Here is a 57,671-nt window from a genome sequence, read left to right on the forward strand (position 1 = left end):
CGTTGGTGGGTGAGGAGTTGCCAGAGGTCGTCGGGTGAGGTGACGTCGCCGGGGTAGCGGCAGGCCATGGCGACGATCACGACAGGGTCGTCGTCGATGCGTCGGCGAGACGGGGTGGCGGCGGTTGTGGTGGCCGGTGTGCTCACGGGGACCAGTTGGGTGGTGAGGAGGGCGGCCACGGCGTTGGGGGTGGGGTGGTCGAAGGTGAGGGTGGCCGGGAGGGGCAGGCCGGTGGTGGTGGCTAGTTGGTTGCGGAGTTCGACGGCGGCCAGGGAGTCGAAGCCGAGTTCGCGGAAGGCGGTGTGGGGGTTGATCTGCTGGCTGTCGGTGTGGCCGAGGACGGTGGCGGTGGTGCGTCGGACCAGGTCGAGGGTGATGTCGAGCCGCTGCGCCGGGCCGGCGTCGGCAAGCTGACGGGGAAGATCGCCGGTGACGACACCGGTGGGCTTGCCGGGAAGGACGCCGCGGGGCTTCCCGGTGAGGATGGCCGGTGCGCTGGGTTGTTGGCGCAGGAGCTTGTGGTTCAGGTGAACGGGCGCCAGCAGAGCGTCGGGATGGGCCAGGGCGGTGTCGAGGAGACCGAGGGCGGTGTCGGGAGGCAGCGGGTGCAGTCCGGTGCGTTGCCAGCGGTTCGGCGCGAGGGCGGCGGCCATGCCGGTGTGGTCCCACGGCCCCCAGGCCAGGCTGGTGGCGGGCAGCCCCTGAGTGTGGCGATGGTGGGCCAGGGCGTCCAGGAAGGCGTTGGCAGCAGCGTAATTTGCCTGGCCGGGAGTACCGATGAGACCGGCGATGGAAGAGAACAGGACGAAGGCGGTCAGGGGCAGGTGACGGGTGTGCTGGTGCAGCTGCCAGGCCGCGTCGACCTTGGGGCGCAAGGTATCGGCGAGCCGCTCAGGGGTCAGGGCGGCCAGCGTGGCGTCGTGCAGGACACCGGCGGCGTGGATGACGGCCGTCAGCGGGTGACTGTCCGGGACGGCAGCCAGCAGGCCGGCGAGGGCGTCGGAGTCGGCGGTGTCGCAGGCCGTGATGGTCACGCGGGCCCCGGCCGCGGTGAGCTGCTGGTGGAGTTCATCGGCGCCGGGCGTATCCGGGCCTTGCCTGCTGACGAGCAGCAGGTGGCTGGCGGGGAAGCGATCGGCCAGGTGCCGGGCGACGAGACCGCCGAGCGCTCCGGTCCCGCCGGTGATCAGCACGGTGCGGTGGTCGAAGTCCGGCGGTGGCACGCTGGCCGGGGTGCCGGGAGTGAGCCGGGGGACGAGCAGGCGACCGGCGCGGACGGCGGTCTGCGGCCACCGGCTGTGGACGGCGCCCTGAAGCGCTTGCAGGGAGGCCGGGTGCTGATCGATGTCGATGACGGCGAACCGGCCGGGATGCTCGGTTTGCGCGGAGCGGACAAGCCCCCAGACGGCTGACCCGGTCAGGTCGATGTCATCACCCGGTTCGGCGGCGACCGCGCCATGGGTGATCACGACCAGCCGGGTGGCGGCGGGGAGATCGTGGGCGAGGAACCGCTGGAGCAGGGCGAGCGCGTCGGCGGTGCGCCGGTGAGCATGCCCGGGAACATCGGCGAGGTCGGAGCCGGGAGTGAGGACGGCAACGACATGGTCAGGGGCGGGGCGACCGGCGGCTACCGCGCGCCCCAGCGCCGCCAGATCCGGATAGCGGTCACCCGCGAGCCCGGCAGTCTCGCCACCCAGGACCGCGCATCTCCCGGACGCCTCGGCTTCCTGCTCGACCGGAGCCCAGCGCACCTCGTGCAGGGAGCCGCCCGACCGTTCGGCGGGCAGCATGGCCAGCGCGCCGATGCGGGCCACGACCTCGCCCGTGACGGCGTCGGCCGCCACCACGGCGACCCCGCCGGCCCCGCCGAGCGTGATCCGGACCCGCAGTGACGTCGCAGGCGACGCGGTCACCCACACGTCGGACCAGGAGAACGGCAGGCGGAGCAGGCCGTCGCCGGTGATCAGGAGGGGGTGCAGGACTGCGTCGAGAAGCGCGGGGTGCAGGCCGAAGCCGCGGCTGTCCAAGCCCTCGGGGAGGACCACGTCGGCGACGAGATCGTCCCCGTCCCGCCACAGCCCGCGCAGCCCCCTGAAGCAGGGGCCGTAGGCGAACCCCGCCGCCGCCAGCCACTCGTACGCGCCGTCCAGGTCGATCGGTTCCGCCTCTTCGGACGGATCGAGCAACGGGCGGATCTCATCCCCGCTGACGGCGAGGGTGCCGGAGGCGTGCAGGACCCACTCGGCGTCACCGCGGGCGTGCACGTGGACCGTCCGTCGTCCCGCCTCGTCCAGGACGCCCACGGTGACCTGGACCTCGACGGCCGCGTCGGCGGACAGGCGCAGCGGGCTGTGCAGGGTCAGTTCCTCGACGCGTGCGCAGCCTGCGCGTTCTCCCGCGTACCGGACCAGCTCGACGTGGACGGTGCCGGGGATCACCACGTCGTCGGCGACGACGTGGTCGGCCAGCCACGGGTGGGTGTCGAGGGCCAGGCGCCCGGTGAGGACGAGACCGCGGCCGTCCACCAGCTCGACGCAGGTCGTGAGCAGGGGGTGCGCGCCCTCGACGGGCCGGGCCTGGGCGCTCTTCTCGAACCAGTAGCGGCTTCGCTGGAACGGATAGGTGGGCAGAACCGCGGGCGTGGCGCCCCGCGGGTGGAGATCACGCCACCGGACGGGGTTGTCCGCGCTCGTGGTGTGCACGTCCGCGAGGGCGGTGAGCAGCGCCGTCGTCTCCGGCCGCCCGGCGCGCATGGTCGCGGTCGCGGTCGCGTCCCCGTCCGCTTGACGCGCGAGCACGCTCAGGACGGCGTCCGGGCCGACCTCCAGGTACGTGGTGACACCGTACGACCGAAGGGTGCGCAGCGTCTCCGCGAAGCGGACGGGTTGCCGGGCATGCCGCACCCAGTAGCCGGGGGAGCCGAGGTCGTCGGCCGTGCGTCCGGTCACGTTGGAGATCACGGGAATGTGCGGCCGGTCGAACCTCAGCCCTTCCGCGACGGCGCGCAGGTCGTCCAGCGCCGGATCCATCAGGGAGGAGTGGAAGGCGTGGCTGACCGTCAGCCTGCGCGTCCTGCGGCCGAGTCCGGTGAAGTGCTCGGCGACGCGGGCGACGGCACGTTCGGAGCCGGAGATCACCACGGAGTCCGATGCGTTCACGGCCGCGAGGGCGACCTCGTCGCCGAGGTGCGGCCTCATCTCCGCCTCGGTGGCCTGCACGGCGACCATCGCGCCGCCCTCGGGCAGCGCGCCCATCAGCCGGCCGCGCGCCGCGACCAGGGCCGCCGCGTCGGCCGACGACAGCACGCCCGAGACGTGGGCGGCGACCAGCTCGCCCAGTGAATGGCCTGCCAGATAGTCGGCCTTCACGCCGAGAGAGGTGAGGTAGGCGTACAGGGCGGTTTCCAGGGCGAACAGCGCGGGCTGCGCGTAACGGGTCCGGCTCAGCGACTCCGCGTCCTCGCCCCACATGACCTCGCGCAGCGGACGGTCCAGATGCACGTCGAGGTCGTCCACGATCGCGTCGAAGGCCGCCGCGAAACCGGGGAGGGCCTCGTACAGCTCCTTGCCCATGCCCGGGTACTGGGCGCCCTGGCCGGTGAACAGCAGGGCGAGCTTGCCACGGCGGGCGGCGCCGTGCCGGACGGACGGATCGGACCCGCCGCCCGCGAGCGCGTCGAGCCCGGCCAGCAGGTCGGCGCGGGTCGCGCCGACGACGGCGGCGCGGTGGCCGAAGGTGGCTCGCCGCGCCAGCGTGTGGTGCGTCTGCGCGGTGGTGATCTCGGGGTGGTCGGTCAGATGGCCGGCCAGGCGCCGGGCCTGCTCGCGCAGCGCCGTCTCCGACTTCGCCGACAAGGGCCACACGGTCGGCAGCTCCTCCTGGAGGGCCGGGCCGGGCTCGGCCGGAGGCGGCTCTTCGAGGATGAGATGGGCGTTGGTGCCGGAGATGCCGAACGACGACACGCCCGCCCTGCGCGGCCGCTCCCCGGCGGGCCACGCCACCTCCTCGGTGAGCAGTCGTACGGTGCCGCCCCGCCAGTCGACGTGCGGTGTCGGCTCGGTGACGTGCAGCGTACGCGGCAGCACCTCGTGCCGCATGGCCAGCGCCATCTTGATGACGCCGCCCACCCCGGCGGCGGCCTGGGCGTGCCCGATGCCGGACTTCAGCGACCCCAGCCACAGCGGGCGGTCCTCCGGCCGGTCGCGCCCGTAGGTCGCCAGCAGCGTCTCCGCCTCGATCGGGTCGCCCAGCGCCGTGCCCGTGCCGTGCGCCTCGACCGCGTCCACGTCGGTCGCCCCGATTCCGGCGTCCGCCAGCGCCGCCTGGATGACGCGTTCCTGCGCGAGCCCGTTGGGCGCCATCAGCCCGTTGCTGGCCCCGTCCTGGTTGATGGCCGTGCCACGGATGACGGCCAGCACCTGATGCCCTGCCGCCAGCGCGTCGGACAGCCGCTGGAGCACCAGCAGCCCCGCGCCCTCCGACCATCCGGTGCCGTCGGCCCCGGCGGAGAACGCCTTGCACCGGCCGTCGGCCGCCAGCCCGCGCTGCTGACTGAACTCCACGAACAGGCCGGGCGTGGACATGACGGTGACGCCGCCGGCCAGGGCCATCTCGCAGTCGCCCTGGCGCAGCGCCCGCGTCGCGAGGTGCAGCGCCACCAGCGAGGACGAGCACGCGGTGTCGACCGTGATCGTCGGGCCTTCGAGCCCGAACGTGTAGGCCAGCCGGCCGGAGTTGACGCTGGCCGTGGTGCCGGTCAGCACGTATCCCGCCAGCTCGTCCGGCGCCTCGTGCAGGCGGGGGCCGTACTCCTGGGACATCGCGCCGACGAACACGCCCGTCCGGCTGCCGCGCAGGCCGGCGGGGTCGATCCCGGCCCGTTCGAAGGCCTCCCACGCGGTTTCCAGCAGCAGCCGCTGCTGGGGGTCCATCGCGGTCGCCTCGCGGGGGCCGATCCCGAAGAACTCCGGGTCGAACAGCTCGGCGCCCTCGACGAACCCGCCGGAGCGGACGTAGGTCTTGCCCGCGACGCCGGGTTCCGGGTCGTAGAGCGCGTCCACGTCCCATCCGCGGGTGGCCGGGAAGTCGCCCACGGCGTCGCGCCCGGCCGCGACCAGGTCCCACAGCTGCTCGGGGGTGCTGACACCGCCGGGGAAGCGGCAGGCCATCCCGACGATCGCGACGGGATCCTCGCCGGGGACGGCGCCGGGAACCGGTGCCGTCTCGCCGGCGTCGGCGATGATCGCGGATTCCAGGTAACCGGCCAGCGCGGCGGGGGTCGGATGGTTGTAGATGATCGTGGTGGGCAGCCGCATGCCGGTCGCCCGGGCCAGCCTGTTGCGGAGTTCGACCGCGGCGGGGGAGTCGAAGCCGAGGTCGCGGAAGGTGAGCCGCGGATCCACGGCGTCGGGGCTCGCGTGTCCCAGCACGCCGGCGGCGTGGGTACGGACGAGGTCGGAGACGGCGCGGCGGCGTTCCGCCTCGCCGAGAGACAGCAGCCGCCGTCGCCACGACGGAGCCTCCTGGTCGGCCGCCGGATCGGGCTCCTCCTGGACCGCCGGCTCGGTCGCCGGCCCGCCGGTCGGGGCCGCCGCCCTGAGCCAGTGGCGCCGGCGCTGGAACGCGTAGGTCGGAAGGGTCTCCAGGGTGCGGGCGGTGGCGGGGAACACCCCGCTCCACGCGATCGGCACGCCGCTCACGTGCAGTTCCGCGACCGCCTTGAGAACCTGCTCCATCCCGGGTACGGCCCTGCGGAGGGTGCCCACGACGACGCCGGAGGCGGCGAGGTCGTCCAGCGTCTCCTGGATCGGCAGCGTGAGCACCGGGTGGGCGCTGCTCTCGACGAACGTCCGATGACCCGCGGCGACCAGGGCGCGGACCGTCTTCTCGAAGCGCACGGGCTCGCGCAGGTTCGCGTACCAGTAGCGGGCGTCGAGGGTCGCGGTGTCGACGCGGCCGCCGGTGACGGTCGAGTAGAAGGCGATGCCGCAGGAACGCGGCGTGATCGGGGAGAGCTCTCGCAGCAGGCGCTCCTCGATGGCCTCGACCAGGGGCGAGTGCGAGGCGTAGTCGACGGTGATGCGCCGGGCGCGGATGTCGCGGGCTCCGCACCAGTCGACCAGGGCGGCCACCGCCTCCAGAGTGCCGGAGACCACGGTGGTCGCGGGGCTGTTGACCCCGGCGACGACCAGCCTGCCCTGCCACGTCCTGAGGTGCTCCTCGAGCTCGTCGGCCGGCAACGCGATCGACGCCATGGCGCCCGTTCCGGAGAGCGTGGTCAGGGCGCGGCTGCGCAGCGCGATGACGCGGGCCGCGTCGTCCAGCGACAGGCCGCCCGCGACGTGCGCGGCGGCGATCTCCCCCTGGGAGTGGCCGACGACCGCGTCCGGCGTGACGCCCAGGGACTGCCACAGGCGGGCCAGGGAGACCGAGACCGCGAACAGGACCGGCTGGATCACGTCGTCGCGGTCCATGCCGGGCGCCCCCGGCGTGCCGCGCAGGACGTCGATCGGAGACCAGTCGACGTACCGGCCCAGGGCGTCGCAGCATTCCTCCAGCGCCGTGCGGAAGACCGGGCTGGAACCGAGGAGGTCGAGCGCCATCCCCGGCCACTGCGATCCCTGCCCGGAGAAGACCAGCACGGTCGCGCCGGGGTCGTCGGCGGTTCCCTGGATCAGCCCCGGGGCGCTCTCGTCCTCGACGAGGGCGCGAAGGGACGCCAGCAGCGTTTCGCGGCCGGGGCCGAGGGCGACCGCCCGATGCCCGAACGCGGTCCGCGTGGTGGCGAGCGACCAGCCGATGCCCGCCGGGTCCGCCTCGGGACGCTCGTCCAGGTGGTCGCCGAGCCGGCGGGCCTGGTCGCGCAGGGCGGCGGGCGTGCGGCCCGAGAGCGGCCACAGCACCGGCTCCACGCTCGCTGTCGCCGGAGCTTCGGGGACCCGGGGCGGCTCGCCGAGCACCACGTGACAGTTGGTGCCGCCCATGCCGAAGGAGCTCACGCCCGCGACCAGCGGACGGTCGGGGCGCGGCCACGCTCCCGGCTCCCGCTGGACCCTGATGCGCAGCCCGGTGAAGTCGATCAGGGGGTTCGGGGTGGTGAAGTTCAGGCTCGCGGGCAGCAGGCGGAATCTGACACTGAGTACGGCCTTGAGCAGCCCGGCGATGCCGGCCGCGCCCTCCAGGTGCCCGATGTTGGTCTTGACGGAGCCGACCGCCACGGGATCGTCCGCCGGTCTGCCGTCACCCAGGGCCAGGCCCACTCCGGCCGCCTCGACGGGGTCGCCGACCGGGGTGCCGGTCCCGTGCAGCTCCACGTACTGGACCTGACCGGGCCGTACGCCGCCGCCGGCGCAGGCCAGGCGGATCACCTCGGCCTGCGCGTCCGGGCTGGGCACGGTCAGGCTGTCCGTCACGCCGTCGTTGTTGACCGCGCTCCCGAGGATCACGCCGTGCACGGTGTCGCCGTCGGAGACGGCCCGTGACAGGAGTTTCAGCACGACGAGGCCGCCGCCCTCGCCGCGGACGTAGCCGTTGGCCCGGGCGTCGAAGGTGAAGCAGCGCCCGTCCGGCGAGAGCGCGCCGAGCCGCTCGACGGCGGTGTCGGCCTCCGGATCGAGGTTCAGCTGCACCCCGCCGGCCAGCGCGGCCGTCGCCTCGCCCCGGCGCAGGCACTCGGCCGCGAGATGCACGGCGACGAGCGACGAGGCCTGGGCGGCGTCCACGGTCATGCTCGGCCCGCGCAGTCCCAGCGCGTACGAGACGCGGTTGGCGATGATGCCCCGCTCCAGCCCGGTCAGCGTGTGCTGGGTGACCGCCCCGGCGCCGCGCAGCAGGTTGGCGTAGTCGTTCGCGATCGCGCCGACGAAGACGCCGGTGCGGCTGCCGCGCAGGCTTCCGGGTACGAGGCCGCCGTGTTCGAGCGCCTCCCAGGCCAGTTCGAGCGCGAGGCGCTGCTGGGGATCCATGGCCGCGGCCTCGCGCGGCGAGATGCCGAAGAACCCCGCGTCGAAGCCGTCGACCGAGTCGAGATAGCCGCCCGGCCGGCGGGAGGCGTCGCTCGCGGGCCGGTGGGCGGGCGCCTCCGCGATCGCGCTCGCGCCGTCGCGGAGCAGCCGCCAGAACGAGCCGAGATCCGGCGCCTGCGGGAAGCGGCAGGACATCCCGATGATCGCGACGGGCTCCTGACCGTCGGTCACGTGAGAGGCACGATCAAGATCGATTGTCATGGCGCCGGGAGTCTCCCTCGTCGTGAACCGTCTCTAGACGTGAGAGCCAGGCCAAGACCTGGTCTGGCGCTTGCCGCCGTCGGCCTCACGATAGGGCGGGGCAGGTCGGCGGCATACCGGTGTTCCGCGCCGCCGACCCCTTATGTGCGGAGGTGGGATAGGGGTCCGGGCGTTCAGCGGAAGCGCAGCGGCGAGAACGGCTTGACCAGCTCCGGCGTGTCGCCGGTGACCAGCATCGCGGTCACCGCGTCGGCGGTGATGGGCGCGAGCTGCACGCCGATGCGGAAGTGACCCGTGGCCAGGAGCAGGCCAGGCACCGCGGTGTGGCCGATCATCGGCTGGTCGTCCGGCGAGCCGGGCCGCAGCCCGGTGCCGAACTCGGCGAAGCCGAGCCGCCCGCAGCCGGGCAGCACCCGCTGAGCCTTGCCCAGCAGCTCGGTCAACCCCGCCACGGTGGTCGTCGTGTCGTAGCCGGCCTCCTCGTAGGTGGCGCCGACGACCAGTTCGCCGTCGCCGCGCGGCACCAGGTACACCGCCGAGCCGTCCACCGTGGCCCGGGTCGCCCTGCCGAGCAGCGGGGGGTCCGCGTGCAGGCGCAGGATCTGGCCCTTCACCGGCCGCACCTCCGGTACGGTCCCGGCGGGCAGGCCGCCGAGCCGATGCGTCCAGCAGCCGGCCGCCAGCACGACCCGGTCCCCGCGCACGGTCTCCCCGTCGCGCAGGCGCACCCCTTCGGCCCGTCCGCCGAGGAGCACCTCGGTCACCTCGGCCTGCCGGACCTCGCCGCCGCGCCGCCGGATCGCCGCCAGCAACGCGGCGTTCAGCTGTCTCGGGTTCACCGCCCCGTCGTCCGGCGCGAGGAGGCCACCGGCCACCGACGGGGCCAGCGACGGCTCCAGGTCACGGCATCCTTCGCCGCTCAGCGGCTCGCACCGGATGCCGCGCGACCGCGCGAAGCGTCCCAGCGCGTCGAGCGCGGCGACGTCGCCGGCGGTGAAGGCGACGTCGAGGACGCCGTCGCCGCGGAACCCGGCGCTCATGCCGGAGTCCTCCTCCAGCTCGGCGACGAACGAGCGGTACCGTTCCCGGGAGGCCAGGCACAGGCGCAGCAACGGCTCGTCGTTCACCAGCAGTTCGTTCAGCGGGGGCAGCATGCCCGCCGAGGCGTGCGAGGCCCCGCTCGCGGGCGCGGGATCCACGATCGTCACGGTCAGCCCGGCGACCAGCGACTGCCACGCGGTGGCCAGGCCGATGACCCCGGCCCCCGCGATCACCACATCCGTCATCCGCCCACCTCGTGCGTGTCAGGGTCGGCCAGCAGCAATTGGTGCAGGTGAGTCGCCAGCCGGCTCGGGGTCGGATGGTCGAAGGCCAGCGTGGCGGGCAGCCGCAGCCCGGTCGCCGCCGCCAGCCGCCGCTTCAGCTCCAGCGTGGACAGCGAGTCGAAGCCGGCGGCGACGAACTCGCGGTCCGGCGCCACGGACTCGGCCGAGGCGTGCCCGAGCACGATCGCCGCCTGCGCGCGCACGAACTCCGCCACGGCGGCCTCACCCTCGCCCGCGAGGGCCTGGCGCAGCTGCTCACGCAGCTCTCCGGCGGCCCCGACCGGCTGTGCCGCCGACGGCTGCGCGAGGTCGGCCAGCAGCGGGTGGAGTTCGGAACCGTGGGTACGGAGCGCCTCCTCGTCGAGGCGCACCGGAACCAGGACCGCCTCGTCCCTGCCGCGCGCCGCGTCGAGCAGCGCCAGCCCTTGTTCCTCGGTGACGGGGGCGAGCCCGGCGCGTCTCATCCTGGCCAGGTCGGCGGCCGAGACCGCGTCCATCATGCCGTCGCCCTCCCACGGGCCCCACGCCAGCGAGACCGCCGGCAGCCCGATGGCCCGGCGCCGGTGCGCGAGCCCGTCCAGGAAGGCGTTCGCCGCGGCGTAGTTGGCCTGCCCCGAGCCGCCCAGCACCCCCGCGGCGGAGGAGAACAGCACGAAGGCGCAGGACTCGCGGTCGCGGGTGAGTTCGTGCAGGTTCAGCGCCGCGTCGATCTTGGCACGGAGGACGCGTTCCAGCCGGTGCGGGGTGAGCAGGGCGATCGTCCCGTCCCGTACCACGCCCGCGGCGTGGATGACCGCGGTCAGCGGCCGGTCGTCCGGGATGTCCGCGATCACCCGCGCCAGCGCCGGCCGGTCGGCCGCGTCGCAGGCCGTCACCCGGACGTCCGCGCCCAGCGCGGCCAGCTCCCTGATCAGGTCGGCGGTGCCGGGTGCGGCGGCTCCGCTGCGGCTGAGGAGCACCAGATGCCGGACGGCGTGCCGGCGCACCAGGTGCCGGGCCACCGCCCGGCCGAGCGCGCCCGTGCCTCCGGTCACGAGGATCGTGCCGCGCGGATCCCAGCGGCCCGCCCCGCCCCGGCGCGCCGGTACGGGCGGGCAGCGGACCAGCCGCGGCCGGAGCGGCACCGAGTCCCGCACCGCCACCTGCGGCTCGCCCGACGTCACCGCCGACACCAGCGCCCGGCCCGAGGACTGGGGGTCGTCCAGGTCCACCACGAAGAACCGGCCGGGGTGTTCGGCCTGGGCGCTGCGGACCAGCCCCCACAGCGCCGCCCCGGACAGATCCGCCACCTCCTCGCCCGGCCGGGCGGCCACGGCGCCCTGCGTGACCAGCACCAGCCGGCAATCCGCCAGCCGCTCGTCGGCGAGCCATTCCTGCACCAGGATGAGCGCCCGCTGGAGTGCGCGCCGCGCGCCGGTGGTCTCGTCGGCCTCGTCGCCGCCCGGCTGGGTGCAGGAGACGGCGACGACGTCCGGGACCCGGCGGCCGCGCCGCAGCTCGGCGTCGAAGGCGTGCAGGGACTCGTGGCTCTCCGTGGCGCGCCCGGCGGCCTTCAACGCGCCGGTGAGTCCGAGGTGATCGGTGCCGAGCACGGCCCACTGACCGGCGGGCTGCGCCTCCTCCGAGGTGGTGACGGCGTGCCAGGCGAGCCTCAACAGGCGGGCGTGACGGGCCGCGCCGAGATCGTCGGGGAGCGGGCGCAGCGCCAGCGAGCCGATCGTCGCCACCAGCGTCCCGCGGTCGTCGAGCACCTGGATGGACAGCGCGTCGTCGCCGGACGGGGTGAGCCGGACGCGCGCGATCCGCGTGCCCGCCGCCGGGACGCGGACGTTGCGCCAGGCGAACGGCAGCGGGGTGCTGTCGCCCTTGTCCAGGTGCGGGAGCAGCGCGGCGTGCAGCGCGGAGTCGAGCAGCGCGGGATGCAGGTGAAAACCGGGCACTCCCGGCGCGTCCGCGTTGAGGCCCACCTCCGCCAGGATGTCGTCCCCGTCGCGCCAGGCGGCGCGCAGCGCGCGGAACACCGGCCCGTACCGCAGGCCGCGATCGTCGAGACGGCGGTACAGATCGGTGATGTCGACGGGTTCGGCGCCCGGCGGCGGCCAGTCGGCGGCCGGATCGGTCATCGCCACCCGCCCGCGGGCCGCGGCGGATTGATGATGGCGGCGGTGACCTCGCCCCGCGAGTCGCCTCCGAACTCGTCCCAGTAGCGGCAGGTCGTGCGGATCACCACGAGGGGGTCGCGGATGTCGTTGCCCTCCCACTCCCCGATGTCGACCAGGTCCAGCTCGCCCTGGAAACGCCGTCCGCGCATGGCCGTGCGGAACGCGCTGCGGAAGTCGGTGATGAGGATCTCGCCCAGTTGCCGGCTCCAGAAGTCTTCCATCGTCCACCGCGAGAACGGCTCCACCAATTTCTCTTTGATGGACTTGGCGACCAGGTAGTAGGCCATCTGGTTGTAGCAGATGTTGAACTCGACCGAATTGAAGTGCCCGGTGTCGTCGATATAACAGGACTCGGAGATCTCGAACGCGCACGTGGCGGTGAGACGGCCGCCCTCGTCCGGTCGCCCGTTCAGCACCACGGCGGCGGACTTCAGATATTCGCAGTTCTTCGCCCGGTAGGGCGTCAGGACTCTGTGGAGCAGTTCCGGGTCGTTCGGATGAGCGACCTCCGGCGCGTTTCCGGGCCCCTCCGCCAGTTTCGTCATGCCGGCTCCCTCGGGCTAGGCCGTACCAGAGGGGACGGTAACATCGCGGGAAAAGACCGCCCCACCCCTGAGCCACCCCTATACGAGGCCGAGGCGCTTCGCCAGAGTGTCCCTGTCGATCTTCCCGTTCGCCGTCGTGGGGACGTCCGCGATCACGTGCAGCCCCCGCGGCACCATGTAACCGGGAAGCACGGCGGCGCAGAAGGCCCGCACCTTCATCGCGTCGAGCGGCGGCGCCCCGCGCTCCATGACCACGCACCCGGCGAGCTCGGCCGCGTCGCCGTCCTTCACGGCCAGCGCGACGGCGGCGGTCACGCCGGGGAACTCGGCCAGGCGGCGTTCCAGCTCTCCCAGTTCGACCCGGTTGCCGCGGATCTGCACCTGCGAGTCGGCACGGCCCCGGAAGTAGAGCTCGCCGTCCGGGCCCCGGTGGGCCAGGTCGCCGGTGCGCAGCACCCGCCGTCCGGACGCGGGGGTGAACGGGTGCGGCACCAACGTGGCGGCGGTCGCCTCCGGATCCTCCCAGTAGGCGGTGAACAGGGCCGGGCTGTCGAGGTGGATCTCGCCGACCGCGCCGGGTTCGGTGACCGGCTCGCCATCCGCGCCGATGAGCAGCATCTCGGCGCCCGGGTGGGCGAAGCCGATGGACAGCCGGTCGAGGTCCTCCGGGATCGGCTCCGGCACGTCGGTGAAGGAGCACGCCATCGACTCGGTCGCGCCGTAGCAGTTGATGAGCCGGAGGCCCGGCCGCAGGCCCTGCAGCCGGCGCAGATCCGCGAGGGGGAAGTCCTCGCCGGAGAACAGGATGCGCTCCAGCCGGTCCAGGCCGGCGAACCGGTCCGGCTCGTGCCTGAGCACCGGCCCCCAGATCGACGGCACACCCTGGACGTGCGTCACCTCCGCGTCACGCAACAGGGCCAGGAAGAGCCGGGGCCAGCCGAGCCTGCTCCGCGGGATCGGCACGACGGTCGCGCCCTGCCCGAGGCTGAGCGCGATGCCGCCCAGGCAGAAGTCGAAGTGGAACGGCGAGGCGATCCCGACCCTGTCGTGCTCGGCGACCACCCCTTGGTGCAGCGTGCCGCGGTAGAACGCGATGTTCGCGCGGTGGTCCATCACCACGCCCTTGGGCCGGCCGGTCGTGCCGGAGGTGAAGATGATGTACGCCGTGTCGGTGGCGAGCACCTCCCGGCGGTGCCGGGTCCTGGGCGCGGGAGGGCGCCGCGGCGTCAGCGCGCCCGCGGCGAACCCGGCCACGCCCATCCCCGGCGGCGCCTCGACGTCGTGGCCGGGGAGGTCGTGGACGTACAGCGCCGGCCGGGCCGCGTCGATCACCGACCGCACCCGCGCCTCCGGCATCTCGGGGCTCACCGGGATGAACGGCAGGCCGAGCGTGGCGCAGGCCAGCAGCATCGCGATGGAGGACGCGGACGTGGTGGACATGACCACCACCCGGTCGCCGACGTCCAGCCCCAGGTCGGCGAGCTCCGCGGCGTAGGCGTCGGTGAGCCGCTCCAGCTCGCGGTAGGTGACGGTGCGCAGCCCGCCGTCGGCGTCGAGCTCCACGACCGCCGGATGATCGGGCCTGGTACGGGCCGGGGCCAGCAGGAACCAGCGGAGATTGTCGGCGAAACCGTCAGCACGGGCGGTGCGCGGGAATTCGTTGCCCATCCGGCACTTCCAGACCTGGGGCGAAGGGGGATATGAGCAGGCGTGAATTCATCGTATACACGCCGGAATTCGGCGGGACAAGCCTGGAGCTGCTGTGTTAAGGGGGCGCTAGGGGTTCTGGTCGCCCCGCCCCGCAAACAGACTGGCGTCGGAAAGCGGCACAGAAAGGAGTGCGCCGAGAAATGCAGACCGACGCCCGAGAGGACTCCGCAATCATTTTTCCGGGGATCAGCCCGGCGCCTTTCGCGGAAACGGCGCGGTTCCTGCTGATCGACCCCGTCGCCCGCCGCATGCTGGCCGAGGCGGACGAGGTCCTCGGCTGTTCCGTGCTGGAACGTCACCGGGAGGCCGGGGACGACTACTCGGCAGGGGCCAGGGTCGCGTTCCTGGTCAGTTGCCTGGCGCTGGCGCGGTGGGCGGGGCGGACGCTCGGCATCAGCCCGCGCCTGGTCGCCGGGCCGAGCTTCGGCGGCGTCCCCGCCGCCGTCCACTCCGGCGCGCTCGGCTTCGCCGACGCCGTCTCGCTGACCGCCTCGTGGGGGCGGGTGACGGAGGAGTACTTCACGCGCGAGCACCGGGACGTCGTCACCCTCTCCGTGGCGCGGCTGCCCGAGGATCGCCTGGAGCGCGTCCTGGAGGAGCTGAAGGGAAGCGAGGAGTGGTACGGGGTGGCGTGCTTCGTCGACGCCGACTTCCACCTCGTGTCCGTCCACGAGAGCAGGGTCGAGTGGCTGCAGGACCGGATGCGGGCCGAAGGCGGGATGCCGCTGTCCGTCATGCGCCCGCCGATGCACTCGAGCCGGTTCGGCGGCCTGCGCGAGACCATCGAACGTGAACTGTTCGGCGGTCTCCGCTTCGCCGACCCGGTGATCCCGGTGGTCTCCGACCACGACGGCACGGTGCTGACCAGCGGCGCCCAGCTCCGGGAGCTGGTGCTCGACGCCGTGGTGCGGCCGGTCCGCTGGCCGGCGGTGATCGCCAGGCTGCGCCGGGAGGGCATCCGCACCTTCTGCGTCTCGGGGCCCGACGCCATGTGGGGCCGGGTGGCGTCCGTGCGGAAGAACTTCGAGGTGGTGGCGGTCAAACCGAAGACCGCGCTGCAGCCGCGCCGCAGGCCGGCGCCGGTGTGAGGGCCCGGCAGGGCCGCCACTCAGCGGCCGCGGCCCAGGCCGTCCAGGGTCTCCCACAGCACTCCGGGCGTCGCGAAGCGCTCCAGCTTCAGCGAGTCGTCGGCGAACCGGACCTGATAGGCGTCCTCCAGCATCGCCAGCAGCTCCACGGTGCCGACCGAGTCGAGCCCGTAGTCGCGCAGGCTGAGATCAGGGGGGATCTCCGCGCCGGTCGGCAGGAAGGGCAGATGCTGCCGGAGAAGCCCTTCGAATCGCCCGTCCCACATGGCCGCTCCCTCGTGATCGCAGGACCGGGGCCGCCGCGCCCCGGTCGCCGACAACGTAGCTCCGCCCCTTCCGGCCGACAACCCTTATCCAGCCTCACCGCGGAGGAGAGACGACCATGCCCCAGACGACGGAACCGGCGTTGTACGGGCGCTTCCTGCGAGGCCTGGCCCTGGGCCCCGGACGGCCCGCGATGCGCGTCGGCAGCGAGGTGCTCACGTACGGAGAAGCCCACGAGCGCGCCCTGCGCCAGGCGGGCGCCCTGCTCGCCGCGGCGCCGTCGCCGCCCGGAGCGGTCTGCGTGCTCGCCGAACGCGGCCTGCCCGCCTACGTCGGCATCCTCGCGGCCTTGTGCACCGGCGCGGCGGTCGTGCCGCTGCGGCCCGACTTCCCCGCGCCGCGCACCCGGCGCATGATCGAGGACGCCGGGGTCTCCATCGTGGTGGCCGACGAGCGGGGCAGGGCGGCGCTCGCGGAGACCGGGCTGGACCTGCCGGTGCTCGACGCCGACCGGCCACCGGCCGCGGGGACGGCGCTCGACGCGCCCCGCCCGGTCAAGGCGGACGACGTGGCCTACATGCTGTTCACCTCCGGCTCGACCGGCCGGCCCAAGGGCGTGCCGATCACCCACGGCAACACCCACCACTACTTCCGGCTCATGGACGAGCGGTACGACTTCGCGCCGGACGACGTCTTCTCCCAGATCCTCGACCTGAACTTCGACTGCGCCATGTTCGAGCTGTTCTGCGCCTGGGGCGCGGGCGCGACCGCGCTGGCCGTGCCCCCGATGGCGTACCAGGACCTGCCGGGGTTCATCGCCGGGTCCGGGATCACGGTGTGGTTCTCCACGCCCAGCGCGATCACGCTGGTGCGCCGCATGTCCGGCTTGACGCCGGGCGTCATGCCCGGGCTGAGGTGGAGCTTCTTCGCCGGGGAGGCGCTGCGGTGCTCGGACGCGGCGGACTGGCAGGCGGCGGCGCCCGGCTCGTACGTGGAGAACCTGTACGGTCCCACCGAGCTCACCATCACGATCAGCCGGCATCGCTGGGACCCGGAGGTCTCGCCGCGCCTCGGCGCCAACGGGATCGTCCCCATCGGCCCGCTCCACGACGGCCACGACGGGCTGCTGCTCTCCGCCGACGACCAGGAGCACCCGACGGAGGGGGAGCTGTGCATCACCGGGCCCCAGATGAGCCGCGGCTACCTGGACCCCGGTGACGACGAGGGCCGCTTCCTGCGCCGGCACGGCAAGACCTGGTACCGCACCGGCGACCGGGTGCGCCTCCTGCCCAGTGGCGACCTGGCCTACCTGGGACGCCTGGACGCGCAGGTGCAGATCCAGGGCTGGCGGGTGGAGCTCGCCGAGATCGACCACGCCGTACGGGCCTGCGAGGGGGTGGAAGAGGCGGTGACCGTCACCAGGGAGACGGCCCGGGGACTGGAGCTCGTGGTCTTCTACACCGGCGACCCGTCGCTCACCGCCGCGGCGCTGGCTCGCGAACTGCGGGCCGTCCTGCCCGCGGGCATGCTGCCGAAGGCGTACCGGCGGGTGGACGCGATGCCGCTGAACGGGAACCGCAAGATCGACCGCGGCCGGCTGGCGCGGGTGGCCGCCGCCGGTTGACCCCCCGGGGCCCCGCGCTCACCAGGCGCGTTCGGTCTGCCTGGTGGGCAGGATCTGGCGGTAGGTGGGCTGGGAGCCGAAGAGCCGCCACTCCCGCGGGTAGCCGACGGACACCTCGTCGAACGGCACGCCGTCGTGGACGGTGGTCCGGGGGATGTGGAGATGCCCGTAGACGACGGAGGCGGCCTGGTAGCGCCGATGCCAGTCGGCGGTCAGGCGGGTGCCGCACCAGAGCGCGAACTCCGGATGGCGGAGCACCCGCGTCGGGTCGCGGACCAGGGGGAAGTGGTTGACCAGCACAGGGGGCGGGCCGCCGCGCACCGCGTCGAGCCGGGCCGCGGTGAGCCGGACCCGGGCCTGGCACCAGGCGTCGCGGCTCGTGTAGGGGTCCGGATGCAGGAGGAACTCGTCGGAGCACACCACGCCCGCCTCGTAGGCGCGGGCCAGGCCCGCTTCCTTGGTGAAGGCGCCCTCGGGGCGGAAGGTGTAGTCGTACAGCAGGAACAGCGGCGCCACGGTGACGGCCCCGCCGGGCCCGTCCCAGACCGGATAGGGATCTTCGGGAGTCGTCACCCCCAGGCCGCGGCAGAGCTCCACCAGGTGCTCGTAGCGGGCCTGGCCGCGCAGCTGCACGGGGTCGTCCGGCGGGGTCCACAGCTCGTGGTTGCCCGGGGCCCACACCACCTTGGCGAAGCGGGAGGCGAGCAGGCCCAGCGCCCATGCGACGTCCGCGACGTACTCGCCGACGTCCCCGGCCACCAGCAGCCAGTCGCCGCTCGAACGGGGCCGCAGCCCCTCCACGAGCTGCCGGTTCTCGGCATACCGCACATGGAGGTCGCTGATGGCCAGCAGGCTCGGCGGGGGGCTCACAGAGCGATCATAAGCTCGGGCCCGGCGGGCGTCCCGGTCCGGGACGAAGGATAGGGGTCGGACGCCCGGCCAGGACACGGATGGCGGTCACGACCAGCCCGCGCGAGACCGTCCACCGGCCGGTGAAGCCGGACACCGGCCCGTCCACCAGCAGCCGCGCGTGAAACGTGCGCTCGTCGGGCCGCACGGTGACGGTGGCGTCCTCGAACCCGAGCCAGCGCCGGGTGAGCGGGAACCACGCCTTGTAGACCGCCTCCTTGGCGCTGAACAGCAGCCGGTCCCAGGAGATCCGCGGATCGGCCCGCAGCAGGCCGGCGATCCAGGCCCGCTCGGCCGCGTCGGACACCGTGTCCAGCACCCCGTCGGGCAGCGGCCGGTTGGGCTCGGCGTCGATGCCGAGCGTGAGCACCTCGGTCTTCCGGGCGACGGCGCACGCGCGGTACCCGTCGCAGTGGGTCATGCTGCCCACGATCCCCGACGGCCAGATCGGCGCGCCCCGCAGGCCGGGAAGGATGGGGGACGGCGGCACGTCGAGCCGGCCCAGGGCGGCGCGGGCGCAGGCCCGCACGGTGGTGAACTCTCTGCGCCGTTTCTCCACCGACCTGGTCAGCAACGCCTCCTCCTCGGGGAAGAGCGGCACGTCGAGGTCGTCGGCGAAGGCCTCGACCCCGACCACGTCGGGCAGCACTTCCGCGATCACCGAGGGCGCTCCGGCAGGGGGGTTCATGCGGTGATCGTAACCTCGGGATGATCGGCCGGTCGGCGGACCGCCGACCGGCCGGACGATCAGGCCGGGTCCGGGCAGGCGCAGTGGAAGACGTGCTGTCCCGGGCCGGCCTCGGCGACGGGTTCGCCGGGCAGGTCGACGACGGCGGTCGTGTGCTGCGGGACGCGGACGGTGACCGTCACGCGGTCCCCGTCGCGCCGCCACGCCACCTCCGCCTCGCCGTACGGGGTCCGGTGGGTGGCGCGGGCGTGGGTGAGCCTGCCGCCGGGACGCGGGCGGACGGCGATCCGGCGGTAGCCGGGCTCGGCCGGGGCCAGGCCCGCGACGGTGCGGTGCATCCAGTCGGCGACCGCGCCGAGGGCGTAGTGGTTGAACGAGGTCATCTCGCCGGGGTTGACCGAGCCGTCGGGGAGCATGCTGTCCCAGCGCTCCCAGATCGTGGTGGCGCCCATCGTCACCGGATAGAGCCAGGACGGGCACGAGCGCTGGGTGAGCAGCTTGTACGCGGTGTCGTGGGCGCCGACCGAGCAGAGGGCGTCGCAGATCAGCGGGGTGCCGACGAAGCCGGTGCCGATGCGGTGGTCGTCGGCGGCGACGAGCTCGACCAGCCGCCGCCCGGCGCGTTCGCGCTGCGGCCCCTCCAGCAGGTCCAGGCAGAGGGCCAGGGCGTAGGCGGTCTGGGTGTCACAGGCCAGCCGTCCTGACGGGGTGACGAACTCGTCCCGGAACGCCCGCCGTACCCGCGCGGCCAGGTCGGCGTAGCGGGCGGCGTCGGCGTCGTGGCCGAGCAGCGCCGCCACGTCCGCCACGACGCGGGCCGTCCAGGCGTGGTAGGCGGTGGCGACGAGCGCGGGATCGGTGCGGGCCTTGCCGGGGTCGTCCGGGGGAGAGGCGGGGTCGAGCCAGTCGCCGAACTGGAAGCCCTCGTCCCACAGGTGGCCCGCGCCGGTGAGGGAGGCGATCTGGTCCACCCAGGTGGTCATGCTCCCGTACTGGGCGCGCAGGATGCCGAGGTCGCCGGTGCGCTCGTACAGCGTCCACGGAACGAGCACCGCGGCGTCGCCCCAGGCGGCGGTGGGCAGGGCGTCGAACAGCACCGGCACCCACGGCACGTAGGGCGGCACGGTGCCCACCTCGGCCTGTTCGGCGGCGAGGTCGGCGAGCCAGGACGACAGCGGTCCCGCGCAGTCGTAGAGGAAGGCGGCGGCGGGGGCGAAGACCTGGATGTCGCCGGTCCAGCCGAGGCGCTCGTTGCGCTGCGGGCAGTCGGTGGGCAGGTCCACGTAGTTGCCGCGCATGCTCCACACGACGTTGGCGTGCAGGCGGTTGAGCAGCGGGTCGGAGCAGTCGAACGAGCCGATCGGCAGCATGTCCGTGTGGCAGACGACCGCCGTGACGTCGGCCGGGTCGAGCGTCCCGGGCCAGCCGTCGACCTGGGCGTAGCGGAAGCCGTGCGTGGTGAAGCGTGGCTCGTAGGTCTCCGGCCCGGCGTCGCCGCGCAGGGTGTACTGGTCGAGCGCGGCGGCCTCGCGCAGCGGCCGCAGGGCGAGCGCGCCGTTCTCCAGCACCTCGGCGTGGCGCAGGGTGACGACGTGCCCGGCGGGGCCCTGCACGCGGATGCGCAGGCGGCCGACGAGGTTCTGGCCGAAGTCGAGGATGGTCTCCCCGTCCGGGCCGGTCAGCACCTCGGCCGGGCTCACCGTCTGCGTGCGGCGCACGGGCGGGCCGGTGGGCGCGACCAGCAGCGACGCGTCGTGGTCGAGGGTGTCGGCGGGCAGCCAGGCGGAGTCGTCGAAACCGGGCTCGGACCAGCCCGAGGGGAGCAGGCGGGCGTCGTACCGCTCGCCGTCGTACAAGCCGGCGGCGGTCACCGGCCCGGGGGCGCAGCGCCAGGCGCCGTCGGTGACCACCACGTCGGTGACGCCGTCGGCGTAGACGATCTCCAGCTGGGCGATCAGGGCGGTGCGTTCACCGTAGATGTCGGTCTTGCCGCCGAGGAAGCCGACGCGGCCGCGGTACCAGCCGTCGGCCAGGGTGGCGCCGATGGCGTTGCCGCCCTCACGCAGCAGAGCGGTGACGTCGTGGGTGCGGTAGCGCAGCCGGTGGTGGTAGCTGGTCCAGCCGGGGGCGAGCACGTCCTCGCCGACGACCCGGCCGTTGATCTCGGCCTCGAAGACGCCGTGGGCGGTGACGTACAGGCGGGCGCGCTCGACCGGGCCGCGCAGCTCGAAGGCGCGGCGCAGCAGCAGGGCGGGGCCGTCGGGGACGCCCAGCAGCTCCGGCGGCGGCGCGGCGGCCCCGGCCCGCCAGTCGGCGGGCTCCAGGAGCCCGGCCTCCACGAACGACCAGGGGCTCCAGTCGCTCGCCGAGCCGTCGGCGCCGTGCACGCGCACCCGCACGCCGCGCCGCTCCCGTGAGCCCAGCGCCGGTCCCGGCCAGGGCACCAGCACCGACTCGGCGGACTCGACGCGGCCCGTGCCGGCGCCGTCGTCGTACTCGATCTCGTACGCCCGCTGGACCCAGCCCGGGATGTCGGTCGTGACGGTCCAGGACAGGCGCGGCTCGGGTTCGCCGATGCCGACAGGGTCGCGGTGGTGCTCGAACGTGGGGGCGGTGAGGTGCGGAGAGGTCATGTCATCCCTTGATAGCGCCCGCGGTCATGCCGGCGACGATTTTGCGGTTGAAGAAGACGAACAGCAGCAGCGGCGGGATGGTGATCAGGACGATGTCCATGAACAGCAGGTTCCACTGGGTGGTGTACTGGCTCTGGAAGTTGTAGAGGGTCACCTGCACGGTGGCGTTCTCCTCGCCGGGCAGCAGGTAGAGCGGGTTGACGAAGTCGTTGAAGATGTTGACCGAGCTGACCAGGATGACCGTGATGGTCACCGGACGCAGCAGCGGGAAGATCACCTGGAAGAACAGCCGGAACCCGCCGCAGCCGTCGATCTGCGCGGCCTCGTCCAGTTCGCGGGGGATGGCCGCGATGAACGCCCTGAACAGCAGCATGGCGAACGACAGGTTGAAGGCGATCTCGGCGAGGATCATGCCGGGCAGGGTCTTGAACAGGCCGATCGACTGCAGCAGCCAGATGGTCGGCACCACCGCGGGCGGGATGATCAGCCCGGCCAGTACGAGGAAGTCGGCCAGCCTGGCGACCTTGCCCGGCCGGCGCTGCAGCACGAACGCGGCCATGGCGCCGAGGATCACGAGCGCCGTCACGGAGACCACGGTGATGATCGTGCTGTTGACGTACGCGCGCAGCAGGACGTAGTCGCGGGCCTCGACCACGGCGATGAGGTTCTCGACCACCGGCCAGCTGGTGGGCCAGGCGAAGTCGAGGTCGACGGCCTGCGTCTGGTCCTTGACCGCGGTCAGCAGCATGAGCGCGAACGGGACCAGGAAGATCACGGTGGCCAGGACCAGCGCGACGGCCTCGCCGCCGAGCCTTCTCAGTGCTGTCATGTGGTGACCTGCCTCTTGCCGAGGAAGTGGCTGAGCGGCACGGCGATGGCCGCGACGATGAGGAACAGCAGCACGTTCCCCGCGGTCGACAGGCCGAAGAAGCCGGCCTGATACTGCTTGTAGATGATCGAGGCGATGGTGTCGCTGGTGAAGCCGGGGCCGCCGCGGGTCATCGTCCAGATCAGGTCGAACGAGCGCAGCCCGCCGATGAACGACAGGATGATCACCGAGTAGGTGGCCGGCCACGACAGCGGCAGCGTGATGTGCCGGAAGCGGTGCCAGGCCCCGCCCCCGTCCACGGCCACGGCCTGGTAGTACTCGGCCGGGATCGACATGATGCCGGCGATGTAGATCACGGTGGCCAGGCCGACCCCCTTCCACACGTCCACCAGCGCCACCGACAGGAGCGCGGTGGTGGCGTCGCCGAGCCAGTCGCGGCCGTCGACGCCGACCAGCGCGAGCGCCTGGTTGACCAGGCCGGTCTGCGGCTTGAGCAGCATGGCGAAGGTGATGCCGACCGCGACGGTGGAGACCAGCGTCGGGAAGAACACCACCGAGCGCAGGAACCCGCGCAGCCGCAGCCGCGAGGTCAGCAGCACGCCGAGCAGCAGCCCGAGCACCACCTTGAGCCCGCTGGTCACCACCGCGTAGATGATCGTGTTCTGGAAGCCGATGCGCAGGTTCTGCTCGTCCAGGAAGTCGCGGAAGTTCTGCAGGCCGACGAACTCGCTGTCGAACAGCGTCCAGCGGGTCAGCGCGAAGTAGAACGCCAGCACCGTCGGCACCAGGAAGATGACCACGAACACCACCGCGGCGGGCAGGTACAGCGTGTACGGGTAGGCCGATCGGCGCCGGGGATTCGGGCGGGCGCGCCGCTGCCCCCGGGCCGGGCCGGGCCCCGTGCGGGGCCCGGCGGCCTGTTCGGTCACCACCCCGCGAGCCCCAGCTGCTTGGCCTGCTTCTCCACGTCCTTGTCGTACTGGGCGGCCCCCTCGGCGGGCGAGGTCAGCCCGGAGCCGACGGCGACCGTGATCTGCTCCAGCGACGGGCCCTTCACGGGGGAGAGGAACTCCAGGGCCGGGGCGGTGCGGCTCTCGTCCACGTACGTCTGCAGGTCCTTGGCGGCCTGGATGGCGTCCTCGGGCAGTTCGGCCCCGCTGATCCGGTACGGCCCGGCCGGTGGGACGGCCTTGTTGAGCGCGTCGGCGGCGGCCGGCGAGGCGACGTAGGCCAGGAACGTCTTGGCCGCCTCCAGCTTCTCGGTGGTCTTGGGGATGTAGAGGCCGGCGGGCTCCCAGATCGTGGCCCCGTGCTTGGCGGGGTCGGTGCCGGGGATGCCGAAGAAGCCGACGTCGGTGGCGGCCTGCGGCATGGTGGCCAGCAGCGGCGGGAGCATCGCGCTCAGCATCGGGTAGTGCGCGCCCTTGCCCTCGGCCAGCATCTTCATGCCCTGGTCGGCGACGGCCGAGCCGAAGCCCTCCTGCATGAGGCCCTTGGCGTGCACCTCGGCCAGATGATCGAACCCGGCCTGCGCCGCGGGCGTGGTGGCGAACTTGGCCTTGTTGGCCGTGTAGTCCTGGGCGAAGGTCGGCACCGCGGCCTGGACGTTGTAGTAGTCGCCGAGCACGAGCAGCTGCGAGGTCCAGGTGTCCTTGAACGTGCCGATCACCGGGGTGATCCCGGCCGCCTTGACCTTGTCGTTGTTGGCCATGAACTCGGCCCACGTCTTGGGCACCCGCAGGCCCAACTGGTCGTACACCTTGCGGTTGTAGAGGATGCCGCCGCCCATGGCGGTGCCGGCGGGCACGCCGTAGACCTTGCCATCCTGGCTCACCACGGGCAGGAAGTCCTTCTGCACGTCGGCCAGGACCGCGTCGCCGGTGAGGTCGACCAGGGTCTGCCCCGGGTTGAGCGCCTGCAGCAGCGAGCCGGAGTTGTACCAGAAGACGTCGGACATGTCGCCGGTCGACAGCCGCGTCTTGACGATGTTGTCTCCCTCGCTCCCGCCCGGCCGGATCTCCGTCTCGATCTTGATGTTCGGGTTGGCCTTCATGAAAGAGTCCGTGAGCGCCTTGGCGGTGTCCACGGTGGCCTGGCTGTTGTCGACGAGGAACTTCAGGGTGACCGTGCCGTCGGCTGCGGTTCCGGAATCGGAGCCGCAGGAGGTCAGAGCCGCCATCACGAGCACGGCCAGAGCCGCTCCCGACACGCGGTGCGAGGTCTTCACAACGCCCCTCCGGGTTCGTTGAAACGTTTTAAACGTCCCCCGATGGCAGTTAACGTAGGCGTTACCCGGAGGGTCGTCAAGCATCGAACCGGCGAACGGTCCCCAATCGTGACCGACGTCAATGGAAGGGCATTTGTCCATCCGATGGTGATTTATGGGTAACGTTGCCCATCCCGTACGATGCGCCTGGCTCGTACGACGGCAGGTCGAGGAAGGGCGGCGCATGGTCACACCGGACAGGCAGCGCAGGGTGACCATCGTCGACGTCGCCAGACGCGCCCAGGTGTCCACCACCGCGGTGTCGAAGGTGCTGCGCAACGCCTACGGCGTCAGCGGCGCGATGCGCGACAAGGTGCAGGCCGCCATCGACGAGCTGGGTTACCGGCCGCACAACGCGGCCCGGGCCATGCGCGGGCGCACCTTCACCATCGGCGTGCTGCTGCCGCACATCAGGAACCCGTTCTTCGCCGACATCCTCGACGGCCTGATCGAGGAGATCTCCCGCAGCGACTATCAAGCGATCATGGTCCAGAGCGGCGGCAGCGACCCCGAGGCGGAGCGCCGCGCGAACGACGCCCTGGTGGACCGGCAGGTCGACGGCATCCTGTGGGTCGCCCCGTGCTGCACCAAGACGCAGCTCGAACGGATGGCGCAGGAAACCCCCACGGTCGTGCTCGGCCGCCACGACCGCTCGGTGGTCTACGACTGCGTGCTCGACGACGACGAGGTCGGCGCCGAGCTGGTGGTGGAGCACCTGATCGGGCTCGGCCACCGGCGCATCGCGCACATCACGCAGAAGGACAGCCTGCCCCGGCGCGGCGCCGCCCTGCTGCAGACGATCAGGGCCAGGACGTACGAGCGGGTGATGGGCGAGCACGGCCTGGCCGGGCACGTCGACGTCGTCGCCACCTCCTACAGCGAGGAAGGCGGCTACCGGGGCGCGCGGGAGCTCCTCACCCGCGACCCGCGCCCCACCGCGATCTTCGCCGGCACCGACGCGGCCGCCTTCGGCGCGCTCGCCGCCATCCACGAGGCGGGCCTGGCCGTGCCCGGCGACGTCTCCGTGGCCGGGTACGACAACGCCCGCGTGAGCGGTCTCGCGCACATCGCGCTGACCACCGTCGACCAGGACGGCGACGTCATGGGCAGGACCGCGGGCCGGCTGCTGCTCGAACGCATCGCCGGCCGGACGTCCGCGGTCCGGTTCTCGGTCACTCCGACGCTGGTGTCCCGCCGCTCCACGGCCCCGCCCTCGACCCCGTGATCCGCCCGCGCCGCGGCACGGCGCCCAGAAGGATCCGCCGGGATCGGGCGGGCCGGTGGTGATCGCGGGTGCGGGCGTCCCAGCGCCAGACCCGTCGGCGGCACGTGATGCGCGACATCATGGAGTTCTCCTCTGGTGAGCGGGCCGCCTCCGACGGCGCCCCGATGTCACCCAGCCTGGTCGCGGACCGCCCGCGGCGCCGTGTCCGCGCCCCGTGATGTCGGTATTCTTGGCCGTCCCGTCCTTCGACCGCCGGGACGTCGGGCCCGGGCATCACGGGCAGCGGCCTACGGTAGGAAGAAGGTCCCCCCGGGAAGGCGCGCCGCGATGACGAGTGATGGCAACCGCATGCTGGGCGGCCTGCTGGAGGTCAACCATCTGTCCGCGATGGAGGACCTGCCGGGCCGGATCGCCGAGTACGCGCGGGCGGCCGGCCTCTCCCGGACCCTGATCTACGTCGCCGACCTGCAACAGCAGAACCTGGTGCCGCTGCCCGGGCAGGGCGACGCGGCCGGCCGGCCGCTGCGGCCGCTCCGCATCGACGGCACTCTGCCGGGCCGGGCCTTCCGCGACGTAAAAGTCGTCCGGGCCGCCGGAGGAGAGGCGACGCGGCGGCTGTGGGTGCCGGTGCTGGACGGCACCGAGCGGGTGGGGGTCCTCGGGGTGACCGTGCCGCGGGCCGCGCCGGAGGCCGAGACGCTCGCCGTGCGGCTGGCGTCGCTGATCGCCCTGCTGGTGGTCAGCAAGCGCCCGCACAGCGACTCCCACGCCCGGCGGGTGCGCGCCCGGCCGATGAGCGTGTCGGCCGAGGTGCTGTGGAGCCTGCTCCCGCCGGGGACCTTCGCCAACGACAAGGTGGTGGTGAGCGCCGCGCTGGAGCCCGCCTACGAGGTGGGCGGGGACGCCTACGACTTCGCCATCGACGGCGACACGCTGCACGTGTCGATCTTCGACGCCATGGGGCACGACACCTCGGCCGGGCTGACCTCCACCGTCGCCGTGGGCGCCGGACGCAGCAGCCGCCGCCAGGGCGCGGACCTGCCCGCCACCAGCCGGGCGATCGACGCGGCCATCGCCGGCGAGTTCACCGGCCGCTTCGCCACCGGCATCCTGGCCGACCTCGACCTGCGCACGGGCCGGCTGAACTGGGTCAACCGGGGTCACCACCCGCCGTTGGTGATCCGCGACGGACGGAAGGTGGCCGCGCTGGACGGCAAGCCCGATCCGCCGATGGGGATCGGGCTCGATCTCGTCACCGGCCTGCTGCACTACCAGCTGGAGCCCGGGGACCGGCTGGTGTTCTACACCGACGGCATCGTCGAGGCCAGGAGCCCGGACGGGGAGGTGTTCGGGCTCCAGCGCTTCGTCGACTTCATCGTCCGCCGCGAGGCCGACGGCATGTCGGCCCCCGAGACGCTGCGCCGGCTGATCCAGAACATCCTGGAGCACCAGCGGGAAGGGCTTCAGGACGACGCCACCGTGCTGACGGTCGAGTGGGCGAGCCGGCGGCACCGGCAGCTCACCCTCTGACCGGCACGCGCGTCACTTCAGGTCGCCGAAGAAGGCACGCAGATCCGCGGCCAGCGCCTCCGGCGCCTCCATGGCCGGGAAGTGCAGGCCACGCCCGTGCTCCACCCAGAAGACGTCGGCGGCCGGGGCGAGCAGCTTGCGGACCGAGGCGTCGGCGCTGAAGACCGAGAACCCCTGCGGCACCGCGGCCGGCGGCGCCCAGTCGGAGGAGTGGGCCTGCTCGTACAGGTAATGGGCGGCGGAGATGCCCGTGCCGGTGAACCAGTAGAGGCTCACGTTCGTGAGCAGCAGGTCCCGGTCGTACGGCAGGTCGGTCCACTCCTCGAACTTCTCGGCGATCCAGCCGAGCTGGCCGACGGGCGAGTCGTTGAGCAGGTAGCCGATGGTCTGCGGCCGGGTGTTCTGGATGGCCAGGTAGCCGCTGCCGTCGCCGGTGAACGCCGCGATCCGCTCCAGGACCAGCTTGTCCACCGGGTCCTCCGGGTCGAGCCGGTCGGCCATGCCGGGGATGAAGGTGGCCGTGTTCGCCGCCGTGAGCGGGTCGGTCACCACGTGGACCCCCACGACGTGCTCGCTGTCGAAGCTCGCCACCATGCCCGAGACGCCCGCGCCGACGTCGCCGCCGTGCACCCCGTAGCGGTCGTAGCCGAGGCGCCGCATCAGCTCGGCCCAGGCCCGGGCGGTGCGGCTCATCGCCCAGCCCTGCTCGCGCACCGGGGTGGAGAAGCCGAAGCCGGGCAGCGACGGCACCACCAGGTGGAAGTGCTGCCGCAGGTGCCCGATGAGGGTGGTGAACTCGGCGAACGAACTGGGATAGCCGTGCGTGAGCACGAGCGGCAGGGCTTCGGGGTCGTCCGAGCGGAGGTGCAGGAAGTGGATCCGCTGCCCGTCGATCTCGGTGGTGAACTGCGGTAACGCGTTGAGCCGCGCCTCGGCCGCACGCCAGTCGTAGCCCGAGCCCCAGTGCTCCGCCAGCTCCCGCAGGAACTCCAGGGGCACGCCGCGGCTCCACCCCACCCCGGGGATCTCGTCGGGCCAGCGGGTCTTCGCCAGCCGGTCCGCCAGGTCGTCCACGGCGGAGCGCGGGATCGCGATGGTGAACGGCTCGATGCTCATCGGGAGCCTCCTTCTGCCTCGATGAGCCCACCGTACGAACGAATGCGGAAGAGTTCTTTCCGCGTGGGAACCGTTCGCCCCCGGGTTTCCCCTGGTCCTCGTTGGCGATCCGGATCTGCCAGGCGCTTCCCGGGCGGTCGAGGGCGACGCGGACGAGATACACGTCGAAGTCGATGAACGGGCTCGACACTCCGGCCCCCTGGTGAACAAGCCGCCATCCTCCTTCCATGCGTCTGGAGGGAGGGGCACACGCCCCCCGGTCCGGCCTCCCTGAGCCGGGGGTGCGTGCGGTTCAGCAGGTCACGCGTAGAGGAAGTAGTAGCGGTAGCGGCCCTCCCACTCGCACGTGTAGCCGTTCCACCAGTCGTGGGTGATGCCGTGGGTGCCGATCCGCTGACACTCCGAATAGTCCCTGAAGACGCCGACCAGTTTCTCGGCGTGCGCCGGGGCGGCGCCGATCGTCAGCGACACTCCGAGAACCATGACGGCCGAGACGAGAACAGCGCGTGCCTTTCGCATTCGTCCTCCTGCGACGGGGGGTGATCGTCAGGGTGGACAGTATCACTGACCCCGCGCCAGAAAGTTTGTCACGCCGGACCGGTCGCGGGAAAGGGATGAAACTTTCATGAAGCGGCCCCCGGGATTTCGCGCGTGTTTACTGCCGGTAAGGCCGGTGTCGCTTCCCGAGGGGCCGCTTAAGGTCCCGTGGGTGCGTATCCGACCGCCTGTGCATGGCATGGCTGCTCTGGACGACCTTCGCGCTCATTGCTCCACAAAGTACGATTTATGCCACTTTTCCAAGCCGATCGCGGCGAAGTGCAGAAAACTTTGACCATCGCGACTTAGGTGTCATATCGTCTCCCCGCCCATATAGATGTGACCCGCGACACTCGAGCAGGACGTTGTTCTCGCAGGCGCTACGGTCGGCGTGCTGATCGCGGCTGCTCCGGCACGGGGGAGACACGGACGGCGACCGGGGAGCGGCGACCATCCGACCAACCGGAGTCGCACCATGCAAGCTCGAATCCGCACGGCCATGATCGCCGCCATGGCGACGACCGTGCTGGCCGCCGTCGGCGTGTCAGCGGCGTTCGCGCCGCCGGCGCACGCCACGCAGGTGATCAGTGACATCGCCTACGCGCCCGCGCAACCGGCAGAGAGCAGGGGGCATCTGCTGGACCTCTACCTGCCGTCCACCGGCATCACGCCCCGGCCGCTGCTGATCTGGCACAGCGGCTCGGCGTGGACCAGCGACGACGGCAAGACCGGCGCCGACGCGATCGCGGAGATCTTCAACCCGCTGGGCTTCGCCGTGGCCGGCGTCAGCGTCCGCTCCAGCGCCCAGGCCGTCTTCCCGGCCCAGGTGCACGACGTCAAGGCCGCCATCCGGTGGCTGCGCGCGAACGCCGCCACGTACCAGATCGACCCCAACCGCTTCGCCATCATGGGCGACTCCTCCGGCGGCTGGCTGACGGAGATGGCCACCCTGTCCGGCGGCGTGGCCGCGATGGAGGGCACCGTCGGCACCCCCGGGGTCTCCAGCGCGGTGCAGGTGGGGCTCGCCTTCTACGGCCCGACCGACTTCCTGCAGATGAACGCGCAGAACCTGCCGACCGGCGGGCTCGACCACGACTCTCCCGCCTCGCCTGAATCGCTCCTGGTCGGCTGCCCGATCCAGACCTGCCCGGCCCAGGTGGCCCAGGCCAACCCGATGACCTACGCGGACGCCAACGACCCGCCGCTGATGTTCCTGCACGGCCAGGCCGACTTCCTGGTGCCGCACGGCCAGAGTGTCCTGCTCTACAACAGGATCAAGTCTCAGTGCGGCAGGGCCACGTTCGTCTCGGTGCCCGGCGCGGACCACATGATGCCCCAGATCATGGACCCGGCCCAGTACGGCCAGGAGACCGTGCGCACCACCGCCAACTGCTCCGAGACCGTGCGCACCGGCACGTTGAACCCCACCTGGGCCAACTTCGCGACCTTCCTGCGCGGCGGGCTCAAGATGGGCACCTCCTGCGAGGTCACCTACGCCACCGGCGCCTGGAACGGCGCCTTCAACGGCAGCGTGACCGTGCGGAACACCGGCACGACCCCCGTCGAAGGCTGGACCGTGACCTGGACCTGGCCGGGCAACCAGCACATCACGAGCGCCTGGAACGCCGTGGTGACCCAGACCGGCGCCCAGGTGGCCGCCCGCGACGCCGGCCACAACTCCTACATCGGCCCCGGCTCCAGCCAGAGCTTCGGCTTCTCGGCCACCGCCACCGGGACGAACGAGATTCCGGCCCAGTTCAAACTCAACAACACCGTCTGTACGCGAGTGCCCGCCTGAGACGGCCCGGCGCCGGGCCTGAACTGAATGGAACGGCCCGGCGCCGCCGCCGCATTCGTTTCGAATAGCGAGATGAAGCGGAAAGAAGCGTTTCCGAAATGCAACACGTACTGTCGGGTTCTGATCACGGAATGTCGCAGAACGGGTCGCGGGCATTGATATTGCTTTACTCGTCGGTACGCCCCTATTCTTGCCTCGGCGGTCCGCCCGGCCATTTCTCAGCCGTTTTCCCCGGCCGGGGCCGCCTGTCATCCCGGGGCTCGAATTCCGTTCGGATAAGCCGCCTTCCGCCGCCTGAATGCCGTTGGCCGTCCAGATCGTCGATGAGTTAGGGGACGTGTGCGTACACCCAACATGTTCGTCAGGAGTCTCGGTGTTCATGTGCCTGACAGTGTGAGCGTCGGACAAGCGGTCCGCGAAGGCTGGTACCCGCAGGAAGAAGTGGCGAAGTTCCAGCAGATCGGCGCGGCGGTGGCCGGCGACATGCCCGCGCCCGAGATGGCACGGCTCGCGGTTCTGGACGCGTACGAGCGCTGGGGCGAGTCCTCCCCGCGCGAGCTCGACCTGCTGCTCTACCCGTCGGTCTGGCACCAGGGCCCGAACGGCTGGCAGCCCCAGCACTACCTGCAGATGCACCTGCTCGGCGGGGGCGTGCCGGCGTTCGAGATCCGCAGCGGCTGCGTCGGGATGATCAGCTCGCTGGAGCTGGCGGCGAGCTACCTGCAGGCCGGCACCGGCCGGGAGACGGCCATGGTCGTCTCCTCCGACAACCACGGCACCCCGCTGGTGGACCGCTGGCGGATGACCCCCGGCGCGCTGATCGGCGACGCCGCGGCGGCGCTCGTGCTCGGCAAGGAGTACGGCATGGCCGAGCTCCTGGCGGTGAACGCGACGGTGATCCCGGAGGCCGACGCGGTCAACGACGGCGCCTACCCGCTGTTCCCGCCGGACGCCACCGTCGGCAGAGGGCTGAGCTTCGGCGACCGGCACGAGGAGTTCCGCCGCCGGCTGCTGGAGGCCAAGGGGACCGGGATCCACCTGACGATCCAGAAGACGATGATGCAGCAGGTCGAACAGACGCTGGAGGAGGCCGGGATCGGCCTGGCCGACATCACGCGGGTGGCGTTCCCGCACGGCCGCCGCGAGGACCTGGAGGGGCAGATGTCCTGGCTGGGCATCGAGGAGGACCAGACGACCTGGGACTACGGCAGGCGGGTGGGCCACTGCGGCGCGGTGGACCAGTTCATCGCCTTCGAGCACCTGCTCGCGACCGGCGGGCTGGTGGCGGGCGATCACCTGCTCATGGTCGGCTTCGGCTCGGGCACGTCCGTCGCCGCGGCCGCGTTCCGGGTCCTGTCCCCCTCTCCCGTCACCAGGGAGGCCCGGGCATGAGCGAGCTGACGCAGCGGCTGGTCGGCTTCATCCAGGACAACCTCGTCCTGGACGGCGACGACATCGAGGTCGACGAGAAGACCCCGCTCCTCGTGTCGGGTCTGCTGGACTCGCTGCGCACCGCGCGGCTGCTGAACTTCCTGCGCAAGGACGTCGGCGTGCCGATCCCCGCCGCGAAGCTCGACCCCGAGAACTTCCGGGACGTGGCGACCATCGTGGCGATGGTCCGAGAACTCGAATCCGTCTGACCGGGGCGAGGGCAGAAGTCAAATGCGGTGTGCGGACACGTACGTCAGCGGGGTGGGAGCCTTCGTCCCGCGGACCGTCGTCAGCGTCGAGAAGGCCGTCGCCAAGGGCTGGTACCCAGCCGAGGAGGCCGAGCTGCACAATCTGGCCGGGGCGGTGGTCGCCGGCGACACGCCGGCCCCGGAGATGGCGTTGCACGCGGCGCGCAGCGCGCTCAAACGGGGCGGGCGGGCGCCGGGCGACCTCGATCTCCTCCTCTACGCCTCGACCTGGCACCAGGGGCCCGACGGCTGGCCCCCGCACTCCTACCTGCAGCGGCAGCTCGTCGGCGGAGACGTGCTGGCCACCGAGATCCGGCAGGGCTGCAACGGGATGTTCATCGCCCTGGAGCTCGCGGCCGGCTACCTGGACGCCGTGCCAGGGCGGCGGGCCGCCCTGCTGGTCGCCGCCGACAACTACGGCACCCCGCTGATGGACCGCTGGCGGATGGGGCCCGGCTACGTCGGCGGGGACGCCGCCAGCGCGCTCGTGCTCACGAAGGAGCCCGGGTTCGCCCGCCTGGTGTCGGTCTGCACGACGACGGTGGCCCAGGCGGAGGAGCTGCACCGGGGCAGCGAGCCGCTGTTCCCGCCGGGCGTCACGGTCGGGCGCCGGATGAGCTTCGCGGCCAGGAACGAGCAGTTCCGGCAGCAGGTCATGCCCAAGGGGGAGGCCACCGCCGCGCTGTTCACGATCCAGCGGGCGTTGATGGAGGTCGTCGAGCGCACGCTCGCCGAGAGCGGGATCGAGGCCGGCGACCTGGCCCGGGTGGCGTTCATGAACTACTCCGAAGAGATCGTCGAACAGCGCTGCATGGCCCTGCTCGACCTGCCCATGTCCCGCTCGACCTGGGACTACGGCCGCACCATCGGTCACTGCGGCGCCAGTGACCAGGTCCTCGCCCTCGACCGGCTGCTCCTGACCGGGCAGCTCGGCCCCGGCGACCACCTGCTGATGCTCGGCACCGGGCCGGGAGTGACCGTCTCCGGCGCCGTACTCAAGATTCTCGACACTCCTCCATGGGCCTGACGAAGGGAAACGAACGCAGATGGCCGACAGTCCGCGCGGACTCCGGGTGGAACCAGTAGCGGTGGTCGGGATCGGCTGCCGCCTTCCCGGCGAGGCCCGCTCACCGGACGAGTTCTGGGACCTGCTGTGCGCCGGCCGGAACACCACCCGGCCGCTGCCCGCCGAACGCTGGCTCCGGTACGAGAACCGCAGCCCCGAGGACGCCGCCGCGCTGCGCGACGCCGTGCGGCACGGCAGCTTCCTGAGCGACATCGAGGGCTTCGACGCGGAGTTCTTCGGCCTGTCCCCCCGCGAGGCCGAGCTGATGGACCCGCAGCAGCGGATCCTCATGGAGACCGCGTGGGAGGCCCTGGAGCACGCCGGCCTGCCGCCGCACCGGCTGGCCGGCACCGACGCCGGGGTGTTCGTCGGCGTCTGCACGGCCGACTACGGCGGACGCCTGCTGGAGGACCTGCCCCAGATCGAGGCGTGGACCGGCATCGGCGCCGCCACCTGCGCCGTCGCCAACCGCATCTCCTACTCCTTGGACCTGCGCGGCCCCAGCATGGCCGTCGACACCGCCTGCTCGGCCTCCCTGGTCGCGCTGCACCTGGCCGCGCAGAGCCTGCGGCTCGGCGAGAGCGACGTCGCCCTCGCCGGCGGCGTCAACCTGCTCGTCACCCCGGGCCAGACCCTCACCCTCGGCACCGCCGGAGCCCTGGCCCCCGACGGGCGGTCCAAGTCGTTCGACGCGTCGGCCGACGGCTACGGACGCGGCGAGGGCTGCGGCGTGGTCGTGCTCAAGAGGCTGTCCGACGCGGAGCGCGACGGCGACCGGATCCTCGCGCTCGTCGTCGGCAGCGCCGTGAACCAGGACGGGCACACCAACGGCATCATGGCGCCGTGCGGCGAGGCCCAGGAACACGTCATGGCCCGGGCCTGCCGACAGGCGGGCGTCGAGCCGTCCACCGTCGACTACGTCGAGGCGCACGGCACCGGCACCCGGCTCGGCGACCCGCTGGAGGCGGGCGCGCTCTCCTCCGTGTACGGCGCGGGGCGGCCCCCCGGCGACCCGTGCCTCATCGGCTCGGTCAAGTCCAACATCGGCCACCTCGAAGGCGCCGCCGGCATCGCCGGCGTCATCAAGGCGGTGCTCGCCCTCGACCGCGGCGAGATCCCGCCGACCGTGCTGACCACCCTGAACCCGGCCATCGCGTGGGAGGACTCGGGCCTGCGCGTGGTCACCGAGCGCTCGCCGTGGCCGGAGCGGGACCACCCCCGCCGGGCGGGCGTCTCCAGCTTCGGCTACGGCGGCACGGTCGCGCACATCGTCCTCGAACAGGCTCCTCCGGCACCGGAGACACCCCGCGGCGAGGAGGCGGGGGAGCGGCTGTTCCCGCTGTCGGCCGCGTCGGAGCAGGCCCTGCGGCAGTACGCGGGCAAGCTCGCCGACCACCTCGACGACGGAGCCGGACTGGCCTCCGTCGGGCGCACGCTCGCGCTGCGGCGGACCCACCTGGCCCGGCGCGCGGTCGTGCTCGGCGCGGACCGGGACGAGCTGGCGGGCGGCCTGCGCAGGCTCGCCGGCGACGTGCCGGCCGAGGCCGTCATCACCGGCGACGTGCTCCCCGAGCCCGGCCCCGGGCCCGTCTGGGTCTTCTCCGGGCAGGGCTGCCAGTGGCGCGGGATGGGGCGCGAGCTGCTCGCCGTGCCGGAGTTCGCGTCCCTGGTCGACGAGGTGGAGCCCGTCTTCGCCGAGGAGATCGGCTTCTCCCCCCGGCACGTCCTGGCCGACGGCGACCTCGACGCCATCGACCGCGTGCAGACCATGATCTTCGTGATGCAGCTGGGCCTGGCCAGGCTGTGGAGCGCGTACGGGGTCGTCCCGAAGGCCGTCATCGGCCACTCCGTCGGCGAGATCGCGGCGGCGGTGACGGCCGGCGCGATGACCGTCGCCGACGGCGCCCGCCTGATCTGCCGCCGTTCCCGGCTGCTGCGCAAGGCCGAGGGCAAGGGGGCCATGGCGATGGTCGGCCTGTCCTTCGAGGAGGCGGAGGAGAGGCTGGCCGGCCGTTCCGACCTGGTGGCCGCGATCGCGTCGGCGCCCGGCTCCACCGTGCTGTCCGGCGACGTCGCCGCGGTCGAGGAGGTCGTGAACGAGTGGCCGGTCGACGGCATCGTGGTCCGGCGGGTGGCCTCGGACGTCGCCTTCCACAGCCCGCACATGGCGCCGCTGGCCGTCGAGCTGGCCGCCGCCGTCGCCGATCTGCCGTTCGGTGCGCCGCGTATCCCCATGTACACGACCGCGCTGGCGGACCCCCGGTCGACGCCCGTCCTGGACGGCGCTTACTGGGCGGCGAACCTCCGCGACCCCGTACGGCTGGCCGCCGCCACGGCGGCGGCCGCGCAGGACGGCCACCGCGTGTTCCTGGAGATCTCCCCGCATCCCGTGGTCGCGCACTCCGTCACCGAGACCCTCGCGGAGCACGGGTACGAGGACGTGTTCGTCGGCACGTCGCTGCGCCGCAACCAGCCGGAGCGGCAGACCCTCCTCATGGCCGTGGGCGCCGCGCACTGCCACGGCGTCGAGGTCGACTGGAGCCGGTTGCAGCCGTCGGGCGGCCTGGCCGATCTCCCGCCGTACGCCTGGCAGCACCGCCGCCACTGGCGCGAGGCGTACCCGGACGACGGCAACCGGGGCCATGACGTGCGCTCCCACACCCTGCTCGGCGCGCCGACCAGCCTCGCGGGCAGCCGGACCCGGATGTGGCGCACCAGCCTGGAGGACGCCAACCGCCCCTACCCGGGCAGCCACGCGCTCAACGGGGTCGAGATCGTGCCCGCCGCCGTGCTGGTCAACACGTTCCTGGCCGCGGCCGAGGACGAGGACGTCACGCTGCACGGCGTGGAGATGACGCACCCGCTGATGACCGCGGAACGCCGGCAGATCCAGGTCGTGCACGAGCCTCCGGCGGTACGGCTCGCGGCCCGCACGCCGGCCGGCCCCGGCGAGCCTGAACCCGCCTGGCTGGTGCACGTCACCGCGGACGTGGCCGCCCCGGGCCAGGCGAAGCCCGACGTGCTGCCGGACGCCGGCGCTCTCACCCCGATCGACCCCGGGTTCGTGCACCGGCGGCTGGCCGCCGTCGGCGTGCCCTCCACGGGGTTCGGCTGGACGATCGAGACGCTGCTGGGCGCGGACGGCGCGCTGCGCGCCACGGTCCGCACCGGCGATCCGGAGAGCTGGGCGCCGGCGCTGGACGCGGTGATGTCCGTGGCGCCCTGCGTGTTCCCCGGCGATCCGGTGCTGCGCATGGTGGTGCGCATCGACGAGGTGGTGCTGACCGGCGCGCCACCCGAGACGGTGATCGTCGACGCGGCCGTGGACCCGGCGGCGGACGACACCGTCCGGGCGCTCCTGGCCGACGTGGACGGCCGGGTGGTCGGGCACCTCGCGGGGCTTCGCTACCCGGTGATCGACGCGCCCGCCTCGGCCGACGAGGACCTCCGGGGGCCCGCCGAGTCGTTCGCCGGACTGACGCCCGAGGACCTGCGCGAGCGTGTGCTGCCCGAGGTCCGCGCCGAGATCGCGGCCGTGATGAGGCTGGCCCCCGAGGACCTGGCGGTCCGGCGTCCCCTGGTCGAGCAGGGCCTGGACTCGGTGATGACCGTCATGGTCCGGCGACGGCTGGAGAAGCGCTTCGGCCGCCGCCTCCCCGCGACCCTGCTGTGGCAGCAGCCCACCATCTCGGCGATCGCGGACCACCTGGCCGAGCTGCTCGCGACGCCGCTGCCGGACGCGACGCCGGCGGCGGTGCCCGAGAGCATGCCCGCGATCGGGGGCTGAGCCCCGGTCACCCGGGACCTGTGGAGACCTCGTAGGGCGAGGGCCGGTTCTCCCTCGCCCACCGCTCCTCCGCGTCGCTGCCCGTGGGCGGCGGGCGCAGGCCGTCGATCATCCACAGGTCCCGTGGCGTCTCGTCGACGTGGAACTCGCAGTGCAGGCCGCGGTCGAGCGTGTGCCGGGCCAGCAGGCGGCCCAGCGCCTCGTTCATCCGGTCGCGCAGGCCGGGGTCCTCGGCGTGCCGGGCGATGTGCTCGATCACGACCCGTACGGCGTCGTCGGCCGGTCGGCCGCCGACGAGGAACGACCCGCGCGCGACCTCGTGGAAGAGCGTCACGACGTAGAACCTCGGCAGCCCGAACCGGGCGTAGAACCCGGTGGCGTCCTCGGCGAACTTCTCCTTCTCCTGCTCGGAATAGGCGCCGGGGGGATGGTAGACGTGCCACAGCGGCATGGTTGTCTCCTTCGATCGGTGGACGTCAGCGCCCGATGGCCACGGTGAGACCCTCGACAGGGCCGGACAGCGCCGCCTTCATCCGCTTCGTCGCCTCGTCGACGAGCACCTCGCGGGCGCCCTCCTCGACCCCGTCCAGGACCGTCTCCGCGACCTCGGCGGGTGAGATCTTCGGAGCCGGGATCGCCGCCACCATGTCGGTGTCGGCGAAGCCGAGATGGACGCCGACGACCTGCGTGCCCTGCGGCGCCAACTCGACGCGCAGGGAGTTGGTGATCGACCAGAATGCGGCCTTCGAGGCGCCGTAGGCCGCCGCGCCGGCGCCCCACGACAGGATGGAGTGGATGTCGACCAGCGCCCCGCCGCCGTTCGCCGCCAGCACCGGGGCGAAGGCGCGGGCCACCCGCAGCGCCCCGAACACGTTGGTGTCGAAGGTCGCGACCACGTCGGCCATGTCGGCCTTCAGCAGCGGCCCGGGATGCAGCACACCCGCGTTGTTGACGACGACGCTCACGTCCGAGGCCAGCTCGGCCAGGGCCGAGACCGTGTCCGGTTCGGTGACGTCGAGGGGGAGGGGCACGATCCGCGGGTCGTCACCGGGCACGGGCCGGCGCGCGGTTACGTACACCTTCGCCGCGCCGCGTTTCAGCAACGCCTCGGCGAACGCCTTGCCGAGGCCGCGCTGGCCGCCGGTCACCAGTGCCACAGAATTGCCGATGGCCACCATGGGGCCTCCTCACTCCGCTAAGATAGATTATTAGCATCATCTATAGCACGAAGGGAAGGCCGGGCATGCCCCGAGCATCCAGGGCCGAGGCCGGGCGGCACCGCGAGCAGGTCGTCGAGGCCACGGCGAAGCTGGTCCGCGCGCACGGCGCCGACAACGTCAGCGTCCCGCGGGCGATGGCGGCGGCGGGGCTGACGCACGGCGGCTTCTACCGCCACTTCACCTCGAAGGACGACCTGATCGCCGAGGCCTGCACGGCCGCGTTCGCCGAACGGGTCGCGGCCCTGGACGACCTCGCCTCAGGCGACGACTCCCGGGCCACGTTCCTGGCCAACTATCTGTCCGAGCTGCACCGCGACCACCCCGGGCTCGGCTGCCCCTGCCCCACGCTGGCCGTGGACGCCGCGCGGGCCGAACCCGGCGATCCCCTGCGCCCGGCGTTCGCCGGCGGCCTGCGCGACCTCGTCGACGCGATGGGGCGGCTCGACGGGGCCCAGGAGCAGGACGTGCTCGTCGAGCTGTCCACCATCGTCGGCGCGCTGCTGTTGTCCAGGGCCTGCGCCGGCGACGAGCTGTCGGAGCGGATCCTCGCCGCCGTCCGCGACCGTCTCCTGGACGCCCCGGACTGAGTGCCCCAGCCGGCGCGCGGCCGTCAGGCGCACTCCGCCACGCGGTCCCCGCCGATCGCCAGCTCGGGCCAGAACTCCCGGTAGCGGCCGGCGTGGAAGAGGAGCGGCTCCCCCTCGGCCCGCTGGTAGCGCTCCACCGCCCCGACGAAGATGTGGTGGTCGCCGCCGTCGTACACCCGCTCCGTACGGCAGACGAAGTGGGCCAGCGTGCCGGCGAGCACCGGCAGGGGAGCGCCGGCCAGCTCCACCCCGGCGAACTTGTCGGCCGCGGGCGTGGCGAAGCGCTGGGACAGGTGGCCCTGGTCGGCGGCCAGGACGTTGACGACGAACCGCCCGGCCCGCAGGAAGAGCGGCGCGCTGGGCGCCCGGTCCGACAGGCACCACAGCACCAGCGGCGGATCGAGCGAGACCGAGGTGAAGGAGTTGACGGTCACGCCGGCCCGCTCCCCGCCGGCGGTCACCGTCGTGATCACCGCCACCCCGGTCGCGAACTGCCCGAAGGCCTCACGGAGCGCTCTCATGCCGCGGCCCTGCTCAGGTAGGCCTCGGCCCGGTCGGCGTCCATGAACCAGTCGGCGAAGTCGGCCGGGTCGTCGAAGCCGTTGACGAACCGGGAGGCGATCTCCGGGTGCTGCCCGGCGGCGCCCAGGAGCGCCAGGTGGTGCGGTTCGGCCGGGGCCAGCAGGGCGTTGGTCCAGTCGGTGACGTACCGAGCCTGCGCCCAGAAGCGGTCGAAGGTCCGCCGCATCCAGTCGGCGTCGAACGGCTGCCCGCCCCGCTCCACGATGGCCTTGAGGTAGGTGGCGGCGCACTTGGCGGCGTTGTTGCTGCCCTGCCCGGTGATCGGGTCGTTGAGCACCACGACGTCGGCCACGCCGAGCACCGGCGCGCCGGAGGGCAGGACGGCGACGGGGCGGCGCACCGTGGGGGCGAACCGGCCGGTCAGGACCGCGTTGTCGTCGGTGAGCTCGATCCCCGCGCACCGCTCGGCCGCCCACGGGAAGAAGGTCTTCAGGATCTCGCGGCTGCGCGCCAGGTGCTCGGCGGGGCCGCGCACGTCGCCCCAGCAGTCCATGGGACCGCCCGGCACGCCCTCGAACACCATGATCTCGCACGGGCCGGTGTGGGTGAGCCCGGGGAAGACGAAGAACTCGCCGACGCCGGGGAGCAAGTTGAAGCAGACCGCCGAGTGGTCGGGGCGCGGCGCGAGGCCGTTGACGTAGGTGACCGCGAGCGCGCGCTGCGGGGTGGGGTACGGGGAGCGTGCCGGGTCGCGCTCGAACAGCGAGGCGATCTGCCCCTTGCCCGCGGCGACCAGCACCAGGTCGTACCGCGCGGCGTAGCTCTCCAGGTCCTCAAAGGTGGCGTCGTGCAGCACGAGCTTGCCGCCGAGCCGCTCGAACTCGCCCATCCAGGCCGGCATCTTCAGCCGCTGGTCGACCGCGCGGGCCGGGACGCGCAGCCGCGCCGCCCAGTCGAGTGCCTTGCCGCCCTCCGGGCTCGGGACCGTGAGGGCGATGCCCTCGATGGGCGGGCAGACGTCGGCCCACCGGTCGAGGCCGAGCTCGCGCTCGTGGGCCTGCGCGGTGCCAAACATCGCCTGGCCGGACATCACCCGGCCGTCGCGGATGGACTCGGGGGTGCGGTTGGAGACGACGGTGACGTCGTAGCCGTGCTGGAGCAGGCCGATGGCCAGGTGGAGCCCGGCCTGGCCGGCGCCGACGACGAGGATTTCACGCATGGTGGTGGGTCCTTCCGGTGTCAGGAGTGCAGGTTGCTATCGGCGCCTGACAAGAAAGGTACGGTCGGCGTGCCCGGCCCGGCCATCCGCTGAGCGCGGATCTCATCCGCCTGGCGCGGAACCCTTGCGCAACGTCTCCGACGGCGACTGGCCGTACCTCTGGCGATACTGCGCGGCGAACCGTCCCTGGTGCAGGAAGCCCCAGCGGGCGGCCACCGTGGTCACCGTCGCCCTGGCGGGGTCGGCCGTCCTGAGCTCGTCGTGCACCCGCGCCAGCCGCACCCGCCGCAGATGGGCCATGGGCGTCAGCCCGAGATGCGCCCGGAATCCCTCCTGGAGCGAGCGGCAGCTGACCGCGACGGCGCCCGCGACGTCGGCGGTCGTGAGCGGGAGGTGCGCGTGCCCGTCGATGAACTCCATCGCCCGGCGCACCACCTTCGGCAGCGCGGGCGGCCTGGGCGCCGTCAGCCGCTCGGAGTAGTTGGACGGCTGCATGGTCAGCAGCAGGCTGATCAGGGCGTTCTCCAGGTGCGCGACGGCCAGCGGATGCCCGGCCAGCCCGTCGTCGCGCTCCGCCTCCCGCACGAGCAGGTCGGCCATGTCCCGCCAGGACCGCGTCCAGCCCGTTGTCAGGTCCATGCCGAGGTCGAAGACGACCGGGCCGTCGAGCTGCTCGCCGAGCATCTGCTCCAGCGAGCGCTCGATCGAGGCGCGCTCGAACTTGACCAGCAACTGGGGACAGCCGGCGGCCCACCGCATGTCGAGGTAGCGGGTCGGCGAAGCCAGCGAGGCCAGGGACGGCGTCGAGACGATCTCCTTGTCATCCGCGCGGATCAGGCTGCGCCCGCCCAACGGGATCATGACCAGGAAGAACGTCTCCAGGTCGCCCGGTTCGATCCGCACGTCGGCCCCGTAGTCGAGGTAGCTGACGCGTACCGAGCCGAGCTGGACGGAGTTGAACCGGGCCGACAGCAGGTCCGCGTCCCCGGCCAGGTCCAGCCGGTGCGGGCAGAACACCTTGGCGACCTCGCCGCGCACCTCGTCGAGGTCGGAGCTGGAGAAGACAGCACGGTTGCTGAGGAGCACACTTGATGATCGTCATTCCGGCCCCCGGCGTTCCACGTAAAAGGGCGCACAACGATCACTCGGGCGGGGTGTCGAGGATCTGTTCGGCGAGCTGGCGGGCCGCCGCGGCCGGGTGCGTGCCCGGCCGGGTGGCCCCGACGGCCAGGGTGCCGTCGACGAGCAGGAGCAGTTGGTCGGCGGCGTGCGCCGGTCGCGGGTGGCCGAGCTTGCGTACCTCCTGTTCGAGGAGGTTGTGCAGGCGTTCGCGGTAGCGGCGGGTGACCTCGCGTCCCGGGTGCGCCGGGTCGGTCAGGGCGAGCTCGGCGGCGAGATACCGGCAGCCACGGAACCCGGGCTGCTCGACGACCTCCCCGAGCCAGTCGAAGACGGCCAGCAGGCGGCGGCGCGGGTCGTCGCCCCCCGCCCGCATGGCCTGCCGGTAGGCGGCCTCGTCCTCGTCGGCGGTGAGCCGCAGGACCTCGGTGATCAGCCCGTCCTTGCCGCCGAAGTGCTCGTAGAGCGAGCGCCGGGCCACGTTGGCGGCCTTGAGCAGCGCGTCGACGCCCACGCTCAGGCCTTGCTCGTAGGTCAGCTCCATGGCGGCCGTCAGCAGGCGTTCGCGCGGTCCCGGGGTGGCGCGTGCGGTCATGTCCGGCAGTCTACTTGACCGATAGACCGACTGGTCTATATTGAGGAGACCGAACGGTCTATCTACCGGAGGATCGACATGCGCACGACAGCCGACACCGTCGACCTGTTCAACCGCGTCTTCACCGACCACGACGCCACGGCGCTCCCCGACCTGATCGCCGACGACTGCGTCATGGACGCCATCCAGCCGGCCCCGGACGGCGCCCGCGTCGAAGGACGGGACGCCTGCCTGGCGTTCTGGCAGGCCCTCGCGGCCGACCGCACCACCCGCTTCGAGCCCGAAGAGGTCACCGTCGCCGGCGACCGGGCGACGATCCGCTGGCGCTACCACTTCGGCGACGGTCACGCCGACTCCGTGCGCGGCGTGACTCTCGTACGGGTGAGCGACGGCCGCATCGTCGAAGCACTCGGCTACAGCAAGACCGGGGGCGTGCCCCTGGCCGCCGAGACCGAACGGACCACCCGCGAGGTCCTCGACCGCTACAACGAGGCCTTCCGATCGCACGACCCCGGGCTGCTGAAGGATCTGATCGCCGACGACTGCGTCATCGAGGACTCGGGCCCGGCCCCGGACGGGGCGCGCCACGAGGGCGGCCAGGCGTGCCTGGAGCGCTGGTCCGAGCTGGCCGGGAACCGCGCGCTGCGGTTCACCCCGGAGACGGCCGAGATCCAGGGGGAGCTCGCGGTGCAGCCGTGGCTGCTGCAGTGGGGCGACGGCGAGCGGGACCGGGTCCGCGGGGTCAGCCTCCTCCGGATCCGCGGCGGCCGGATCGTCGAGGCGCGCGGCTACGTGAAGGCCTGACGGCGACGGACGGGGCGGGCATCAGGGGCGGGCATCACGGGCGGGCATCACGGGGGGCATCACGGGCGGGCATCACGGGCGGGGTTCGCTGAAGCTAACTTTCCCTCGGCTTGGCCCGGCGCCCGTTTTCCGCGCGCTCAATAGAGAGAACACCTTCACCAGGTGACCTGGTCGCCCAGCCGGACCGGCCAGTGATCGGAGGTGGGAGGGAACGCGTGGGCAGGACCTTGTCGGGCCTCACGGTGCTGGTCGCGGCCAGCCTGACGCTGGTGACCGGCTGCGGCGGTTCCCACCCGGCGCCGACGCCGCGCGTGTCGGCGAAACCGGCCATCAAGCCGAAGGGCAACCTCGTGCCGCCCACGGAAGGCGGGGACGTGCCCGAGAGCACGGTGGCGGCGTGCCGTGAGTGCCAGCGCCTGCTGGCGAGCGGCCAGAACGAGGCCCTGATCCAGCGGATGAGCAAGGTCGCGCTGCAGCAGCAGGTCACCGGCGGCCGGACGAGTCAGCCCAGCACCAGAGCGGTGGCGCTGGTGTGCTCGGGAGCGGCCAGGACCAACCTCAAGCAGTACGACAAGGCGATCGAGAACCTGCGGAAGGCGGAGGACGACCGCGAGGACCTTCCCGCCGCCACCCGCCCCCAGTTCCTCGAACTCCTCTACCACGCCCAGCTGATCAGCTACACCGCGACCGGCGACACCGACAAGGCGCAACAGGCCCTGTCCCGGCTGGCGGCGACCGGGCATAACTCGTCCGGCTACCTCAAGGAGGCCTGCTCGGTGGCGGCGTACTCCCTCCCGGAGTGCCGGCTCACGGAGCCCGCCCCTTCGGTCACGGAGGGCACACCCGGGCCGACCGGGCCGGAACCGCCGGACACGTCCTCCACCGAACCCGTCCCCACCGAGACCGGCTCCGAGGTCGAGCCGGGCCCCGACGAGTCCGTACCGGTCGACCCGGACGAAGGCGGCCCCGACCCCGGCGGACCGGACCCCGGAGGACCCGACCCCGGCGGACCGGACCCCGGCGGACCGGATCCTGACGGTGGTCCCGACGGTGGTCCCGACGGCGGCGAGCCCGGCGCGCCCGCGCCGGGCTCGCCATAGCCCGCCGGCCATGAAGACGTCCGGGACCGGCGACGAGCCCGACGCCGACGTCGGCCAGGACCTCGCCCGGCTGTGGAGCGTCCTGGCCCACGTCGTGACGCCGACCACCTTCGTCGCGGCGCTCATGGTCTACTTCGGCTCGGTGCGTACCAACACCCTGTACCGGAACCTGGGCGTGGATCAGAGCCTGCTCGGCCTCTCCCTCCAGGACTACGCGATGCGCAGTGTCGGCTCGACCGTCGAACCGCTGGTGATGGTCCTGCTGGGGGTTCTGGTCGCGCTCACCGCGCACACCGTGCTGGTCCGCCGCCTGACCCGCCATCGCGTCGTGACGCGCTGGTTCCTGGTGGTGCTGGGAACACTCGGCCTGGCCGGCGCCACGATCGGCCTGCTCCACATGGTCGGCAAGATGAACTGGCACATGAAGGCCCCGTTCGTGCCGCTGTGCCTGGCGTTCGGCGTCCTGGCGCTCGCCTACAGCGTCTCCCTCCACGTCATGCTCAGTCCCGCCCGTGCCGGTCCGGCCGGCCCGCTGCGGATCGTCCGGCGCACCGTCTTCGCGGCCCTGCTCGCCCTCCTGCTGCTGTGGTCGATCGCCCAGTACGCCGAACTGCGCGGACAGGACGTGGCGGACACCTTCCGGCGGAACCCGGCCCAGCTGTCCGGCGTGGTGGTGTACGCGCCCCAACGTCTGTATCTGGAGGGGCCCGGCATCACCGAGAGCCTGCTGCCGGACGCCGCCGCCAAGTACCGCTACCGCTACGCCGGTCTGAGCCTGCTGACCCGGTCCAACCAGCGCTACTTCCTGCTCCCCGCCTGCTGGGCGACCGACTCTCAGGCCCGGGCGATCGCCCTCCCGGACGACCCTTCGCTTCGCCTGGAGTTCTTCCCGGTCAGGACCCATCCCGACTGCCCGCCCGCCTAGTCGGCGTGCTCGGCCGCGGTTCTCGGGAGTGCCGGCATCACGAGCGCCGTGAGCACGTACAGCGCGACCGACACGAGCAGGACGATGCCGAGCGCGTGACTGTGGGCGGGCAGCGCCGGCGCCCCCGCGGCCCCGGCGGCGACCGAGGTGAAGAAGATCGTGCCGAGCACGGCGATGCCGACGGCCCCGCCGATCTGGGTGACGGTGGACAGCACCCCGCCCGCCGCGCCCGCGTTGCGTCCGGGAACGCCGGCGAGCACGACGTTGACCAGGATGGGCGCGGCGAGACCGAGCCCGAGGCCGCCGGCGAAGAGCGCGAGGGCGAGAGGCCAGTACCCGGGATCGGTCCCGCCCCTGACCAGGAACCAGAGGAAGAGCTGGGACGCCGCGATGGTGAGCGAGCCGGCGACCAGGAGGATCCTGCCCGCCTTGGCGGCGAGGGCGACGCCGAGACCGGAGGTGATGATCGAGCCCAGCGCGTACGGGAGGATCACCAGGCCCGTCTCCCACGCGCTCCGGCCGGTTCCGTTCTGCAGGTAGACCGAGAGGGTGAGGAAGTACGCCCCGACGCCGCCGAAGAAGAGCAGCGAGGCGCCGAGGCCGACGGTGAAGGCGCGGATGCGCAGCAGAGCCGGGTCGAGGACGGGCTCGTCCCCGCGGCCGGTGAGGCGGTGCTCGTAGCCGAGGAAGATCGCGAGCACCACGATCCCGGCGGCGAGGAGCGCGTAGGCGGCCCAGTTCCATCCCCAGGTCTCGGTCTGGATGATCGGCAGCAGCAGGAGCAGGATGCCCGCGGTCGCGAGGACCGAGCCCGTCAGGTCCAGCCGCGCGGTCGAGGGGGAGCGGGACTCGGGCAGGACCTTCGCGCCGAGGGCGAGCGCCAGGATGGAGACCGGCACGTTGATCCAGAAGATCGTGCGCCAGCCCAGGCCGAACAGGTCGGCGTCGACGAGCAGCCCGCCCAGCAGCGGGCCGGCGATCGAGGCGACGCCCTGGACCGCGCCGAAGGCGCCGAACGCCTTGGCCCGCTCCGCCGCGGCGAACGACGCCCGGATGATCCCGAACACCTGCGGGACCATGACCCCGGCGGTCAGCCCCTGCCCGGCCCGCATGCCGATGAGCATCACCGGATCGACGGCCAGCGCGCACAGCGCCGAGGTGACCATGAACCCGGCCAGTCCGATCATGAACAGCCGCTTGCGGCCGTACTGGTCGCCGAGCCGTCCGCCGGTGATCAGCCCCGCGCCCAGGGCGAGGGTGTAGGCGGCGATCATCCACTGGATCTGCGCGTCGCCCGCGCCCAGGTCCCGGGCGATCGCCGGGGCCGCGACGGTGACGATCGTCGCGTCGAGCAGGTCCATGAAGGAGCCGAAGAGCACCACCAGCAGCGCCGCGGTCGCGCCGGCGCCGGCGATGAGCGTCGGAGGAGAGGCCTCAGGCGCGCGGTCGTCTCTTCGGGAACTCGGCAAGTCGGTCATGCCGGTCATCATGGTCGGGATAGCTGCCATCGAATGGCCGCTATGAGGTGAGAAAATCGGACCATCATGGCTGCCACTTCAGCGCGGACGCTCAAACTGCTGTCGATCCTGGGGATCGGCGTGACCTTGACCGCCGGCGAACTGGCCGCCCGGCTCGGGGCGTCCGTGAGGACCGTGCGCCGCGACATCGACACGCTCCGGGATCTCGGGTACGAGATCGAGGCCGTCCGCGGCGCGGGCGGGGGCTATCGGCTCGGGTCCGTCATCCGGCTGCCGCCGGTCGTGTTCGACGAGGACCAGGCCGTCGCCGCCGCCGTGGCGCTGCAGACCGTGCCGACGGTCCTGTCCGGCATCCGGGAGAACGCGGCTCGCGCGCTCAACACGCTCCACCAGGCGATGCCCGCGCGCAGCCGCCTGCACGCCGAGGCGTTCACCGTCCTGTCGGCCCGCAACTACTGGGAGTTCCCCGGGCCGCCGATCGACGCCGACCTCGTCCGCGTCGTGGGCGGCGCGATCAACCGTCGGCACCTGATCCGCGTCGACCACCCCGGCGACGGCCGGCCCGCCCCGCTCACCCTGGAGCCGCACGCCCTCGTGGTGTGGGCCGCCCGCTGGTACCTGGTCGCCTTCGACCCGGCCGCCGGCCGGTGGCGCGCGATGCGCCTGGACGGCATCCGCCCGCACCCCACGCACACACCCTTCGACCGCCGTGACATCCCGCACGGCGATCCCGTCGCCTTCGTCATGACCGCGCATGACCGCGGGGACGCCACCGCCGCATGGCCGTGCCACGGCTCAGCCGTCCTCGCGCTGCCCGCCGCCACCGTCGCCCGGTTCGCCCCCGGCGGCTCCACCGTCGCGTACGAGACCGAGACCACGTGCCGGCTCACCCTCGGCGCCTGGTCATGGCCGGGGCTGGCGGGGCTGCTCCTCACCTTCGACGCCGACCTCACCGATGTCGAACCGGCCGAACTCCGGCAAGCCCTGCGCTCCGTGCGCACCCGCGTCGGCAAGGCGCTCCGGCCCGCGTAATCATCCAGGACCGACGCGGGAGCGAACCAAGGAGGAAGTCCGGCATGCCGGATCTGTCACCATCCAGAAGGAGACAGGAATGCGCAAGCTGTTCAAACTGGCCCTGCCCGCCGTGGTCGCGGCAGGCATGCTCACCGCCCCGGGCATGCTCGCGTCGTCCGCCTCGGCGACGGCGACGGCGACGTCTTCGGCGACGGCGACATCGAGCCTGACCCTGACCGGCGGCGGGTGCGAGGCGCTCGCGCGGCGGTTCCTCTGCTCGGTCTCCTTCAGCGGCGGCGTCGCGCCGATCGCCGTCCGCTGGTTCGTCAACGGCTTCAACGTGCCCTCGTTCGACGACCGGACCTTCGTGGGGATCGGCTGTCAGCCGGGCTTCAGGACCGACATCCGCGCCGTGATCAGCGACGCCGCCGGCGCGTCCGTCGAGTTCCGGACTGCTCCCGTCTGCCGCTCCGGCAACCCGTGACCTCTCACCGCGACGAGCCCTGAGGGTCGTCGAACTCCCGTTCACCGCCCTCGGGGTCCCCTCCGGCGCCCGGTGCCGCCACCCCGAGCTCCAGTCCGAGCAGCAACCGGTGCGTCGGGTTCGCCAGCGCGACGCCGAACAGCTCCTGGGCGCGCCTGATCCGCTTGCGGACGGTGTCCTCGTGCAGCGTCAGCTCCGCGCCGGCGGCCCGGACGTCCCCGAAGTCCCGGAGACAGGACAAAAGCGTCGCCCGGTAGGCGGTGCCGAGCCGATCGCCTGACGACGGCACGCGGTTCCGGGCCACCGGAGCCGCGCCGTCAGCGCTGGGTGAGCCACCAGAACAGCAGGCCGACGAGGCCGGTGCCGGCGGCCTGGGCGGCGCCCCTGGCGAAGGCGAGGCCGAGGGCGCGGCGGAGACGGCGGACGCGCCGCGAGCGGCGGCGGTGGGCGGGCGGGATCCTGCGGGGCGCTGCGTTGTCGGTCATGGCCGCATGACATCCGAGATGCCGACGGGGTTGAAGGTATGCCGGATCAGTCCGGATCCGTGCGGCTACCCTGCCGGTGAGCGGGGATCCGGGCCGGTACGTCCCGGATCCGGATCCCGGTCCCCGGCGGGCGAGGAGGCGTGGCGGCGTGGCGGAGTTCCGGCCGGAGAGGTCGACCTCGCGGGTTCTGGCCGAGCTGGCCCGGCTGTGGGACCAGGCCCGGGTCCACAGCCCCGGCCGGGTGACGCAGAAGGAGCTCGCGAAGGTCTCAGGCGTGCCTTACTCGACGGTCAACGGGTGGGCGACCGGCGCCGCGGCGCCCCGTGACCTGGATCAGCTCGTCCAGGTCGGCGCGGCCTTGGCCGGGTGGGCGGACGAGCCCGCCCTGTCGGCGCGCGCATGGGACCGGCTGATGGCCGCCGACCGGGCCCGCCCCGCGCCGGCCGGGACGGGCAGGTCCGACAGGACCCGCCCGGATCCCGCGGGGACCGGCCCGTCCGACGGGACCCGCCCCGCTCCCGCGGGGTCCGGTCCGTCCGGCCAGGACGACGCGGGGGAGCGGGTCCGGGTCGGGGTGATCCCGCAGCCGGCCGACTGCTTCCAGGACCGCCAGGTCGCCGTGGGGGAGGCGCCGACCCAGGTGCTGGCGGGGATGGGCGGGGTCGGCAAGACCCAGCTGGCCGCCGCCCGCGCCCGCCGCGCCTGGGAGCAGGGGGTACGGGTGCTGGTGTGGGTGAACGCCGCCACCCGTGACGGCGTCGTCTCCGCCTACGCCGACGCCGCGGCGCGCCTGGGGCTGCCGGTGTCCGACCGGGACGACCCCGAGCGGGCGGCGCGGGAGTTCCTGGTCTGGGCGGAGACCACCGACCGGCCCTGGCTGGTGGTCCTGGACGACGTGTGGCGGCCCAAGGACCTGAGCGGGCTGTGGCCGCCAGCGGCCACGTCGGCGGCGGGCGGCCGGGTGCTGGTCACCACCCGGCTGCGAGAGGCGGCCCTGGCCGGGGCCGACCGGCTCACGATCGGCGTCGACACCTTCACCGAGGCCGAAGCCCGTTCGTACCTGACCGCCAAACTCGCCGGCCACGACCCGGACGCCGACCTGGACGGCCTGGCCGCCGACCTGGGGGCGCTGCCGCTGGCGCTGGCCCAGGCGGCGGCCTACATCGTCAACGCGGCCATCTCGTGCGCCGCCTACCGGCAGCGGCTGGCCACCCGGCTGCTGGCCCACGCCGTGCCCGGCGAGGACTACCTGCCCGACGGGCATGAGCGGATCGTCACCGCCACCTGGGAGCTGTCCGTCGACCACGCCGACCGGGCGGCGCCCGCCGGGCTCGCCCGCCCGGTGCTGTGCCTGGCCGCGGTCCTGGACCCGGCGGGCATCCCCCAGCAGGCGCTGACCGGCCCGCCCGCCCTGGCCTACCTGACCAGCCATCTGCCCTCGGGCGAGGTGGACGAGGCCATGGTCGACGAGGCGCTGCGGGTGCTGCACCGGCACAGCCTCCTGGACCATGATCGTGCCGCCGCCCATCGCGAGATCCGCGTCCACCAGCTCGTCCAGCGCGCCACCCGCGAGAACGTCATCGCCAGGCCCGGCCTCGGCGAGCACCTGTTCACCGAGGTCGCCCGCACCGCCGCCGACGCCCTGCTGCACCTGTGGCCGCCGGTCGAACCCGATCAGCTCGGCCCCGTCCTGCGCGCCAACGCCGACGCCCTGCTGCAGGCCACCGGCACCGCCCTGTTCGGGCCCGACACCGGCGTCCACCCGGTGCTGCTGCACGCCACCACCAGCCTGGGCGAGACGGGACAGGTCGCCGCGGCCATGACCGCCTGCGCCGAGCTGCACTCCCGCTGCCTGCGCACCCTCGGACCCGATCACCCCAGCACCCTGGCCGCCCGCAGCAACCTGGGGCTCTGGCGGGGGGAGTCGGGGGACGCGGCGGGCGCGGTCGCCGTGTTCGAGGCGTCGCTGGCCGACCTCGAGCGGGTGGTGGGCCCCGACCACCCGTACACCCTGATCGCCCGCGGCAATCTGGCGCGCTGGCGGGGCGAGGCGGGGGACACGGCGGGTGCGATCACCGCGCTGACCGAGCTGGTGGCCGACCGCACGCGGGTGCAGGGCCCGGACGACCTCGGCACCCTGATCACCCGCCACAACTTGGCCTGGTGGCGCGGCAAGGCGGGAGACGTGACAGGCGCCGCCGCCGCGTGCGAGGAGTTGGTGGCCGACGAGGAGCGGGTGCTCGGCCCGGACCATCCCCGAACGCTGGCCACCCGGCACATCCTGGCGCGGTGGCGGGGTGAGGCGGGCGACGCGGCCGGGGCCGTCACGGCCTACGAGAAGCAGCTGGCCGACCGGTTACGGGTGCTCGGCCCGGACCATCCCCAGACGCTGGCCACCCGGCACAACCTGGCGCACTGGCGTGGACTGGCGGGTGACGTGGCGGGCGCCGCCGTCGCGTGCGAAGACCTGCTGGCCGACGAGGAGCGGGTGCTCGGCCCGGATCACCCCCAGACCCTGGCCACCCGGCACAACCTGGCGGAATGGCGGGGCCGCTTGGGCGGCGCGGCCGGGGCGGTCCTGGCCTACGAGAGGCTGCTGGCCGATCAGCGGCGGGTGCTGGGTCCCGACCACCCCGACACCCTGGCCTGCCGCGTCGACCTGGCGCGGTGGTGGGGCAACGCGGGGGACGCGGCCAGGGCCGTCGCCGCGTACGAGGAACTCCTGATCGACCAGGAGCGGGTGCTCGGCCCGGACCACCCCCAGCTGTCGGCCACCCGCCACAACCTCGCGCTGTGGCGGGAGCGCCGGCGGCCGGGCTGACCCCGGTCAGAAGGTGGCGATCGGGTTGACCGGGCTGCCGGACGTGCCGGCGAAGCGGACCGGCGCGACCGCGAGCTGGAAGTCCCACTGGCCCAGCTCGGCGGCCGTGGTGGCGCACTCCTCCAGGTCGCAGTTGTCGAGCATCCACAGGCCCATCGCGACCAGGCTCACGGCGTGCACCGGCATCAGCACGGCGTCGTACCCCGACGGCTGGACGTCCTGAGGAGTGTCGGCGCCGATCAGCGCGACCTCCCGTTCCTGCAGCCACGGCAGGCAGGACGCGTGCCAGCCGGCCTGCGTGTAACCGCTGACCGGGCCGGACTCGTACCGGAGCCGGCCGTTTCCGGTCCGCAGGAGCACCGCGTCGCCGGGCCGCACCCGCACACCCTGGCGACGCTCGGCCTCCTCCAGATCCTCGGGGAACACGCCCTGCCCCGGCTCCAGCCACGGCACGTCCCGCACGGCCGCGACGTCCAGCAGGACACCGCGCGTGACGATCCCGGCCGCCGCCGCCGTGACCGACGCCCACCCCGATCCCGTCGCGGCGTCGACCAGCGAGTGCGGCCGGCCGTTGTACATCGCGCCGTCCCAGAAGATGTGGCACGGCGCGTCGAGGTGGGTGACGGTGTTGCCGTGGAACATGAGGCCGAGCCGCTCGGTCGAGAAGCCCCAGTGCCGGTCGTCGCGGAACGTGGGCGCCGGCATGTTCTCGGCCCCGGGCATGTCGGCGGCGCACGGGCACGCCGTCGTCGACCGCTCCATCTCGTCCGGCACGGCGACGTCCCAGGCGCATGACACGCTCCTGCCGTGCCGCACGGCCCGCGCCGCCGCCAGCCGGACGTCGTCGGTGAGGTGGTTCAGCGTGCCGAGCTGGTCGTCGTCGCCCCACCGCCCCCAGTTCGACAGCGTGTCGAAGTATCCCAGCACGTCGTCCTGCGTCGGCGTCGGCCGCCCTGCCGTCATCGTGGCTTCGACTCCTCAGGTCGGGTGATTTCGAGGCACCGCAGGCAGGCTATCCCGCCTCCTCCTGACGCGGCGGCCCCGACGAGGTCCGCCCGTTTCCCGCTTCGCGGGGGCGCCCCGGGCCGTCGCCCAGCGACTGTTCGTTGAAACGTTTTAGGATGCTGTGGTATCGCCGCCGCGCGTGGTCCTGTCCCTCTCGGCGAGCCGCCGGGCCTGCCCGGAGTGGATGGACTCCACCCACTCCCAGCCCGGCTCGGCCGACGGGCCGAGCCGCGGGTCGCCCGGCTCGCGGCCGTCACGCAAGGCGTGCACGTACGCCCGATCCAGGGCGATGCGCGCGCGGACCTCACCGGCCCCGCCGACGGACCCGTGGCCGGGGACCACGACGCCGGCGTCGCCCGCCACCTCCTCCAGCAGCCGCAGCGCGGCCAGGTAGTCCTCGACCGGGTCGGAGCCGTCCAGGTCGAGCATCGGGACCAGGACGTCCGAGAGCATGTCGCCGGCGACCAGCACCCCGCGCTCCTCGATCACCAGCGCCGCGTGGCCGGGCGCGTGCGCCTGATGCTCGACGACCCGGACCCGGGGGCCGTCCCAGGGAACGTGCGTCGTCCCGGCGGGCAGGCCGGTGATGAGGCCGAGCAGGTCCATCGGCACCTGACCGGCGATCTCCGTCTCGGCCAGATGCTCCGCCACGCGGTCCCGCGCCGCCGCGTCCGGCAGCTGCTCCCTGACGGCGGACGCGCAGCGCGCCGTGCCGTAACGGGGCGCCTCGCCGAGCCGGGCGTGCCACAGCAGGTGATCCCAGTCCGGATGCGTGGAGAACCCCGCCACCACGGGCTGACCCAGCGCGTGCAGGTCGTCCGCCAGACAGCCGAGCTCGGCGCCGGTCACGCCGGGGTCGACGAGCAGCACACCGTCCGGGCCCCGCACGACGACGGCGTTGCTCCGGACGAACTCGCTCTGATGGACCAGCACACCGTCCGCGATCTCACTCAGCACGGACCCACCTCACCTGTCATCTGCTTCACTGTCGGCCACTCATCCTGGCAGGAATTGGTACCCACCGATAAGGTCCGGTTCCGTGGGGCGTTCGAGGACCAATTCAGGGCCGGCCGAGGACCTCCTCATCGAGCTGGACCGCGACGCGAGCGTGCCGCTCCACCGGCAGATCGAGGGGTCCATCCGCTCAGGCATCCGAGCCGGCCGGCTGCGCGCGGGCGCGTCGCTGCCGCCCAGCCGCACCCTCGCGGCCGGCCTGGGCGTGTCGCGCGGCGTGGTCGTGGAGGCCTACCAGCAACTCGTCGCCGAGGGCTACATCACCAGCCGGCCGGGCGGCTACACCCAGGTCGCCGCGTCGATGCCCCCGGCCGGCGCAGGCGTGGGCGCCGCGACCCCGGCGACGCGCCCGGCCGTGGGCGCCGCGGGTACCGGAGCAGGGTTCAGGGTCGACTTCGGGTACGGGCGCACCGACGTGTCGCAGTTCCCCCGGGCCGCCTGGCTCCGCTCGGTCCGCGCCGTGCTCGCCGGCACGCCCAACGACCGGTTCGCCTACCTCGACGGCCGCGGCGTGCCGGAGCTGCGCGAGGCCCTGTGCGACTACCTCAACCGGGTGCGCGGCACGGCGGCCGCCCCGGACGACGTGGTGATCTGCAGCGGCTACGGGCAGGGCGTCTCGCTGCTGATCCAGGTGCTCGCCCGGCGCGGCGCCAGGCGGATCGCCGTGGAGGACCCGTCGTCCAAGGACGACGCCTGGGTGGTGGCCGCGGCCGCCGGTCTGGACGTGGTCGGCATCCCGGTGGGCCCGGACGGCGTCCAGGTCGGCGCGCTCAACCGGGCCGACGCCGACGCGATCGTCCTCACGCCGTCGCACCAGTGGCCCACGGGAGGCGTGCTGTCGGCCGGGGCGAGGGCGGAGGTGATCCGCTGGGCGAAGCGCCGCGGCGCGATCGTGATCGAGGACGACTACGACGCCGAGTACCGCTACGACCGCGCGCCGGTGGGCGCCATGCAGGGCCTGGCGCCCGAGCACGTCGTCTACTGCGGCACGGCCAGCAAGACGCTCGCGCCGGGCCTGCGGCTCGGCTGGCTGGTGGTGCCTCCCCACCTGGTCGCCGACGTCGCCGCGGCGAAGTTGCTCGCCGACCGCGGGTCGCCGGTCATCGACCAGCTGACGTTCGCCGACTTCCTCGCCCGCGGCGAGTTCGACCGGCACCTGCGCCGGATGCGCCCGATCTACCGCCGCCGCCGCGACGCGCTGCTGCACGCCCTGCGCACCCACCTGCCCGACCTGGAACCGGCCGGGATCGCCGCCGGGCAGCACGTGGTCGCCTGGCTCCCGCCCGGCCTCGACGAGGCGGCGGTGGTGGCGGCAGCCGCCCGGCACGGTCTCGGCATCCACGGGGTCGGCCCGTACCGGATCAACGCCGCAGAACCGGGTGGCCTCATCTTCGGCTACGCCATCCTCGGCGAGTCCGCCATCGCCGAAGGGGTGGCGCTGCTGGCGGCGGCCGTCAAGGAGGTCCGGGAGGCTTGATCCTCAGCGGGCCGGGGGGATGTTCTGGTTCAGGTGGAACACGTTGGCCGGGTCGTACGCGGTCTTCACCGCGGTCAGCCGGGCCAGCTTCGCGGCCGAGTACGCCCGCCGCACGCCGCGCCGCGCGTCGGCGAGCTCGTCGGCCGTCAGCGAGTTGACGTACACCCCGCTCGCGTACGGGTCGAGCGCCGCACCGGCGGCACGGGCGGCGCTCATCCTGGCGTCGTCCTCGGCCGGGTCGGTCCAGCGGGAGCCGGCGCCGAACTCGAACATCGTGTCACGGTGGCTGAACGCCGCGTCCTCCACCGGGACGTCCGCGATGGCGCCGCCGTGCGCCTGCAGGCCCACGCCCGGCAGGTACGGGCTCGCGCTCAGGTCGGCGGCCCCGCGCAGCAGGAACGCCTCGATCGCCGCGGTGGGGAACCGCCGCAGGTAGTGCGCCTTGGAGTAGCGGCGGTAGGCGTGGCCGCCGGTGGAGTCGTCGCGCCGCTGGAGTTCGAGGTACGACGGCGTGGTGACGCGCGACGCGAGGGGACGTCCGAGGCCCCGCATCTCGGTGACCAGCCGGCGGCCCTCGTCCGGGTCGCCGACCCACACGAATCCCACCGTGGCGATCGGGCCGTCGGGGCCGTTGCCGACGTCGGCGGTGAACGTCGCCTGCCGGGGCGCGACGGCGTTCAGGTCGCGCCAGCCCTCCAGGACCGGCACGGCGTCCTCGGCGCGGAAGTCGAACTCGGCGACCAGCGTCCGCGTGCCGGTGTCATGCAACCGGAACTCGAACTCGGTGACGATGCCGAAGTTGCCGCCCCCGCCGCGCAGGCCCCAGAACAGGTCGGGGTTCTCGGTGCCGCTCGCGGTCACCACGTCCCCGTCGGCGGTGACCACGGTGTAGGAGACGACGTTGTCGCAGGCCAGGCCGTACTGGCGGGCCAGCCAGCCCATGCCGCCGCCGAGCGTGAGCCCGCCGACGCCGGTGTGCGAGACGTTGCCGGCGGTGGTGGCCAGCCCGTACGCCTGGGAGGCCCGGTCCAGCGCGCCGAGCAGCGCGCCGCCCTGGACCCGGGCCAGGCGGCGCTCGGGGTCGATCCGCACGCCGCCCATGGGCGTCAGGTCGATCATGAGCCCGCCGTCGGGGACGGCGAAGCCGGCCACGTTGTGGCCGCCGCAGCGCACGCCGATCTCCAGGTCCAGGTCCCGGGCCAGCCGCACGGCGGCGACCACGTCCGCGACGCCCTCCGTACGGACGATCATGCGGGGACGCCGGTCGACCATGGCGTTCCAGACGGTACGGGCGGTGTCGTAGCCGGCGTCGCCGGGGGTGAGGATCCGGCCGCCGAAGTGGGTCGCTGTCGTCTTCATACCGCTCAGCCTGACGGGAATTGGTACTCGCGATAAGGGCCGATCCCATCGGCTGATAGAGGACCAGTTTGCCCTTAGATCCGGGACCACCGTTGGTTGGCCGCGCCCGAGCAGCTCCAGATCTGAAGCCTGGTGCCGTTGGCCGTGGCGTTGCCCGTCACGTCCAGGCACTTGTTCGCGCCGACGGCGGTGATGCTGCCGTCGGCGTTGAACCGCCATCTCTGGTTGCTCTGACCGTTGCAGTCCCAGATGATGACGCCGGTGCCGTCGGCGGTGCCGGCGTTGTTCACGTCCAGGCACTTGGAGCCGTAGACGCGCAGCTCGCCGGCGGTCGTGGCGGTCCACTGCTGGTTGGCCTGCTGGTGGCAGTCCCAGATGATCACTTGGGCGCCGTTGGCCTGGGAGGCGCCGTTCACGTCGATGCACCTGCCGGAGCCGGCCCCCTGGATGCGGTTGGCCGGGGCCGCGGTGCCGCCGCTGACCCGGAACACGACGGTGCCGTGCGCGGGCACGCTCGCCGAGATCGGGCCCGTCGTCGTGCTGACGGCGTTCGTCCAGGCGTCACGGAGCGTGAACGGGCCGCCGGTCAGGCCGATGGCGGAGGCGGTGGTGCTGATCGTGGTGGTGCCGCCGCCCTGGTTGAACAGGGCGACCGCGACGTCGCCGTTGTTCAGCCGCTTGGCCAGGACGCGGCGGGTGCCGTCGTTGCTGACCTGGGTGGCCTGCAGGCCGAGCGGATCCTGGTTGATGGCGATCAGGTTGGCGTTCTTCATGATCGTCGAGGTCGCGTTGTCCATGTTGCGGACGTCGTTCCCGGCGATGAGCGGGGCCGCCATGACGGCCCAGAGGGCGAAGTGGCTGCGCATCTCGGTGTCGTTCATGCCGCCCCGGCCGACGACCATCATGTCGGGGTCGTTGAACTGCCCCGGCCGCGCCCGGCCAGCGAGCGGGACGTTCACGTTGACGATGTTCTGGATGCCCATCGGGTACCCGTTGGTCTGTCCGGTGTTCCAGGCGTTGGTGATGTCCTCCGTCGTACGCCAGATGTTGGCGACGTCCCCCCAGTCGCGCAGCGGGCCGGTCTTCTCGTGGATGCTGTTGGGGTTGATGCTGTAGAGGATCGGCCGGCCGGTGGCGGCCAGCGCGTCGCGCATCTTGGCGAACGTGCGCACCTGGTCGTCGATGGTGCCGGTGGGGGAGCACCAGTCGTACTTGAGGTAGTCGACGCCCCAGGCGGCGAACTGCCGGGCGTCCTGGACCTCGTGATTGAGGCTGCCGGTCGCGCCCGGGTAGCTGTTGAAGTACTGGGCGCAGGTCTTGTCCAGCGGCGCCTGGTAGAGGCCGAACTTCAGGTTCCTGGCGTGCAGGTAGTCACCCAGCGCCTTCATGCCGCTCGGGAACCGCGACAGGTTGGCCTGCAGGTTTCCCGCCGAGTCG

General features: G+C 72.9%; 44 protein-coding genes (1 of these 44 running past the window's edge). 17 read left to right on the top strand and 27 right to left on the bottom strand.

Annotated features, from left to right (window positions below; all coding sequences use genetic code 11):
• The 5 genes from ACGFI7_RS40950 to ACGFI7_RS40970 all read right to left on the bottom strand — a co-directional run.
• Nucleotides 1–8,195: SDR family NAD(P)-dependent oxidoreductase (locus ACGFI7_RS40950; RefSeq protein WP_393414983.1), on the bottom strand; the 8,195-nt coding region annotated here is incomplete at its 3' end.
• A 203-nt stretch (nt 8,196–8,398) separates the two neighbouring features.
• Complete coding sequence (gene thiO, locus ACGFI7_RS40955; protein ID WP_393414986.1) at nt 8,399–9,511, bottom strand: glycine oxidase ThiO; 1,113 nt, start codon at nt 9,509–9,511, stop codon at nt 8,399–8,401.
• Entirely contained in the window at nt 9,508–11,673 is a 2,166-nt protein-coding gene (locus ACGFI7_RS40960; protein ID WP_393414988.1) for a type I polyketide synthase, read from the bottom strand. The genes thiO and ACGFI7_RS40960 overlap by 4 nt, the downstream gene beginning before the upstream one ends.
• Complete coding sequence (locus ACGFI7_RS40965; protein ID WP_393414991.1) at nt 11,670–12,257, bottom strand: FcoT family thioesterase; 588 nt, start codon at nt 12,255–12,257, stop codon at nt 11,670–11,672. Before ACGFI7_RS40965 ends, ACGFI7_RS40960 begins: the two co-directional genes overlap by 4 nt.
• Nucleotides 12,258–12,335: 78 nt before the next feature.
• Nucleotides 12,336–13,925, bottom strand: a complete 1,590-nt coding sequence (locus ACGFI7_RS40970; RefSeq protein ID WP_393414994.1) for an AMP-binding protein — start codon at nt 13,923–13,925, stop codon at nt 12,336–12,338.
• A gap of 182 nt (nt 13,926–14,107) precedes the next feature.
• On the opposite strand from ACGFI7_RS40970, the gene ACGFI7_RS40975 reads away from it, so the two are divergent.
• Nucleotides 14,108–15,055, top strand: a complete 948-nt coding sequence (locus tag ACGFI7_RS40975) for an ACP S-malonyltransferase (protein WP_393414997.1) — start codon at nt 14,108–14,110, stop codon at nt 15,053–15,055.
• Nucleotides 15,056–15,075: 20 nt separating this feature from the next.
• Here ACGFI7_RS40975 and ACGFI7_RS40980 read toward each other — a convergent pair whose 3' ends face one another.
• Nucleotides 15,076–15,321: an acyl carrier protein gene (locus ACGFI7_RS40980; RefSeq protein ID WP_393415000.1), complete on the bottom strand. Its 246-nt coding sequence runs from the start codon at nt 15,319–15,321 to the stop codon at nt 15,076–15,078.
• A gap of 116 nt (nt 15,322–15,437) precedes the next feature.
• On the opposite strand from ACGFI7_RS40980, the gene ACGFI7_RS40985 reads away from it, so the two are divergent.
• Nucleotides 15,438–16,943: an AMP-binding protein gene (locus tag ACGFI7_RS40985; protein ID WP_393415002.1), complete on the top strand. Its 1,506-nt coding sequence runs from the start codon at nt 15,438–15,440 to the stop codon at nt 16,941–16,943.
• Nucleotides 16,944–16,961: 18 nt separating this feature from the next.
• Here the strand turns inward: ACGFI7_RS40985 and ACGFI7_RS40990 are convergent, their stop codons facing one another.
• From ACGFI7_RS40990 to ACGFI7_RS41015, 6 genes are read right to left on the bottom strand one after another with little or no spacing between them, the layout of a single operon-like run.
• Nucleotides 16,962–17,813, bottom strand: coding sequence for a metallophosphoesterase family protein (locus ACGFI7_RS40990; protein WP_393415005.1), 852 nt, complete (start codon nt 17,811–17,813; stop codon nt 16,962–16,964).
• A gap of 7 nt (nt 17,814–17,820) precedes the next feature.
• Nucleotides 17,821–18,540 carry a 4'-phosphopantetheinyl transferase gene (locus ACGFI7_RS40995; protein WP_393415008.1) on the bottom strand — a complete coding sequence of 240 codons (720 nt, stop codon included), beginning with the start codon at nt 18,538–18,540 and terminating at the stop codon, nt 17,821–17,823.
• A gap of 59 nt (nt 18,541–18,599) precedes the next feature.
• Nucleotides 18,600–21,173 carry a family 78 glycoside hydrolase catalytic domain gene (locus ACGFI7_RS41000; RefSeq protein ID WP_393415011.1) on the bottom strand — a complete coding sequence of 858 codons (2,574 nt, stop codon included), beginning with the start codon at nt 21,171–21,173 and terminating at the stop codon, nt 18,600–18,602.
• 1 nt (nt 21,174) lies between these two features.
• Complete coding sequence (locus ACGFI7_RS41005; RefSeq protein ID WP_393415014.1) at nt 21,175–22,002, bottom strand: carbohydrate ABC transporter permease; 828 nt, start codon at nt 22,000–22,002, stop codon at nt 21,175–21,177.
• Nucleotides 21,999–22,931 (bottom strand): carbohydrate ABC transporter permease, encoded by a 933-nt coding sequence (locus ACGFI7_RS41010; protein WP_393415017.1) that lies wholly within the window; start codon nt 22,929–22,931, stop codon nt 21,999–22,001. The genes ACGFI7_RS41005 and ACGFI7_RS41010 overlap by 4 nt, the downstream gene beginning before the upstream one ends.
• On the bottom strand, nt 22,928–24,229 hold the full coding sequence (locus ACGFI7_RS41015; protein ID WP_393415019.1) for an ABC transporter substrate-binding protein: 1,302 nt from the start codon (nt 24,227–24,229) through the stop codon (nt 22,928–22,930). Before ACGFI7_RS41015 ends, ACGFI7_RS41010 begins: the two co-directional genes overlap by 4 nt.
• 223 nt (nt 24,230–24,452) lie before the next feature.
• Here ACGFI7_RS41015 and ACGFI7_RS41020 point away from each other — a divergent pair, with 223 nt between their 5' ends.
• On the top strand, nt 24,453–25,493 hold the full coding sequence (locus ACGFI7_RS41020) for a LacI family DNA-binding transcriptional regulator (RefSeq protein WP_393415022.1): 1,041 nt from the start codon (nt 24,453–24,455) through the stop codon (nt 25,491–25,493).
• Between the two features lie 327 nt (nt 25,494–25,820).
• Nucleotides 25,821–27,023, top strand: coding sequence for a PP2C family protein-serine/threonine phosphatase (locus tag ACGFI7_RS41025; protein ID WP_393415025.1), 1,203 nt, complete (start codon nt 25,821–25,823; stop codon nt 27,021–27,023).
• Between the two features lie 12 nt (nt 27,024–27,035).
• Here the strand turns inward: ACGFI7_RS41025 and ACGFI7_RS41030 are convergent, their stop codons facing one another.
• Both ACGFI7_RS41030 and ACGFI7_RS41035 read right to left on the bottom strand, forming a co-directional pair.
• A complete protein-coding gene (locus ACGFI7_RS41030) occupies nt 27,036–28,139 on the bottom strand; it encodes an epoxide hydrolase family protein (protein ID WP_393415027.1) in 1,104 nt (367 codons plus the stop codon).
• A 300-nt stretch (nt 28,140–28,439) separates the two neighbouring features.
• A complete protein-coding gene (locus ACGFI7_RS41035) occupies nt 28,440–28,658 on the bottom strand; it encodes a hypothetical protein (protein WP_393415029.1) in 219 nt (72 codons plus the stop codon).
• A gap of 493 nt (nt 28,659–29,151) precedes the next feature.
• Between ACGFI7_RS41035 and ACGFI7_RS41040 the strand changes: the two genes are divergently transcribed.
• The 5 genes from ACGFI7_RS41040 to ACGFI7_RS41060 all read left to right on the top strand — a co-directional run bounded on the left by ACGFI7_RS41040 (nt 29,152) and on the right by ACGFI7_RS41060 (nt 37,006).
• Entirely contained in the window at nt 29,152–30,474 is a 1,323-nt protein-coding gene (locus tag ACGFI7_RS41040; protein ID WP_393415032.1) for a cellulose binding domain-containing protein, read from the top strand.
• 393 nt (nt 30,475–30,867) lie between these two features.
• The gene (locus ACGFI7_RS41045; RefSeq protein ID WP_393415034.1) at nt 30,868–31,866 is read left to right on the top strand and encodes a ketoacyl-ACP synthase III family protein; all 999 of its coding nucleotides are present in this window, start codon (nt 30,868–30,870) and stop codon (nt 31,864–31,866) included.
• Nucleotides 31,863–32,114, top strand: coding sequence for an acyl carrier protein (locus tag ACGFI7_RS41050; RefSeq protein ID WP_393415036.1), 252 nt, complete (start codon nt 31,863–31,865; stop codon nt 32,112–32,114). Before ACGFI7_RS41045 ends, ACGFI7_RS41050 begins: the two co-directional genes overlap by 4 nt.
• A 22-nt stretch (nt 32,115–32,136) precedes the next feature.
• Complete coding sequence (locus ACGFI7_RS41055) at nt 32,137–33,180, top strand: ketoacyl-ACP synthase III family protein (RefSeq protein ID WP_393415039.1); 1,044 nt, start codon at nt 32,137–32,139, stop codon at nt 33,178–33,180.
• A gap of 46 nt (nt 33,181–33,226) precedes the next feature.
• Nucleotides 33,227–37,006, top strand: a complete 3,780-nt coding sequence (locus ACGFI7_RS41060; RefSeq protein ID WP_393415041.1) for a type I polyketide synthase — start codon at nt 33,227–33,229, stop codon at nt 37,004–37,006.
• Nucleotides 37,007–37,013: 7 nt separating this feature from the next.
• On the opposite strand, the gene ACGFI7_RS41065 is transcribed toward ACGFI7_RS41060, so the two are convergent.
• Both ACGFI7_RS41065 and ACGFI7_RS41070 read right to left on the bottom strand, forming a co-directional pair.
• Nucleotides 37,014–37,457, bottom strand: coding sequence for a tautomerase family protein (locus tag ACGFI7_RS41065; RefSeq protein ID WP_393415044.1), 444 nt, complete (start codon nt 37,455–37,457; stop codon nt 37,014–37,016).
• 25 nt (nt 37,458–37,482) lie between these two features.
• Entirely contained in the window at nt 37,483–38,184 is a 702-nt protein-coding gene (locus ACGFI7_RS41070; RefSeq protein ID WP_393415046.1) for an SDR family oxidoreductase, read from the bottom strand.
• Between the two features lie 65 nt (nt 38,185–38,249).
• Here ACGFI7_RS41070 and ACGFI7_RS41075 point away from each other — a divergent pair, with 65 nt between their 5' ends.
• Nucleotides 38,250–38,813, top strand: a complete 564-nt coding sequence (locus ACGFI7_RS41075) for a TetR/AcrR family transcriptional regulator (protein ID WP_393415049.1) — start codon at nt 38,250–38,252, stop codon at nt 38,811–38,813.
• Between the two features lie 23 nt (nt 38,814–38,836).
• Here the strand turns inward: ACGFI7_RS41075 and ACGFI7_RS41080 are convergent, their stop codons facing one another.
• The 4 genes from ACGFI7_RS41080 to ACGFI7_RS41095 all read right to left on the bottom strand — a co-directional run bounded on the left by ACGFI7_RS41080 (nt 38,837) and on the right by ACGFI7_RS41095 (nt 42,268).
• Nucleotides 38,837–39,334, bottom strand: coding sequence for a flavin reductase family protein (locus tag ACGFI7_RS41080; RefSeq protein ID WP_393415052.1), 498 nt, complete (start codon nt 39,332–39,334; stop codon nt 38,837–38,839).
• A complete protein-coding gene (locus ACGFI7_RS41085) occupies nt 39,331–40,554 on the bottom strand; it encodes a styrene monooxygenase/indole monooxygenase family protein (RefSeq protein ID WP_393415055.1) in 1,224 nt (407 codons plus the stop codon). Before ACGFI7_RS41085 ends, ACGFI7_RS41080 begins: the two co-directional genes overlap by 4 nt.
• A 102-nt stretch (nt 40,555–40,656) precedes the next feature.
• Nucleotides 40,657–41,640: an AraC family transcriptional regulator gene (locus ACGFI7_RS41090; protein ID WP_393415058.1), complete on the bottom strand. Its 984-nt coding sequence runs from the start codon at nt 41,638–41,640 to the stop codon at nt 40,657–40,659.
• A 55-nt stretch (nt 41,641–41,695) separates the two neighbouring features.
• Nucleotides 41,696–42,268: a TetR/AcrR family transcriptional regulator gene (locus tag ACGFI7_RS41095; protein WP_393415061.1), complete on the bottom strand. Its 573-nt coding sequence runs from the start codon at nt 42,266–42,268 to the stop codon at nt 41,696–41,698.
• A gap of 78 nt (nt 42,269–42,346) precedes the next feature.
• Between ACGFI7_RS41095 and ACGFI7_RS41100 the strand changes: the two genes are divergently transcribed.
• The 3 genes from ACGFI7_RS41100 to ACGFI7_RS41110 all read left to right on the top strand — a co-directional run bounded on the left by ACGFI7_RS41100 (nt 42,347) and on the right by ACGFI7_RS41110 (nt 45,097).
• Nucleotides 42,347–43,072, top strand: coding sequence for a nuclear transport factor 2 family protein (locus ACGFI7_RS41100; RefSeq protein ID WP_393415064.1), 726 nt, complete (start codon nt 42,347–42,349; stop codon nt 43,070–43,072).
• Nucleotides 43,073–43,287: 215 nt separating this feature from the next.
• Nucleotides 43,288–44,172: a tetratricopeptide repeat protein gene (locus tag ACGFI7_RS41105; RefSeq protein ID WP_393415067.1), complete on the top strand. Its 885-nt coding sequence runs from the start codon at nt 43,288–43,290 to the stop codon at nt 44,170–44,172.
• A 10-nt stretch (nt 44,173–44,182) separates the two neighbouring features.
• Nucleotides 44,183–45,097, top strand: coding sequence for a hypothetical protein (locus ACGFI7_RS41110; RefSeq protein ID WP_393415070.1), 915 nt, complete (start codon nt 44,183–44,185; stop codon nt 45,095–45,097).
• On the opposite strand, the gene ACGFI7_RS41115 is transcribed toward ACGFI7_RS41110, so the two are convergent.
• Nucleotides 45,094–46,575: an MFS transporter gene (locus tag ACGFI7_RS41115; protein WP_393415073.1), complete on the bottom strand. Its 1,482-nt coding sequence runs from the start codon at nt 46,573–46,575 to the stop codon at nt 45,094–45,096. The two genes, ACGFI7_RS41110 and ACGFI7_RS41115, sit on opposite strands and share 4 nt — an antisense overlap.
• Before the next feature lie 66 nt (nt 46,576–46,641).
• On the opposite strand from ACGFI7_RS41115, the gene ACGFI7_RS41120 reads away from it, so the two are divergent.
• Both ACGFI7_RS41120 and ACGFI7_RS41125 read left to right on the top strand, forming a co-directional pair.
• Nucleotides 46,642–47,607: a helix-turn-helix transcriptional regulator gene (locus ACGFI7_RS41120; RefSeq protein ID WP_393415076.1), complete on the top strand. Its 966-nt coding sequence runs from the start codon at nt 46,642–46,644 to the stop codon at nt 47,605–47,607.
• Nucleotides 47,608–47,686: 79 nt separating this feature from the next.
• Nucleotides 47,687–48,073: a hypothetical protein gene (locus tag ACGFI7_RS41125; RefSeq protein WP_393415079.1), complete on the top strand. Its 387-nt coding sequence runs from the start codon at nt 47,687–47,689 to the stop codon at nt 48,071–48,073.
• Nucleotides 48,074–48,077: 4 nt separating this feature from the next.
• Here the strand turns inward: ACGFI7_RS41125 and ACGFI7_RS41130 are convergent, their stop codons facing one another.
• Together ACGFI7_RS41130 and ACGFI7_RS41135 are read right to left on the bottom strand one after the other, a co-directional pair.
• Entirely contained in the window at nt 48,078–48,377 is a 300-nt protein-coding gene (locus ACGFI7_RS41130; protein WP_393415082.1) for a helix-turn-helix domain-containing protein, read from the bottom strand.
• A 13-nt stretch (nt 48,378–48,390) separates the two neighbouring features.
• Nucleotides 48,391–48,558, bottom strand: a complete 168-nt coding sequence (locus ACGFI7_RS41135) for a hypothetical protein (RefSeq protein ID WP_393415085.1) — start codon at nt 48,556–48,558, stop codon at nt 48,391–48,393.
• Nucleotides 48,559–48,706: 148 nt separating this feature from the next.
• On the opposite strand from ACGFI7_RS41135, the gene ACGFI7_RS41140 reads away from it, so the two are divergent.
• The gene (locus tag ACGFI7_RS41140) at nt 48,707–51,379 is read left to right on the top strand and encodes a tetratricopeptide repeat protein (protein WP_393415088.1); all 2,673 of its coding nucleotides are present in this window, start codon (nt 48,707–48,709) and stop codon (nt 51,377–51,379) included.
• Between the two features lie 6 nt (nt 51,380–51,385).
• Here the strand turns inward: ACGFI7_RS41140 and ACGFI7_RS41145 are convergent, their stop codons facing one another.
• Both ACGFI7_RS41145 and ACGFI7_RS41150 read right to left on the bottom strand, forming a co-directional pair.
• Nucleotides 51,386–52,342 carry a cyclase family protein gene (locus tag ACGFI7_RS41145; RefSeq protein ID WP_393415091.1) on the bottom strand — a complete coding sequence of 319 codons (957 nt, stop codon included), beginning with the start codon at nt 52,340–52,342 and terminating at the stop codon, nt 51,386–51,388.
• 153 nt (nt 52,343–52,495) lie between these two features.
• Nucleotides 52,496–53,341, bottom strand: coding sequence for an MBL fold metallo-hydrolase (locus tag ACGFI7_RS41150; protein WP_393415094.1), 846 nt, complete (start codon nt 53,339–53,341; stop codon nt 52,496–52,498).
• Nucleotides 53,342–53,423: 82 nt separating this feature from the next.
• Here ACGFI7_RS41150 and ACGFI7_RS41155 point away from each other — a divergent pair, with 82 nt between their 5' ends.
• Nucleotides 53,424–54,875, top strand: a complete 1,452-nt coding sequence (locus ACGFI7_RS41155; protein WP_393415097.1) for a PLP-dependent aminotransferase family protein — start codon at nt 53,424–53,426, stop codon at nt 54,873–54,875.
• Between the two features lie 3 nt (nt 54,876–54,878).
• Here ACGFI7_RS41155 and ACGFI7_RS41160 read toward each other — a convergent pair whose 3' ends face one another.
• Complete coding sequence (locus ACGFI7_RS41160) at nt 54,879–56,234, bottom strand: FAD-binding oxidoreductase (protein ID WP_393415100.1); 1,356 nt, start codon at nt 56,232–56,234, stop codon at nt 54,879–54,881.
• A gap of 74 nt (nt 56,235–56,308) precedes the next feature.
• Nucleotides 56,309–57,671: the 3' portion of a glycoside hydrolase family 27 protein gene (locus ACGFI7_RS41165; protein ID WP_393415103.1), read on the bottom strand. 260 nt of this gene lie beyond the right edge of the window; the window shows 1,363 of its 1,623 coding nt (coding positions 261–1,623); the start codon falls outside the window, past its right edge; the stop codon is at nt 56,309–56,311.

Origin of the sequence: Nonomuraea sp. NPDC048826 (genome assembly GCF_043198225.1) — a bacterium.
GTDB lineage: Bacteria > Actinomycetota > Actinomycetes > Streptosporangiales > Streptosporangiaceae > Nonomuraea.

Bases quoted from the DNA above. Each gene is read 5' to 3' on its own strand.
- ACGFI7_RS41120 (WP_393415076.1), top strand. From the start codon at position 46,642: ATGGCTGCCACTTCAGCGCGGACGCTCAAACTGCTGTCGATCCTGGGG.
- ACGFI7_RS41000 (WP_393415011.1), bottom strand. From the start codon at position 21,173: ATGACCTCTCCGCACCTCACCGCCCCCACGTTCGAGCACCACCGCGAC.
- ACGFI7_RS41055 (WP_393415039.1), top strand. From the start codon at position 32,137: ATGCGGTGTGCGGACACGTACGTCAGCGGGGTGGGAGCCTTCGTCCCG.
- ACGFI7_RS41115 (WP_393415073.1), bottom strand. From the start codon at position 46,575: ATGACCGACTTGCCGAGTTCCCGAAGAGACGACCGCGCGCCTGAGGCC.
- ACGFI7_RS41005 (WP_393415014.1), bottom strand. From the start codon at position 22,002: ATGACAGCACTGAGAAGGCTCGGCGGCGAGGCCGTCGCGCTGGTCCTG.
- ACGFI7_RS40995 (WP_393415008.1), bottom strand. From the start codon at position 18,540: ATGAACCCCCCTGCCGGAGCGCCCTCGGTGATCGCGGAAGTGCTGCCC.
- ACGFI7_RS41095 (WP_393415061.1), bottom strand. From the start codon at position 42,268: ATGACCGCACGCGCCACCCCGGGACCGCGCGAACGCCTGCTGACGGCC.
- ACGFI7_RS41020 (WP_393415022.1), top strand. From the start codon at position 24,453: ATGGTCACACCGGACAGGCAGCGCAGGGTGACCATCGTCGACGTCGCC.
- ACGFI7_RS41145 (WP_393415091.1), bottom strand. From the start codon at position 52,342: ATGACGGCAGGGCGGCCGACGCCGACGCAGGACGACGTGCTGGGATAC.
- thiO (WP_393414986.1), bottom strand. From the start codon at position 9,511: ATGACGGATGTGGTGATCGCGGGGGCCGGGGTCATCGGCCTGGCCACC.
- ACGFI7_RS41040 (WP_393415032.1), top strand. From the start codon at position 29,152: ATGCAAGCTCGAATCCGCACGGCCATGATCGCCGCCATGGCGACGACC.
- ACGFI7_RS41100 (WP_393415064.1), top strand. From the start codon at position 42,347: ATGCGCACGACAGCCGACACCGTCGACCTGTTCAACCGCGTCTTCACC.
- ACGFI7_RS40975 (WP_393414997.1), top strand. From the start codon at position 14,108: ATGCAGACCGACGCCCGAGAGGACTCCGCAATCATTTTTCCGGGGATC.
- ACGFI7_RS41030 (WP_393415027.1), bottom strand. From the start codon at position 28,139: ATGAGCATCGAGCCGTTCACCATCGCGATCCCGCGCTCCGCCGTGGAC.
- ACGFI7_RS41035 (WP_393415029.1), bottom strand. From the start codon at position 28,658: ATGCGAAAGGCACGCGCTGTTCTCGTCTCGGCCGTCATGGTTCTCGGA.
- ACGFI7_RS41070 (WP_393415046.1), bottom strand. From the start codon at position 38,184: ATGGTGGCCATCGGCAATTCTGTGGCACTGGTGACCGGCGGCCAGCGC.
- ACGFI7_RS40985 (WP_393415002.1), top strand. From the start codon at position 15,438: ATGCCCCAGACGACGGAACCGGCGTTGTACGGGCGCTTCCTGCGAGGC.
- ACGFI7_RS40970 (WP_393414994.1), bottom strand. From the start codon at position 13,925: ATGGGCAACGAATTCCCGCGCACCGCCCGTGCTGACGGTTTCGCCGAC.
- ACGFI7_RS41135 (WP_393415085.1), bottom strand. From the start codon at position 48,558: ATGACCGACAACGCAGCGCCCCGCAGGATCCCGCCCGCCCACCGCCGC.
- ACGFI7_RS40965 (WP_393414991.1), bottom strand. From the start codon at position 12,257: ATGACGAAACTGGCGGAGGGGCCCGGAAACGCGCCGGAGGTCGCTCAT.
- ACGFI7_RS41160 (WP_393415100.1), bottom strand. From the start codon at position 56,234: ATGAAGACGACAGCGACCCACTTCGGCGGCCGGATCCTCACCCCCGGC.
- ACGFI7_RS41050 (WP_393415036.1), top strand. From the start codon at position 31,863: ATGAGCGAGCTGACGCAGCGGCTGGTCGGCTTCATCCAGGACAACCTC.
- ACGFI7_RS41085 (WP_393415055.1), bottom strand. From the start codon at position 40,554: ATGCGTGAAATCCTCGTCGTCGGCGCCGGCCAGGCCGGGCTCCACCTG.
- ACGFI7_RS40960 (WP_393414988.1), bottom strand. From the start codon at position 11,673: ATGACCGATCCGGCCGCCGACTGGCCGCCGCCGGGCGCCGAACCCGTC.
- ACGFI7_RS41110 (WP_393415070.1), top strand. From the start codon at position 44,183: ATGAAGACGTCCGGGACCGGCGACGAGCCCGACGCCGACGTCGGCCAG.
- ACGFI7_RS41080 (WP_393415052.1), bottom strand. From the start codon at position 39,334: ATGAGAGCGCTCCGTGAGGCCTTCGGGCAGTTCGCGACCGGGGTGGCG.
- ACGFI7_RS40980 (WP_393415000.1), bottom strand. From the start codon at position 15,321: ATGTGGGACGGGCGATTCGAAGGGCTTCTCCGGCAGCATCTGCCCTTC.
- ACGFI7_RS41125 (WP_393415079.1), top strand. From the start codon at position 47,687: ATGCGCAAGCTGTTCAAACTGGCCCTGCCCGCCGTGGTCGCGGCAGGC.
- ACGFI7_RS41075 (WP_393415049.1), top strand. From the start codon at position 38,250: ATGCCCCGAGCATCCAGGGCCGAGGCCGGGCGGCACCGCGAGCAGGTC.
- ACGFI7_RS41065 (WP_393415044.1), bottom strand. From the start codon at position 37,457: ATGCCGCTGTGGCACGTCTACCATCCCCCCGGCGCCTATTCCGAGCAG.
- ACGFI7_RS41025 (WP_393415025.1), top strand. From the start codon at position 25,821: ATGACGAGTGATGGCAACCGCATGCTGGGCGGCCTGCTGGAGGTCAAC.